The organism is Enterobacter asburiae (assembly GCF_007035645.1).
Taxonomy (GTDB): Bacteria; Pseudomonadota; Gammaproteobacteria; order Enterobacterales; family Enterobacteriaceae; genus Enterobacter; species Enterobacter asburiae_B.
In genome coordinates this window covers 2526201-2583871 of record NZ_AP019632.1, presented here as the reverse complement: position 1 = coordinate 2583871, position 57671 = coordinate 2526201, and the positions used below count along the sequence as shown (strand labels likewise).

The window sequence follows — 57671 nt, the reverse complement described above, 5'->3', positions numbered from 1 at the left end:
TTCGACGGCGGCTTTACGCGGGTCGACCGGTGGTGCTTCTGCTTCTGATACTGCCTCTGGCGCCTGCTGCGCAGCCTTACGGGCTTTGGCGCGGGCAATCGCCGCTTCAACGGCGGCTTTGCGTGGGTCGACCGCTTCTTGCTCGACGACTACCTGCTGCTCTCCAGCTTTGCGGGCCTTGGCCCGGGCTATCGCCGCTTCAACGGCCGCTTTACGCGGGTCGATCTCAGTATCTGCCTGAACCGTTTGCGCTTTTTCCGCCTGACGCGCGCGAGCCGCAGCCTTTCGCGCTTCGCGGGCGGCAATCGCTTCGCTGTTATCCGGTTTTTCCCCGGCCTGGATCACCACCGTCTGGGCGGCATCGGCTTTTTTCTCGCGAACGCGCGCCAGCGCGGCGTTGATCGCATCCTGATCTTTCCCGGCAGGCTGAACGGCGGCCTGTTTATGGCGTTCCTGACGGGCGATTTTTTCGCGCTCCAGTCGCGCCTGACGCGCTTCGAAACGTGCCTTGGCTTCCGCGGCGCGTTTTTCTTCCATGGAGATGGCATAAATCTCGGCCTTCTCCTGACGGAAGTATTGCACCAGCGGAATGTTGCTTGGGCAGACCCAGGCGCAGGCGCCGCATTCAATGCAGTCGGCCAGGTTATGGGATTTTGCCTTGTCGTGCAGCTGGCCTTTGCTGTACCAGTACAGCTGCTGTGGGAGGAGATCCGCCGGGCAGGCATCGGCACAGGCGCTGCAGCGAATGCAACCTTTCTCTTCCTGCTCTTCACCCATTTCGGTGGGGGAAGGGGCGAGCAGACAGTTAGTGATTTTCACTACCGGAACGTCCAGCCACGGCAGCGTAAAGCCCATCAGCGGGCCACCCATGATCACCATCTGGTCGCTGGCCGGGCAAAATTCAGCCTGTTCCAGCAGATGGCGCACCGGCGTACCCAGACGCGCCCAGACGTTGCCCGGACGGGAAACCGACTCGCCGGTCAGCGTCACCACGCGCTCGGTCAACGGCTCGCCGTCAATCACCGCGCGTTTCACCGCATAGGCGGTGCCGATGTTTTGCATCAGCACGCCGATATCCGAAGAGCGTCCGCCGTGCGGGACCTGCTTGCCGGTGAGAATTTGCGTCAGCTGTTTTGCGCCGCCAGAAGGGTACTTGGTCGGGATAACGCGCAGGCTAATATCATGACTGCCCGCCAGCACGGCGCGCAGCATCGAGATGGCCTGCGGTTTATTGTCTTCGATACCAATCAGCACTTCCCGCGGCTTCAGAATGTGCGCCAGGATGCGGATGCCTTCCACCACCTGAGCGGCGCAATCCTGCATCAGACGATCGTCGGCGGTGATATACGGCTCGCACTCGGCGGCATTGATAATCAACGTCTGGATGTTATCGCCACCGCCGCGCAGCTTGACGCCGGTCGGGAAGCCCGCGCCGCCCAGCCCGGCGACGCCGAACTGATGAATACGCTCGATAAGCGCTTCGCGGCTCTGGCTGCGGTAATCGCTCCAGCCGTCACGTTCAATCCAGCGGTCTTCGCCGTCGGCTTCAATGATCACGCTCAGCTCCGACAGCGCGGACGGATGAGCCACCGTATGAGGGGCAATCGCCACCACTTTACCGGAGGTAGGGGCGTGCACCGGCAGCATACGTCCACGGCCAAAGGTCAGCGGCTGACCGCGAAGAACCGTATCGCCTTCTTTCACGCACAGCTCGCCCTCAGCGCCAATATGCTGCTTGAGCGGCATGACGTAACGCGTCGCCAGCGGAATTTGACGCAGCGGCGTGCCGTTGGACTGGGTTTTCATCTCTGGCGGATGGATACCGCCGTCAAAGTCCCAAATCTTCTCTTTTCTGAAAGCAGAAAATAACTTAAGCATGTTGTTCCACAGGAATGATGCGAACCGGAATGGTTTGAAGATCCCACTTCCAGCTTTCGGTAGTCGTTTCAACCGGGCGCAGCTCGATACATTGCGTCGGGCAGGGGGCCACGCAGAGGTTACAGCCGGTGCACAGATCCGCCACGACGGTGTGCATGGCGCGGGTGGCGCCGACAATGGCGTCAACCGGGCAGGCCTGAATACATTTGGTGCAGCCGATGCAGTTTGCCTCGTCGATCACGGCGAGGGCGCGAACCGGCTCCTGCACCTCCGCATCGCCATCAACGGGCTGCGGATCGACGTTAAGCAGGGCCGCGATTTTCAGCATCACCGCTTCGCCGCCGGGGGCGCAGCGGTTAATTTTTTCACCCTGAATGCCTACCGCTTCAGCGTAGGGACGGCAGCCTGGGTAGCCGCACTGCCCGCACTGGCTTTGCGGCAACAGCTCATCAATTTTTTCAACAACAGGATCGTCCTCTACCGCGAAACGGCGGGAGGCGTAACCCAGGATAAGGCCAAACACCAACCCCAGGACGCTGATAGAGGCGATGGCAATCCAGATAGCATTCATTACAACTTCACCAGACCACTAAAGCCCATAAAGGCCAGAGACATTAAACCCGCGGTCACCAGCGCAATCGCGTTACCGCGGAAGGGCGCAGGGATATCCGCTGCCGCCAGACGCTCGCGAATCGACGCGAACAGGACCATAACAAATGAGAAACCGACGGCGGCGGAAAAACCGTACAGCGCCGACTGCATAAAGTTATGGCCAAGGTTGATGTTCAGCAGCGCAACGCCGAGAACGGCACAGTTGGTGGTGATCAGCGGCAGGAAGATACCCAGCAGGCGATAGAGGGCCGGGCTGGTTTTACGCACCACCATTTCAGTAAATTGCACAACAACCGCAATGACCAGAATAAAAGCCAGCGTACGAAGATAGATTAACCCCAGCGGGATGAGGATCCAGGTATCAATCAACCACGCGCAGATGGACGCCATCGTCATGACGAAGGTTGTCGCCAGCCCCATGCCCATCGCCGTTTCCAGCTTTTTGGACACGCCCATAAACGGGCACAGGCCAAGGAACTTCACCAGAACGAAGTTGTTAACCAGCACGGTGCCGACAAAGAGCAGTAAGTAATCGGTCATTATTTAGCCTGAAATAAAAAAGCCGCCTATTATCGGACAAACTCACGCAGGCGACAACAGGTTATCTGTAAGGTTATTACGGGTTCACGAAGGTGTTTTTTACCCGCGTCGAACGTTTGAAATAGGGGACCAGCAGCGCGGCCGCCAGTAACGGGAAAAGCAGCTGACGAACGGCCAGAGCGTCTGATACGGGCGAAAAAGCAAAGGCTTTAACCGCCAGCAGAACCGAAATCAGCAGCCAGATAATGTAGTGTTTAGGTACACTTTTGCGGCGCTTAAAGAAGGCGATGGTCAACCACAGGGTGTAGTACCACATACCAATCGCGAAAACGAACGACACAAACCACATCGCAATACTCAGCACGCTTTGCGACATCAGGGTCTGGATGGCGTGAGGAGTAATCAGTGCGGTGGTATACAGCAGCAGCGCAAGTGATGCGCTTAATAAGGCAACCAGCAGCCATGCCAGTGGGGCGATTAACCAGCCTCCAATGCGTTCTCCAGGCGTTGCGGTCATGAACTCTCCCATAATCTGCGCGAAATGTTGTACAGCCAGTTTGCAGGGCGGAGAGTATATAACATTTCGCGCGGATGGCTACTTTCTTATAAAACGTAACGCCATACGGACTTAGGCACTTCACCCACGTTGAACAAACGACCTCCGGAAACCAGCTCCGCACGGCGATGGTCAGCAGCGCGATACATATTAATGATGTCCTGATTATCCGACAGGGTGTAGTTCAGATGGTCAAACAGTTTTTCCAGGCTCTCAAGCGAATTGATCTTGCGAAATTTTAATAAATAGTCCTGAACTGTCATATTAATAAGTTTCCATATAAAAGTGAGTAATACCAGTTAAGGTAATTCGTTCGAATAATAAACGGATTAATAAAGACGTAAACAGCCCACTCAGGTAACGCGACGAAATTAGGAGTTTTCTTTGCTGAAATTCAGGCATCAGACGATGCCTGGAAGAGAAGGTTAACCGTGTTCACCAGGGCTGGCAATAAGTAACTGACATATTATGTCACTCTTTATTGCAGTAACCGGTTACTTAGGTTGGGCGACTGTGACAGGCTCCGGCGGCTGGTAGTTATCGATATGGCTGGCAACGCCCAGCAAAATGACCGAAACCCCAAGGACAATCCATCCCGCTAATTCAATGATTCGATTAATAATTGACGTCATGATTCGTAGTTGTACTTTATCCATAAATACAGGTCGCAAATGTTACAGCGACGTTTCCCCGACGGCAAGCGCTTTGGGAACGGTTCCCTTAAACAAAATCAGTGGGTTAATACTATGTAACAAAAACAACCCTTACAACCTGCTATTTTAAGTCATATGGCACATTATTAATCTGTGGTAATGCCAGGCTAGCCAGTGTGAAATAAGAACGTCATAAAAGAGGACGGCACTATGAGTGATAATATCCGCGTTGGGCTTATCGGCTACGGGTATGCAAGCAAAACGTTTCATGCGCCTCTGATAGCCGGGACGCCGGGGATGATCCTGGCTGCGGTATCCAGCAGCGATGCCGCTAAAGTCCATGCCGACTGGCCTTCCGTGCCGGTTGTCTCTGAGCCAAAACACCTTTTCAACGATCCGAATATTGATTTAATCGTTATCCCCACCCCGAACGACACCCACTTCCCGCTGGCAAAGGCCGCGCTTGAAGCCGGTAAGCACGTGGTGGTCGATAAGCCCTTTACCGTCACGTTGTCTCAGGCTCGCGAGCTGGATGCGCTGGCAAAAAGTCTGGGCAGGCTGCTGTCGGTATTCCATAACCGCCGCTGGGACAGCGACTTTCTGACGGTAAAAAGGCTTCTCAGTGAAGGCACGCTAGGGGAGATCCTCTTTTTTGAATCGCACTTTGACCGCTTCCGTCCGCAGGTACGAAACCGCTGGCGCGAGCAGGCCGGTCCGGGCAGCGGCATCTGGTACGATTTAGCCCCGCATCTGCTGGATCAGGCCGTCAATCTTTTTGGTCTGCCGGTGAGCATGACGGTCGATCTGGCCCAGCTCCGGCCCGGAGCGCAGACGACTGATTACTTCCACGCGGTGCTCAGCTACCCGCAGCGGCGGATTGTGCTGCACGGCACGATGGTCGCGGCCGCGGAATCGGCCCGCTACATCATTCACGGCACGCGCGGGAGCTACGTGAAGTTTGGCCTCGATCCGCAGGAGGACCGGCTGAAAAGCGGTGAACGTTTGCCGCAGGAAGACTGGGGCTATGATATGCGCGACGGCGTGGTCACGCGGGTGGAAGGTGAGGAACTGGTAGAGGAGACCTTGCTGACGATCCCGGGCAACTATCCGGCCTATTATGCGGGCATTCGCGATGCGCTGAACGGCACGGGCGAAAATCCGGTTCCGGCCAGCCAGGCGATTCAGATAATGGAGCTGATTGAGCTGGGTATTGAATCTGCCAAACATCGCGCCACGCTCTGTCTGGCATAAGCTATAAGGGCTGTTGTAGGCCGGGTAAGGCGTAGCCGCTACCCGGCAAATGCTCAACCGCGAGCCACTTTATCTTTAAGCGCCTGCTTCTCTTCGGGCGTCAGGAAGGCGATCTCCAGCCCGTTGATCTGCGCCTGACGGATCTGCTCGCGGCTCAGACCCGCCTGCGGTGCGGCGATGTTGTATTCGTGGATGATATCCACGCCCTGAACCGCCGGGTCGTCAGTGTTCAGCGAGGCCAGCACGCCGTGCTCAAGGAACGTTTTCAGCGGATGATGCGCCAGCGTTGCCACGGTGCTGGTCTGAATGTTAGACGTCAGGCAAGACTCAATCCCGATACGCTGCTCCGCCAGGAAATCCATCAGGGCGCGATCTTCTACCGCCTTCACGCCGTGGCCGATACGCTCGGCGCCCAGCTCGCGGATGGCCTGCCAGATGCTTTCCGGGCCAGCCGCTTCACCCGCATGCACGGTAATGTGCCAGCCGGCATCGCGCGCGCGGTTGAAGTGGGAGAGGAACAGACTGCCCGGGAAGCCCAGCTCGTCACCGGCCAAATCGACGGCGGTGATGGCATCGCGATGGGCCAGCAGCGCTTCAAGCTCCTGCAGGCAGGCGGCTTCGCCGAACGTACGGCTCATAATGCCAATCAGACGGGCCTGAACGTCGAAGGTTTTACACCCTTCGCGCACGCCTTCAATCACGGCTTCCACCACGCCTGCAACGGGCAGGCTGTGGGTCATCGCCATATAGCCCGGCGAGAAGCGCAGCTCGACGTAATGCAGGCCGTTACGGGCCGCATCTTCAATGTTCTCAAACGCCACGCGGCGACAGGCATCCAGCGAGGCCAGCATCTTCACGCCCCAGTCTAGTTTGCTCAGGAAGCTGACCAGGTCCGGTTCATTGGAGGTTACCTGTACGTGCGGGATCAGCGACTCAAGCGTCTGAGCAGGAAGCGTTAAATTGAACTGGCGGCCAAGATCGAGGATGGTTTGGGCACGAATGTTACCGTCAAGGTGACGATGAATATCAGTTAAAGGCAGGCGTGTATCAATCATGGTCGCACTCTTTTCTGGTTAAAGTGCGCCATATTATAAAAACAAAACGGGGTAAAAAGCTATTTGCGCAAGGGAATATTCCGTTGCGCAAATTGATTACAGGAGCGTGTTAATCCCGGCAATGAGGCGTTGCACCCCTTGTTCAAGCTTGCTGCGCGGACAGCCAGCGTTCAGGCGAACAAAGCCATTTCCCTCTTTGCCGTAGGTATATCCCGGCATGATGGCGATTTTTTGCTGCTCGATCAGTACTTTTTGCAGCGCCCGATCGTCAATATTCAGCGGACGCAGGTCAATCCAGGCCAGATAGGTTGCTTCGGGCGGCTGCCAGTTCAGCTTCGGAAAGGCGCGGTTTACTTCCTGCGCGATATACATCAGATTCTCTTCCAGATAGCTCCGCAGGGCATCCAGCCACGGCGCACCCTGCTGATAGGCGGCAATATGCGCCGTCAGCGCCAGCACTGAAGGGGAAGAGAGTCCGTCCCGGCCTTTTAGCGCGCTAAGATAACCGTTACGGCTCTGTTCATCGCCAATCAGGCTGTAAGCGCCCGTCAGCGCCGGAATATTAAAGCTTTTCGAGCCGGAGGTGAGAAGCGCCCATTTGCCGCGCGCCACCGCGCTCCACGGCGTGTGACGATGCTCTCCCCACACCATATCCATATGAATTTCATCGCTGATAACCGCCACGTCATAGCGCTCGCACAGTTCCGCCATCTGCGTCAGCTCGTCCCGCGTCCAGACCTTGCCGGTTGGGTTTTGCGGGCTGCAAAGCAGTAAAATTTTGTTTTCAGGTTTCGCCAGGGCCGCTTCCAGCGCCGCCATATTTCCCTGCCAGCCTGCGGCGTGCTTTTCCATCTCCACGGGCACCACATGACGCGCATTCCCTTCAATGGCTTTATAAAACGCGTCGTATGCCGGGGTGTGCACCACCACGCCGTCGCCGGGGTGTGACCAGAGACGAATCAGCTCTGACACCATGTAGATAACGGAAGGACCATAAACGACGGTTTCCGTATCAATCTGGCTGTTAAAGCGCTGCTGGAACCAGTGCGCGACGGCGGCGAGAAACTCATCGTTCTTCCAGCGGCTGTAGCCCAGCACGCCGTGATTGATGCGCTGATGCAGCGCGTCGGTAATGCAGGGCGCGGTGGCGAAATCCATATCCGAGATGGTGAAGGGCAGCAGATCGGCCGCGCCAAAGCGGTCGGCGACGTAGTCCCACTGCGTACACCAGGTGCCGTGTCGATCCACGACGGTAGAAAAATCAAACATGACGTGAGTCCTTAAAGTAAAACCCCCTCATGAGAGGGGGCTGAGGCATCAGGCTTCAACTGTTCGCATCAGGGTAGCCAGCTCATCCTTCACCGACTGGACCTGCGGGCCGATAACCACCTGCAAATTGTGCTGATTTAACTGTACCACGCCGATGGCCCGGTTGGCTTTCAGGGCGTTAGTATCCACTTTTGACATATCCGCCACCGACAGACGCAGGCGGGTGATGCAGTTATCCAGCGAGGTGATGTTATCCGCGCCGCCCAGCGCCGCCAGAATGGCCGGTGTGTTATAGCCGGATTTGCCCACGGTCCCGGCAACCGCCTGTTCAACGCTGCTCGCCGTATCGGTATCGCGGCCAGGCGTTTTCAGGTTAAAGCGGGTGATGGCGAAGCGGAAGATGCCGTAGTAAACCGCAAACCAGATAGCCGCCACGACCGGCACCAGGTACCACTTGGTGGACAGGCCGTGCAGGATCCCGAACACCACGAAGTCGATCACGTTGCCGTCGGTGTTGCCGATGGTCACGCCCAGCACCGCCATCACGGTAAAGCCCAGACCGGTCAGCACGGCGTGGATGAGGTACAGCACCGGTGCGACGAACAGGAACAGGAATTCGATTGGCTCGGTAGTACCGCCCACGACGCAGGCGATCACGCCGGAAATCAGCAGGCCTTTAATTTTATGACGGTTTTCCGGGCGAGCGCAGTGGTACATCGCCAGCGCGGCACCCGGCAGGCCGCCGAGGAAGGCAGGCATTTTACCCTGAGACAGGAAGCGGGTGGCGCTTTCCGAGAAGCCGTGGGTGGTCGGGCAGCTCAGCTGCGCCTGGAAGATGGTCAGCGCGCCGCTCACGTCGTGACCGCACACCTCCATGGTGCCGCCCGCTTCGGTGAAGCGAATCAGGGCCACCAGGATATGCTGCAGGCCAAACGGCAGCAGCAGACGCTCGCCGGTGCCGAAGATCATCGGACCGAAATCTCCCGCGCCGTTGATGATGCGGCCAATACCGTTGATGCCCATCGCAAAGACCGGCCAGATCAGCGGAATGATTAAACCGAACAGACCCATCACCACCAGGGTAACAATCGGCACAAAGCGGGTACCGCCGAAGAAGGCCAGGGCATCCGGCAGCCGGATATTATGGAAGCGCTCGTGCAGCATCCAGATAATCACACCCGCGATCACCGCCCCGAGGATCCCGGTATCAATAGACTGGATACCGATCACGCTCTGAATGTTGTTGGCTTTAAGTACGGCGGCGTCGGTGGTCGGCAAAATGCCTTTCGCGGTCAGCCAGAAGTTAACCGCCAGGTTCATCACGGCGTAGCCCACAAACCCGGCAAACGCCGCGACGCCTTTGTTCTCGCGCGCCAGGCCCAGCGGGATAGCGATACAGAACATCACGGGCAGGAAGCTAAACGCAAAGGAGCCGACTTTACTCATCCAGATGAAGATCGCCTGCAGCACCGGGGTACCGAGGAACGGGATCAGCGTGATGACGTCTTTACTGCTCAGCGAGCTGCCGATCCCGAGCATGATCCCGCAGAACGAGAGGAGTGCCACGGGCAGCATAAAGGTTTTACCCAGTTGCTGGAAAAATTCCCACAGCGATATTTTTTGTGCTGCTTTCGCCGTCATAAAACGACTCCTTTATTGTTAAAATCAGTTTGCCTGCTTCAATGCTGCGAGAAGATAAAACGTTTTATCAAAGTTTAGTGCGCGCTAAATCACATTCTCAGGCTTTGACTGGTAGTATAAAGATAACGTATTGATAAAACGTTTTACCGATCTCATTTCAGGGAGTCACGCCAACACATGGCTGTAGCGAAAAAAATCACCATCAATGATGTCGCGCTGGCGGCGGGCGTTTCCGTCAGCACCGTTTCTCTGGTGCTAAGCGGAAAAGGGCGCATCTCTCCTGCGACCGGTCAGCGGGTTAACGAGGCGGTTGAGCAGCTGGGTTTTGTGCGTAACCGTCAGGCGTCGGCGCTGCGCGGCGGGCAAAGCGGGGTGATTGGCCTGATTGTCCGCGACCTGACGTCACCTTTCTATGCGGAGCTGACCGCAGGGTTAACCGAAGCGCTTGAAGCGCAGGGGCGGATGGTCTTTCTTCTGCACGGCGGTCGCGAGGCCGATCAGCTTCTCTCCCGGCTCGATATGCTGCTGAATCAGGGGGTGGACGGGGTGATCGTTGCCGGGGCGTCGGGCGTGGGCAGCGAGCTGTGCGAGCGCGCCGCCGAAAAAGGCGTGCCGCTGGTGTTTGCTTCGCGTGCCAGCTATCTGGACGAGGCCGATACGCTGCGACCGGATAACATGCAGGCCGCGCAAATGCTGACCGAACATCTTATTCGTCGCGGACATCAGCGCATTGCGTGGCTCGGCGGGAAAAGTTCGTCCCTGACCCGCGCCGAGCGGGTCGGCGGCTACTGCGCGACGCTGATTAAATACGGCCTGCCGTTCCACAGCGAATGGGTCGTGGAGTGTGAATCCAGCCAGAAGAAAGCGGCGGAAGCGATAGGCGCGCTGCTGCGCAGCAGTCCGACGATCAGCGCCGTGATTTGTTACAACGATGTGATTGCCATGGGCGCCTGGTTTGGCCTGATCCGCGCCGGGCGTCAGAGCGGCGAGGGCGGGGTGGAAACCTTCTTCGGCCATCAGGTGGCGCTCGGGGCGTTCGCCGACGTCGGTGAAAACGCGCTCGACGACCTGCCGATCGTCTGGGCTACAACTCCCGCGCGGGAGATGGGCTACACGCTGGCGGACAGGATAATGCAGCGCATCGACAACACGGACGTTCAGGCCGGACACCAGATTGTGGCGGCGCGGCTGGTGACGGTGAAATAATCTCCGCTGCACATCGCCCGGCGGCGCTTCGCTTGCACAGGCCAACAACGGCTCGGGATCGTAGGCCGGGTAAGCGTCAGCGCCACCCGGCAATAAAAAACCCCTCGAGCGAGGGGTTTTGACGTTTACTGCTGCGGTGCCGCCGGTTCGGCTGGTGCCGCCGGTGCTGCCGGTTCCGGCATCCCCAGCGTCGGCATACCAAACATGCCGACAAAGTCTTCCAGCGGCATCTTGTCGCCGTTGAGCGTTACCTGGCCGTTGGCATACTGCAGGCTGGTGGAAATCGTGTTGTTTTCCACTTTGGTGATGCGGAACATCTGGCCCATTGCCGCCAGACCTTTCACCTGCTGGTTCGCCAGCTTGCCGGCGTCTTCATCGCCGTAGCCTTCCAGCTTCGCAATCTGGGTCATAAACTCGGTCGCCATATCCATCGGGATGGTCAGCTTGCTGTCGAGCGACTTCACGCTGCGATCCACTTCCTGCGCCAGCGTCTGCGGTTCACCCGTTGCGGTTGCCGGATCTTTCAGGAACAGCGACAGGTTAAAGCTGGTTTCGCCTTTGCTGTTTTTCCAGCTCAGCGGCGCAACGGTGATCACCGGCTCGCCTTTCAGCAGGACAGGCAGGTTGTTAAACAGTACCGCCATCGCCTGCTGCTGGTAAACTTCAGGGTTCTGCTGGAGTGCGGCATCGGTCAGCAGCGCCTGGCTCTCTTTGCTGTATTTCTGGCTAAACTCGTGCCACGCCTGGCCGTCGATATTGCCGATCTTCAGTGACAGCTTGCCGGTGCCCAGGTCCTGATTCTGCACCTTCAGGCTCTTCAGCGTGTAATCCAGCTGCGTGTTGATGCTTTTACCGTCTTTGGAAACGTCGGATTTGCCGTTGACGTCCATACCTTCCAGCACGGCCATCTCTTTTCCTTCAACCGCAATGGCAACCTTGTCGAGAGACAGTTTTTGATCGCCGATACGCTCCTGGAAATCGGTCATTCGGCTGTTGCCGTCGGCCTTCAGGTTGTTGAAGGTGAGCTGAACCTTTTGGTTATATTCGTTCACGGCATTGACCAGGCCGCTTTCCGCTTCACCCGTCAGGGAGAACACGTTTCCGTCGCGGTCAGCGTCAAGTTTGAAGTGACCGCCGCTGAAGGCGACTTTCTCATTCTCTTTCTCGTAGTTCAGCGCTTTCAGAGCAATATCGGAGCTCGTGTCACCGGCATAGCTGATGCGGGTATTAATATCGAAAGGCGATTCATTCTTCGCCAGGTCAAACAGCGGTTTGGTGACGTCGTTATTCACCAGCACGGTATGAACGGACGCCATCGACGGGATCAGGTTAAAGGACTTCAGCTGCGCCAGCGGCAGCGGACCGTGGCTCACCACCTCGTCCAGCACCACGCTCTGACCCGGTTTCAGCCAGCCGTTTTCAGCACCGGCCACTGGCTTTACCACCAGCTGCATACGGCTGGTAAACACGCCGCGATGATAATTCTGGTAGCTCAGCTCCAGGCCCGCCTCCGGCGCGCTGCGCTTAATCTCTCCGTTAGCCTGCGCCACCATCTCAGCCAGACGGCCTTCCAGCTGTTTCCCGGTAAACCAGGAGGCACCCGTCCAGACCACGCCTAACGCTACAATCACTCCAACCGCTACGACCGATTTTTTCATTGCGACTATCCCTAAAATGAAACCAGGCGGTAAAAACCGCCTGGAGATATTAAGCCTGCAACTAGCTTAGCAAGAGTTGTTAAAAAAATCAGTAAGTCCCTAATACCCGTCATACTTCAAGTTGCCTGTGCGTTGGCTTTCCTCGCTCACCCCAGTCACGTACTTATGTACGCTCCTGGGGATTCGCTGCGTCGCCGCCTTCATGCAACTCGAATTATTTAGGGTATAGCTTATTGAAAACGCGCGCCAGACGACCGGTGCCGCTTACGCTGACCGGTGATTCACTGGCTGCAACGAATGCTGACTCACCGGGCTTAAGCACCAGACGCTGTTCGCCTTTGCGCAGCGTCGCTTCGCCCTCGGCGCAGAACAGAATCGCCGCGCTTTCCTGCGCGATGACGGCTTCGGCCTGGCTCAGGTCGTGCAGGGAAAAAGCAAAATCCTCAACCGGAATTGGGAAGTCCAGCTCTGCGCCGTTTTTCACCGGCTGAGTCAGCAGCTCCGCGGCAGGTTTCGCCACAAACTTCACGTTGGCAACCAGTTCAGGAATATCGATGTATTTCGGCGTCAGGCCCGCGCGCAGCACGTTATCGGAGTTAGCCATTACCTCCAGCGCCACGCCCTGAAGGTAGGCGTGCGGGGTTTCAGCGAACAAGAACATCGCTTCGCCCGGGTTGAGCTTCACCACGTTCAGCAGCAGAGGGGAGAAAAGACCGCTGTCGTCCGGGTAGAATTCGGAGATCAGGCGGATAGTCTCCCACGGTTCACCCTGCTGGCTGCCCAGAGCCGCTTTCAGCACCGCCAGCGCGTGAGATTTCTCTTCACCCTGCATATTCAGCAGGCTGGCAAACAGTTGGCTCAGCGCGTCCGCGTTCGGGTTTTCAAGGAAGTGGGCGATAGCCTTGTGGGCACCCGCGACCGGTTGCAGCAGGGAAACGATCTCTGAAAACTCGCGGAACGCGTTCATCGCCAGGAACGGGGTCAGCGCAAAGACCAGCTCCGGCTTGTGGTTAGGATCTTTGTAGTTACGCTCGGCGGCGTCTAAAGGAATTCCCGCCGCGTTCTCTTTCGCAAAGCCGATTTCAGAGGCTTTCTTGTTCGGGTGAACCTGGATGGAGAGCGGCTGGTCGGCGCACAGTACCTTGAACAGGAACGGCAGTTCGCCGAAGCGCTGAGCCACCTTGTCGCCCAGCAGCGCGGCTTTATCGGCGTCAATCACGTCACGAAGGCTGCGAACCTGGCCGCTGGCGTCTTCAATTTTTGAGCTGCTCTTCGGGTGCGCCCCCATCCACAGTTCTGCCATCGGCAGGTTGTTCGGGTTCGCGATACCGTAGAGATCCGTTAACGCAGTTTTACTTCCCCAGGCGTAGTTTTGCACTGAGTTAATGAGTTTTTGCATTATCAAGCCCTGATTCAATTGTGGAATTAACTCCGGGTATTAAAGCAATAAACCTCATGGAAGTAACCTGTGGATGTAAAAAGTCGTACTAGTCTCAGTTTTTGTTAAAAAATTGTGTAGGATAAGCTGACTCGCTTTTAAGCCGGGCAGCGGAACATCTGCCCTGAATAAACAGACCGAAGCAGTAAGTGAGAGACCAATGTCGAATAAACCCTTCCATTATCAGGATCCTTTCCCCCTCAGTAAGGATCGGACCGAGTATTACCTGTTAACCCGCGATCACGTCTCCGTCTCTGAGTTTGAAGGACAAGAGATCCTCAAGGTAGATCCGCAGGCGCTGACGCTGCTGGCGCAGCACGCTTTCCACGACGCCTCGTTTATGCTCCGCCCAGCGCACCAGCAGCAGGTTGCCGATATTCTCAGCGACCCGCAGGCCAGCGAAAACGATAAATACGTTGCCCTGCAGTTCCTGCGTAACTCAGACATCGCCGCGAAAGGTGTTCTGCCTACCTGTCAGGACACCGGCACGGCGATCATCGTCGGTAAAAAAGGCCAGCGCGTCTGGACCGGCGGCGGTGACGAAGCGGCCCTGGCGCACGGCGTCTACAACACCTACACCGAAGATAACCTGCGCTACTCGCAAAACGCGGCGCTGGATATGTACAAAGAGGTCAACACAGGCACCAACCTGCCGGCACAGATCGATCTCTACAGCGTCGACGGTGACGAGTACAAATTCCTCTGTATCGCCAAGGGCGGCGGTTCAGCCAACAAAACCTATCTTTACCAGGAAACGAAGGCGCTGCTCACCCCGGGCAAGCTGAAAAATTATCTGGTTGAGAAGATGCGCACCCTCGGCACCGCGGCGTGCCCGCCGTACCATATCGCGTTTGTGATTGGCGGTACGTCGGCGGAAAGTACGCTGAAAACCGTCAAGCTGGCCTCAACCAAATACTACGACGGCCTGCCTACCGAAGGTAACGAGCACGGCCAGGCGTTCCGCGACGTACAGCTTGAGCAGGAACTGCTGGAAGAAGCGCGTAACCTGGGCCTCGGCGCGCAGTTTGGCGGCAAATACTTTGCCCACGACGTGCGCGTGATCCGTCTGCCGCGTCACGGTGCCTCCTGTCCGGTCGGGATGGGCGTGTCCTGCTCCGCGGATCGCAACATCAAGGCGAAGATCAACCGCGAAGGCGTGTGGATCGAAAAACTGGAAAACAATCCGGGCAAATACATCCCGGAAGAGCTGCGCAAAGCGGGCGAGGGGGAAGCGGTTCGCGTCGACCTGAACCGTCCGATGAAAGAGATTCTGGCGCAGCTTTCGCAGTATCCGGTCTCGACCCGTCTCTCGCTGAACGGCACTATCATCGTGGGCCGCGACATCGCGCACGCGAAGCTGAAAGAGCGTCTGGACAACGGCGAAGGCCTGCCGCAGTACATTAAAGATCATCCGATCTACTACGCAGGCCCGGCAAAAACGCCTGAAGGCTACGCATCCGGCTCGTTAGGCCCAACCACGGCAGGGCGTATGGACTCGTACGTTGACCAGCTGCAGGCCAACGGCGGCAGCATGATCATGCTGGCGAAAGGCAACCGCAGCCAGCAGGTGACGGACGCCTGCCACAAGCACGGCGGCTTCTACCTCGGCAGCATCGGCGGCCCGGCTGCGGTTCTGGCGCAGGGCAGCATCAAGAGCCTGGAGTGCGTGGAATACCCGGAACTGGGTATGGAAGCGATCTGGAAAATTGAAGTGGAAGACTTCCCGGCGTTTATCCTCGTGGATGACAAAGGCAACGACTTCTTCAAGCAGATCCAGTCGTCCCAGTGTTCGGCGTGCGTGAAGTAATTCTGTAAATTGTCGGGTGGCGGCTGCGCCTTACCCGGCCTACGAGTCTGGTAGGTCGGATAAGCGTCAGCGCAACCCGACACCAAAAAGAGCGCACAAAGCGCCATATCGTTTCTCAGAAGTCATCAATACTTATCCCTTAAGCATGTGAGCAATCCCTCTTTTGTTATCAAGGAGAAAGTAATGACCACGGTACGCCATGAGAAAGACTCGATGGGCGCCATCGACGTCCCGGCCGACAAGCTATGGGGCGCGCAAACCCAGCGTTCGCTGGAGCACTTCCGTATTTCGACCGAAAAAATGCCCGTCTCGCTGATTCAGGCATTGGCGCTCACCAAACGCGCCGCCGCAAAAGTGAACCAGGATTTAGGCCTGCTGACGGCAGACAAAGCGACCGCCATCATCAACGCCGCCGACGAAGTGCTGGCGGGCAAGCATCCCGATGAATTCCCCCTCGCCATCTGGCAGACCGGTTCCGGCACCCAGAGCAACATGAACATGAATGAAGTGCTGGCAAACCGGGCCAGCGAACTGCTTGGCGGCGTGCGCGGCATGGAGCGTAAGGTCCATCCGAACGATGACGTCAACAAAAGCCAGAGTTCTAACGACGTCTTCCCGACGGCGATGCACGTGGCGGCGATCATCGCTATCCGCGAGCAGCTTATCCCGCAGCTTAACGTCCTGAAAGCCACGCTCAACGAGAAAGCGCAGGCCTTCCGCGACATCGTCAAAATTGGCCGTACGCACCTGCAGGACGCCACGCCGCTGACGCTCGGCCAGGAGATTTCCGGCTGGGTGGCGATGCTGGAACATAACCTGAAGCACATTGAATACAGCCTGCCGCACCTGGCGGAGCTGGCGCTCGGCGGGACGGCGGTCGGGACCGGGTTAAACACCCATCCAGAATACGCGGTGCGCGTGGCGGAGGAGCTGGCAAACATCACCGGGCAGCCGTTCGTCACGGCGCCCAACAAGTTCGAAGCGCTGGCGACCTGCGATGCGCTGGTCCACACCCACGGCGCGCTGAAAGGGCTGGCGGCCTCGCTGATGAAAATCGCCAACGACGTGCGCTGGCTGGCCTCGGGTCCGCGCTGCGGCATCGGTGAAATCAGCATTCCGGAAAACGAGCCGGGCAGCTCCATCATGCCGGGTAAAGTGAACCCGACCCAGTGCGAAGCCATGACCATGCTCTGCTGTCAGGTGTTGGGCAACGACGTAGCCGTCAACCTGGGCGGTGCGTCCGGCAACTTCGAGCTGAACGTCTATCGCCCGATGGTGATCCACAACGTTCTGCAATCGATTCGTCTGCTGGCGGACGGGATGGAGAGCTTTAACGAGCACTGTGCGGTAGGGATTGAGCCGAATCGCGAACGTATCAGCCAGTTGCTCAATGAATCCCTGATGCTGGTGACGGCGCTGAATACCCATATCGGCTACGACAAGGCCGCCGAGATCGCTAAAAAAGCGCATAAAGAGGGGCTGACGCTGAAAGCCTCCGCCCTGGCGCTGGGCTATCTCACGGAGGCGGAGTTCGACGCCTGGGTGCGCCCGGAAGCGATGGTCGGCAGCCTGAAATAGTCATCCCGCCACGTACAGGTGCAGCCGCGGAATAATCAGCTGCAGCGGCTGCGCCTGAGGTCTGTAACGGTGCTGGACATTGTCCGCATCGTAATTCAAAAGCTCACCAATATCCGGCACGATGGCCCCCCGATCGGCATCATAGAGCGCAATCAGCGGCGTAGGGCAGGCATACTGAACCTGTTTTTGCTGGCCGGAATACCAGACGCGGGCGATAGGCTGTACCTTCACCGGACGCTTTATCTTGAGGCGCGCGTCCGCCGGCAGCGAGGCGATACTGTGGTACTCCTGCTCCAGGCGCTCAATCCACTGCTCGCGCGACCACGGTGCGACGGTGCGCGGCGTCTTCAGGCTTTTTTCCAGCTGCGCCAGAATCTCATCCCGGGTGAAGTTTTTAATGATGTGCTTATTCGCCCAGCCGAAGCGCAGCGTGGCGGGGTGACGCAGTACCGTAAGCGTGCGATAGGCGTTCAGGGTAATCAGCCCCGGAAGCTGACGGTGCACCCATTCAAACCGGGCGGCAGGGGCGAGGCCGGACTCTTCGGTAACGATCTTTTCAAAGGCCGCTTTCAGGGTGTTGATGTGGGTAATCTGGCTTTCCAGCGCGTCGCGCGTTGTCGCATCGGTTTGCAGGCAGATCACGCCGGGCAGACGCACGGCGGCCTTACTGCTGCGGTTTTCTGACTGCTGCTGGATAAACAGGCGGCGATAGTGCTTCAGCGTCAGCTCAAGGGCGGCGCTGCCGATGTGCTGTTCAACCGCGATGGTGTCCAGCGGGTCGTGCTCGGCCCCTTTGGCAACCTCGGGCAGGGTAAAGACGCGCGCGGCCAGCAGACGGCAGCTCTGCAAACGTTCGGTCAGGGTCAGGAGCTCGTGTTCTATTTCCCGAAACGTGCTGTTCAGCCGTTCGAGGAGATCGTAGGTCGCCATAAGCACTCTCGTTAGTTACAACATACTTATCATATAGCACAGCACGCCGGGTCAGGCCAGCGTGCGGTTGAAGTCAGGCAGGGACGGGAAGGGCGATGTTATGGTATACCGGCCAGCTAAAGCAGAAGCGCGCGCCGCCGAGCTCGCTCTCTTCGCAATGCACCGTGCCGCCCATCGCCTGCGCGATAGAGTAAACAATCGCCAGCCCCAGGCCGCATCCGCCAGTGGCGCGATCGCGGCTGGGGTCGAGGCGGACAAACGGTTCAAACACAGTTTCTCGCGCTTCCGGGGCAATCCCCGGACCGTCATCCTCCACCGTCAGACTGGCCTGATTGCCCTGCAAATCCAGCCCAATCTGTAGCGTGCTTTCGCTGTAGCGCATGGCGTTGTTCATCAGATTGTCCAGCACGCGCTCCATCAGGCGCATATCGAGCGCGCCGTAATCACCCGGCGTGACGCGCGTTAACAGCGTGCGCTGCGGGTTTACGCTCTGAACGTCATCGATGTGGGTTTGCAGCCAGACAGGCAGGTCCGGCGTGCTGAGGTTCAGTTCGTTTTGCGGACGATCGAGGCGTGCGTAGGTCAGCAGCTCCTCGATCAGCGCCTCAAGCTGGCCGATATCGCGGTTAAGCGCCTGAGACTCCGCTTCCGTCAGATTCTCGCTCATCTCCAGACGATAGCGCAGGCGAACCAGCGGCGTGCGCAGCTCGTGCGCAATCCCGTCGATCAGCTGCTTTTTACTGGCGATCAGGGCATTGATGTTATCGGCCATCTGGTTAAAGGCCACGCCCAGACGTTCAAAACTGGAACCGCTGTCGAAGTGAATGCGTTCGGTAAAATGCCCTTCGCCAAAACGCTGCGCGGCGGATTCCAGCTTCAGCATGTCCTGCCAGTGCGGGCGCATCCAGATAAAGACCGGAAACGCGAGCGAAATGGCGATAAAGGCCATCAGCGCCATGTCCAGCAGACGCATCTGGTGCAGATAATAGAGATAGGGCACCGGCCCGACGGCCAGTACGTAATGGCTGCGCGGAATACGCTGGATAAAGGTGTATTTCTCGTCCAGCGCGACGATGTCCCCGTCGCGCAGACGCTGCATGGCGGGCGGATCCAGCTCAAAATCTTTTAACGGCTCGATGCGTAAATCGAACGACAGGTTCAGATCCAGCTCTTTGAGGGTTTTCGCCCAGTCGTGCGGCGGGATCTCTCTCAGCTCGCTGCGCATCAGATAGAGCGAGCTTTTCATCAAATCGTCCAGCGACTGCCTGCCCGCACGTTCGGCGGTGAATTTATAGACCAGCCCGACCAGCATGGTCATGACCAGGAAGCAGACAAACAGCAAAAGATAAAACTGCACAAACAGCTTTTTCATTAAATATCACCGGGAAATCAAGTAATTAACTACTTTGTTTTTACCTTCAGGGGCACTATAGGGGCATTTGCATATCCGCCAAAGCGCTGATTCAAAAATGATACCTGATCGCTATCGAGAGCATTTATCCACGCAGAGTATACATGGAAGACCATCTCTGCATTCTCATGACCCATCTGATTCGCTATAAAAGCAGGATTAGCACCTGCCGACAACATCCAGCATGCGTATGTATGACGCAGCTGATAGGGGCGTCTGCGGCGAATTCCCGATCGTCTTACCGTAATATCCCATAATGACACAATTGAACTGACTGAATAGTACGCAGCTTGCTTGCCTTTCTGAGGTCGAGGCATAAACACAAAGTGCAGTTTCTGCGTTTCCGTTTTACCGAACTCCCGGTGGTGAAAAGTGATTGGTACCTTAGGGGCACTCCCGGTAAGTTCCTTTTGAGCTCGCAAAGCTTCCAGAGCCGGCTCCAGTAACTTTATCGTCCGGTATCCAGCTTCGGTTTTGGGTGGTCCAAACAAGCCTTCCTGAGTTAGATTGCGCGCAATGTTAGCTTCGCCAGAATTAAGATCGATATCCTCCCAGGCAAGAGCGCAAAGCTCCCCGGGTCGAACGCCGGTATAAGCGAAAAATTGCCACATGTTTTTCTGCTGAGCCGGAGCAGTCTCTTTCAACTGCTCAAACTCATGTCTCAGAAGTGGATCTGGTTTTGTTTGCCCTTTGCGAAGCCTTTTTATCCCGACATATGGTTGATACGAAATGACTTTATTTTTAACCGCATAGTCGAGGATTTGCCGCAAGATGGCCAGATAATAATCTACTGTTCTAACGGCGCGGCCGGTTTTATTTCTCCTCTTTTCGGGAGCATAGTTAGTCTCGCCAGTCAGTAATTCCTTTCTCCAGCCCAGAATGTCGCTGTTGGTGATGGATGCAACCAGCGTTTCAGGGCCGATTAGTTTTGTTAACGTTCTTACAGCTATCCCATAGCTTCTTGTGGCATTGGGTGAGAGATCGATTTTATGGTTTTCATACCATGTTGATGCAAGTTCGGAGAACGTCGTAATATTTTTAGATGCATAAAACTTTGCTGACACCTTTGACTCCGGGAACATGCCCCGGTAGTCAAAAGTGCCCAGTTGAATCTCGCTTACAATTTTGGCCCTTAGATTCCCGGCTTTTTTGAGATTCGATGCATTTACGATCCATCCTTTCAATGTTTCTCGACATCTAACGCCCTGAAACTTGAAACTTATTCGTATTTTATTGTTGTGGATCTCAACACCCGTTGGCATTGCAGCCATTATGCCTCCTTCACAAACCTGTTAATGTTTGGGATGTTGTACCAGACAAGTCCTCGCTCTTCGGAGCTGCTTCCATCCAATGGGATTCTCTTAAAATGAACACCTTCTACCCAGGAGGTTTGGCGATAGCTTTTAATCTGACGATCTGTAAGGCCTGTCTTCTCTTTTAGTTTTGAAGCAACGCCCCATTCTGAATCGTAAATTACCTGCGACATGGTTCACCTCAGGTAACCGGCATGAGTATAGATATGCCGGTCTTTAGTCGTTGATATTTCAGTTTCAGTTTGCCTGGCCGGGCAGGGAACGCAGTCGGCGCATGCCGGTCATTGCTGTGGCCACGTAGCTTGCCTTGCAGTTGACCACTTCAACCCAGACCTTCACGCCTTCCACTCTTACCGTATAGGTCTCTTTCATCTTGCTGCGCCCATAATCACCATATCTTTGCTGGTGGGCTGCGAGTGCGATTTCACATGCCTGGCGAGCTAAAGGGGATTGCTTACTGCCTCGATTAATCAGTCGCATTTCTTCTCCTTGAGGGAGGGTTTCCCCTCCCAATCTCGTTAGCCCAAATATTCCGGTTTCATATCCGCCAGGGTGATGCTGAACTGACTATGCAGTTCGTCGCCCAGATGGCGTTTCGACGATGCAAGAACGCGCTCTACTTCTGCGAACCGCGCAGCTGCATCGGGCTCATCTGAAGGTGGCAAGGAATTGATGGCTGCTTCGACTTTGTTCCGTGCATCAACCAGGTAATAACGCTTCACGGCCTTGTTTTTCAGCTCAGTGAACAGGGCAGAACCCAGCGTTGCTTTGACGGTTTCAATATCTGCGCGCAGAGCTTTAGCGCTATCCACATCCTGAGCCGCCTCGATGCGATCACGAAAATCATCAGCAAGTGCATCAATGTTTTGAGCTGATTCCTGAGCCGTTTGAGTGGTAGTGACGTTGTCACCTGAAATGTCTGCAAGGCTTACGTGCTGCGTCGGTACGGGGTTTACCTCTCGTTCTTCACGGCGATCATCGAGTTCATCCGGGGTGTAGACGCCCAGAATCACATCCGGGCAGAACAGTCTCGCCCAGCGTTTGACTGCCAGATACGCCAGCTGCTGGCGAGGGTCGTCAGCCCAAAGGGTTGAGTTTCGGGTTCGGGCCTGAGCCAGCAGCAAATCGAGTTCTCTCGGCTGATCTTCGCCTTTAAGCGTTGCGCGGATAATGATGCCGATCCCGGCTTCGTCAGCCAGGGTCCAGCCCGGGACGCGGTACTCGCCTTTGTCTCCTTTACGGATATGGAATTTTCCAACGACCTTTTCCCATGGCCCGTACCACTCATATTCAAAACGGCTGGCCAGCATGCCGCTGCGTGAAATGACGGCATTAACCAGCTGCGCTTCATACCCGAGCACACCGTTAATCAGGTGCGTCTTCTGCGCCACGGCAAAGGGATTCATCTGCCACTGTGCCGCTTGCATCGCTACAGCCATGCAATCGGCCTGATTGCCCTGCAGGTGCTTAGGAACGGTGGCAGTGCCTTGCGCCATAATCTGCGCGAACGTGCTGATGGCGTTCAGATACTGGGAATCAAACAAAGCCACGTTGGAGTTAATAACGGTGTTCTGGTCAGCAATTGTAACGTTAGTGTTATGCATAAATCCCCCTTAAGCCTGAGCGCGCAGCGCTTCGAGGCGGCGCAGGTCGAAGTCGTTCAGTTCATCGGTGTAATCGGTAGTGATCGGCGCTGGCCATTCGCCCGTGTCGAAACCTGTGGCAATGGCGCGCATCGTTTTGCGGTACTCGAGCATGCCCAGTTCCAGCAGTTCGGTTGACGCCTCAATGATGGCGATCCAGTGGTAGTTCTCGTCTTTGTTGACGAAAACCCAGAAGAACTGGTCCAGCGCCGCGGTCTCGCAATACATAGCCGCACTGAGGTGGTAGTCCCGGTCAATGATTTCCCGGTGCAGCCTGGCGCGTAGGCTTTCTTGCTTCACGTTCCACATGCTGATGGTTTTCAGGTCCGCACCGATGCGCACGCCGTCCAGTTCAATTTCAAGGTCCGGACGTACACGCACTTCTAAACCTGTTTCGTCGTCAAAACCGAAGTAGCTCACTTCAACGGCGCGGCTTGGATGTGTCAGCAGCATGCCCGCGGTCGGGTGCGCCAGTAGTGCTGACTGAATTGCCCGCGCTGTGGCCAGTTGCTGGCGGGTAACCAGAATCTTTTCGCCAGGGTTGTCGCGCCAGGCATCCAGCAGTTCGTCGGCGAATATGGCATCGGGCTTAACCGACTTAACTGCTTGGATCATGTCTGCCTTGGTGCCGGACACTTTCAGCGGCGTCGGTTTCTGCGCTTCCTGTGCGACCAAATCAGGATTGATGATCGCTAATTGCTCGAGTAGCGCATCACGGCTGCCGCTGGTTTTAACCTGCGCCTGCAGAGTGGCGTTGTACTCTTTGATGCACGCTTTCATTGCCGTCGCCGTTTGCTTCTGGCCTTCTTCAATACGCTGGTACTCAGCAGGCAGAGCCATATAGCTTTGAGCCGTTTCTTCCAGGCTGGCGCCAAGCGGCGCTGGAGCGGGAAGGGACGCGTTATGTTCTTCAAGTAACGCTTTAATCTCGTCAGCGCTTAGCAGCGCCGGCAGGCTGGCGTTGTACGCGTCGATGAACTCGCGCAGAGTTGCGGTGGTGGTGAAAGTACCCTCTGGGATCTCAGGTTCTACGCTGAATTCTGCTTCGAGGTTTTCCGGCTGCAGTGCAAGGGCGTGCACCAGATTTCCCATATCCAGCACTTTGGACGCTGTGCGCGGGATGGTTTTAGCCACATGGCGCGCGTTGAAGTACATCAGGCTGACACGGGCATCTTTCACCTGGGTTGAGCTAATACCGTTTGCTGCGTGATAAACGTCATTCGGTAGGCCTTCGTAGCGGCCAGGCTCGAAGTAAGCCGGGTATTCAATTACCGGTTCTGCTTGGTGTTCTTCCAACGCTACGGAATCTGTCTGCGAATTAGCTGCATCAGTACTTTCGCTCGGTGGTACCGAACCAACATCTTCGTCTTTCTCTGGCTTAGCCGTTTCCATCTGCACATCGTTGGTGGTCTCCGCTGCGTTTTCCGTTTTTTCGACTTCATTTGAGGAGGTATCGACGACCGGTTCGGTATTTCCACCCATCAGGCCATCGATGGAGAACACTCCACTGCCGAGATTTTCAACCTGTGGTTGTTCAACTGGGGCTTCAGTCTCAACTGCAGCAGTAGGCAACGGCAGTAGCTCCACAGCAGAGTTAAACTCAGCCGTCATGGTTTTATTCACAAACTCAAGATGAGCCGCTGGCGTGTGATGAATGTTCTCTGGTGCGATGCGGATCAGATTGAAGATTGCCGCACGGTTCACCGCCAGTACGCCGGGCTGATTACGCAGGATGGCGCTCCATGATTTCCATGGTTCTTCTTTCTTAGCCACGATTTCTTTGGCACGTCGTAACACGCTCGAAGGTATTTCGAAGTGGTGGAAGTCCATAGGCAGTAGGGCGCATGCGATCTCAAGATCGAGGGTGTCCAGAGTGTGGTGCGCGCCTTCGCCGCGATCCGTTACATAGCCGCCGTCTGCATTGGTACCAGAATCAGTGCGCTGAATATTACTGATGCGATTACCTGCAGCCCATTCGCGAACGAGAATGCCGCGGTCAATGTAATCAGTCGCCGCCCAGATTCTGGTGAATCGGAGAACCAAAGCGAGTTCGTGACGCTTCTCCTGGCTGAACACCTTGCGAATGGCCTCGGTGTAGCGCCACAGGTCTTTGGTATCGTAACCCTTAACCTCTTCGCAGTTTTCTGCCGCCAGCAGCAGGTTCTGGACGTAGCCGTTGTCAGTGTCCATTTCCAGCGCGCTGATACCTTCGTATTCTTCGCGGGTTAAGTGGTGGCGCAGTTCATCGCCGGTGAACTGGGCGAGTAGCTGCTTGCGGAAGGGCATACGAAGGACTGGATAACGTGTGGTTTCGTCATCATTCTCGTCAATCTGAATACCGGTTTCAGGTTCTGGATCCTGACCGGTTGTAACGCCGGCATCGCTGGTGATTTCTGATTTGAGAAGATTAATTTTTCCGCTTCTCCACTCTGCAACTAACTGATTGCGGTCGCCGGCATCTGCTCTCGCCCAGTCAGCCATGAATGCAGCGATAATTTCAGTTTCGTGCGCTTCATCTGGCGCGAATACCTGCTTAATCGCCTGAACCAGTTTCCACTCAGCGTTCAGGCTGAGTTCGGCAACTTCAGGGATGTCGTTTTTCGCCAGCAGCAGGTTCTGGAGATAAGTGTTGCCTTCATCCAGAGACATTTCGCTGGCAGCCAGCTGCTGCTCTTTAGTGATATGTGACTGGTATTTGTCGCTGGTCAGGTGGACGGCAAAACGGACCGCTGGAGTGCGGTTTTCAAGCGGGACACTTTCGATGGTAGTTTCGACATTAACGGTCGTTTCCGGTGCGGGAGTGTTATCACCGGCACCAGTCGACTCAGCACCAGCCTTTGGCAGCCAGGTGCGTCCATTATCCTGGAGTTCGTAGCGTTTGCACCAGGTGTAATCCACGGTGCTTTCTTCCGGGAGGTCGTCGAAGACTGGGAAATCGGTGCGAACAGGTTTGGCGTAATCCTTACCGCGGCCGGTTTCAATACCAGCATCTTCCAGCTCAACATCGAGCTGCAGGTTGGCACGGGCTTCTGATTTAGCAGTGAACCAAATCACTGCGTCTTCTTTGCAAGATTTCTGCGTAGCCTTAACTACATAGAAAAATTCCATGTGAGATCCTCTTTTTTAGATGTAAGATCCCCGGGCCAGAGATAGCGCCCATTGGGTGAACTTTGGTTTTTTAAGTAGTTTTCCGGTGTAACTTTGGTCGGGAGCACCGGACGTACGGGCCGCCTTGCGCGGCTTTTACGTTATGCCTCGTGGGCCATCTGGTCGTACGAAGCACAACGTTCAGAGCAGTATTCTTTATCTTTGCGCGCCAGCTGTGCGCCGTTGCAATAGAGAAGGGTACTTTTGACTACTTCCCCCGGTTTAACCGGCTTGCCGCAGTACCCGCATTTCGTTGAGTTACACATCTGGATTCCCCTTTTGCGCCAGCAGGTAGCACAGGCGGCGAAGAATCACCTCGAAGAGGTTCAGTTTCACGGCCTGTTGCCGTCCTGGTTTGCGTGCGAAATCAATCATTCTCACCCTCGTTTGCCTTATCGCCGGCCAGCGGAACGTTTATACCTGATGCACATTGTTGTAGCGGTGGATGGCCGCTGGTTTTCATAACTAAGGCGCCTCGGTGAAGCGACTGAGGTATGAAAGTCGTTTGATTACGCACCATTGCCATTCACCCTGAGCCCGCCGGGCGTCTGACGCATGGTTTAACGACGCGCCGTTCGTCTATGTGGTTAACAATAGCTAAAGCGATTAACTCAGTCAATCGCCAAAACGATAACAATCATCGATAAAGTGATAATTAATTGAATGTTAAAGCGATATTTTTTTGTGAATGGCGAAAAAAGTGATAGCTGTTGGGTTAAAAGTTGGGGGAAAGAGGAGGAGTGGGTGGGTGAGGGCAGTAAAAAACCCGCCGGAGCGGGTTGGATGTTATTCTGTTTCTGGATTTATTTCTGGGGTAGAATATCCATTTAAATCGAAAGTGAACTGACGAGCTCCAGATTGATAAAAATCGGCCTCGATAATCAGTTTCTTATGTTTAGCTATGTCCTGTAGAAACACTTTTGGATTTTCTAAGTAAATAACATCAGTACTACCATTATTTGGCCTGAGTGTTTTGTATTTCTGTATTTTTTCGTCATCAAATTTCACATTGATGTAACAACCATCATATGAAGGACAGTTGAATTGCCCTTTAGTGATAATGAGGATTGCTTTATCTAGCTGAATATTGTCAGGGTTTTCACCTTCTTTTAGTTCGACTCTAGGGGAGCGCAGAACCATCGCCAGCCATGATCCGCCTTGATATGGTGGCTGTAAATCAACAGGTCGCTTTGAGTTAGTCTGTAGAATTTTCTCAGTTGTACCACGCATCTCATCTTTAGAATATGTTAACAACCATCTCGCAGACATTGCCTGAGAAGAAATCAAAGCTGTGCTTAAAATTGCAAATTTCAACCATTTCATAATCTTATTATTTCCGTATTTTATCTTTACGCGAATCTTTTATAGTCAACAGACTGCCTAAGCAGAACTTTGGCCATCACATAAAATGTATCTTCATCTTCAGGTTCAACGTACCACTTTTCGTAAATCGGATTGTCGGATATTACCGCGAGGCGGTCACGCTGCATCTGAAGGCGCTTAACATGAAGGGTTTTGCCGAAGACAAATACATAAACCCCATCGCCGTCAAAATGCGTAACGCTGGTATCAACGAAAATTTGATCGCCAGGCGAAATGGTGCCATCCATGCTGTCGCCGTTAACCGTTATGACTTTGACGTGTGCAGCTGGTCGGTTGCCGAACAATGCGCGCGCTTGTTCAGTTGTATATTCAATGGCTCGGATAGTTTCAATGAAATCGCTGGTGACAGTTGCGCCCGGCCCAGCACTGGCTTTAACGTCGAGAACATCCACGCGGTAAACCCCATTCAATGACGGCTTAACCTGATATAGCGCAGTCGGTTCTTTTAAGCCATTGGAAGCCATTTCCCCTTCGCCAGTAGACAGCCACTCCGGCCGCACTCCCAGAACAGAAGCGATCTCAACGGTTTTACGAGAGCCGTTCGCGTCCTTGAGTAACTTATTTACGCTTGACTGAGCCATGCCGACATCTTTGGCTAATCGGCCCTGTGTATATCCAGCATGTTTCATTGCCTGCGCCAGACGCTCCGAGAATCCCATATTCACCCCTATCACTGATTCCTTTAACTGTATCGCTCAAGCGATTATTTAGCAAAAAATCGCCTATGCGATTGACATTCGCTAAAGTGATAACCATAATCGCTTTGAACTGATAGCTGAGGTGATAATGAAGACCCCAACAGTAGAGAAGAACTCCGCAGTAGAGAAAGCGATCGCCATTGCTGGCAGCCAGAAAGAACTGGCAAAACGTTGCGGTAAAGCGCAGTCCACTATCTGCGACTGGCTAAACGGAAAGAAACGCATCTCCCCGGTTCACGTTCCTGAACTGGTGAAAGCGGTTGGTGGTGAAATCCAGGCTCATGAATTTCGCCCGGATCTGCCGTCTATCTTTCCACCCCCTGACAACCATGCCGCTTAACGGCGGCCCTAACAACGAAAGAGAAAGCAATGCATTCACTTGCGTATCAAAAGAATACCGGAATACACCCGGGAGAAATGATAAACCACGCTCAACCTAAGGCGGCTCCAGACCACGAAAAGATCCGCGAAGTGGTCCGGGCGTGGTCGTCGGCGCTGAACAATCAGGACGTCGTGTCAGCGCTGATCATCAACGAATACCGGGAGCGGGGCGGAACAGCCATCAGCTTCCCAGAGGATATCGGCCGTGCGCGCCAGAAGCTGTTTCGCTTCCTGGATAACCGTTTCGACTCTGAGCAGTACCGCGAGAATGTCCGCCAGCTGGCCCCGGCAATCATGGCCGTCCTGCCGCTGGAGTTCCGTAACCGTCTGGCGCCGAAGAACGACACGATGTCGCTGATCGCCTCTGCGATGAAAGAGTGTGCCGAGGCTAAGCAGGCTGTCCTGCTGGACGCTCCAGAGCTTCAGAAGCTGAAAGAGGTAAGCGAGGGGATAGCGTCGCTGTTCCGCCTCATGCCGGAGCAAGTAGGTCCTTTGATGACAATGGTCACAACCATGCTGGGGGCAATGTGAAGACTTCAGAAAAGGCGAAAGCCGCGGTGCTCGAACACCAACGGCTTTCAGGTGCAAAAACGGAGTGTAATTGCGGAGCTAAGTATGTCAAACACAGCTGAAATTATCAATTTCCCCCACAGAACCGAACAACCGGGAGGTCGTATGGCCGACCTGTCGAACGGGTATACCAAGGTCGCTAACGAGATCCAACAGCTCAAGCCTCGTCTGAGAATGTCAGGCCGGGAGTGGCAGTGTTTTGAAGCGGTGATCTGGCTTACCTACGGCTGGAACAAGAAGCAGGATCGCGTTACGAACACGGTGATCGCCGAGCTTACAGGGCTGAGTGATTCCCACGTTTCTGATGCGCTCAAATCACTCGCAGAACGCAAAATTATCTTCAGTCAAAAGCAGGGCGTGATGAAAACGGTCGGTATAAATACTGACCTTTCAGCCTGGATTTTAGACAAACCGAAAACGGGAAAAGTCTTCCCGAAATCGGGAAAAGTGTTACCGAAAACGGGAAAAACCTTCCCGGAAACGGTAGACACCCAAGACTATAACAAGAACAATATTAAAATATCCTCGTCTCGGAATTCTGACGAATCCCGAAACCAGAAGACTCAAAAGTTTCTCTCACGCCATCCAGAAGCTGCCGCCGGGATATACACCCCAGCAGGTAAATCATGGGGATCCGCTGACGACCTCAAGGCCGCACGCTGGATTTACGACAGGCTTCTCACCGTCAATGCATCGCTATCAGAGCCAAACTGGGCTGAATGGGCAAACACCATCAGGCTGATGCGTGTCCAGGACAAGCGTACTCACTACGAAATCTGTGACCTGTTCCAGTGGGCCAACCGGGACGAGTTCTGGAAAGACAACATCCTGAGCCCTTCAAGTCTGCGAAAGCAGTGGGATCAGCTCACCACCAAACGGCTGCGTGCAACCGGAGCGGTAAAACCATCCCGGGGCGGTATCGACCTGCATAACACCGACTGGATCGACGGGATGCTGGAATGAAAAACCTTGCAGAGAGCATTCGCGATTTTGACCGGGAACAGGCTCGCCGCGTGGCGCATAACTTGCCAGAGCAGTACACCGAGCGCGAACAAACGCAGCAAGTGGCGCAGATTATCAACGGGCTATTCGTACAGCTGGCGGCCGCATTCCCGGCAAGCCTAGTTAATCGCAGCCAGGAGGATGTGAACGAGATCCGCCGCCAGTGGGTGCTGGCGTTCAAAGAAAACGGGATAAGCACCATGGAGCAGGTTGAAGCCGGCATGCGCATGGTACGCCGTCAGGAACGCCCATTCCTGCCTTCGCCAGGCCAATTCATCAAGTGGTGCAGGGAAGGGCGCAGCGTGCTGGGGATCACCACCGCTGACGTCATGGCTGAATACTGGAAGTGGCGTAAGCTGGTGTTCCGGTACTCGAGCAGCGAGCAATATCCGTGGCCTAAGCCGATTTACTACCACATTTGTCTCGAACTGCGGCGCCGCGGAACCGATGGCCAACTGAGTCACAAAGAGCTTGAGCGTGAGGCTGGAGATATACTGGGTATGTGGGAAAAGCGAGTGCTGGCCAGGAAGCCGATTCCGCCCGTTCGACAGGCGTTGGCTGCACCAGTTGCTCCGAAGGGGCCGACACCGGCGGAGCTTTTGAAAGCTAAATATCAGCGGATGAAAGCAGATGGCAGGGCATAGGGAGGAAATGGTCTGTTATGAGCGAGAAGCGGAAGTTGGCACTGGACGATCCTCACGCCCCTGAAATGGTAAAAATGGACATTAGTGCCATCGCCTGAAGCGACATGATTACCCTTCAAGCGTCATGCCGCTCTGATATTGGGGATTTTCTAAAGAATAGAGAAGAAAAGCCTTGCGATGCGGACCAGAAAAATAAAAATTGTTGGAGTAATCTATTAACCAACTATAAAAATGGAATCAATGATGGGTTTGCCTGTTCCGAAAAGAAATTTACGGATTTACGACCTGCTGAAAATGGCCGGTATGTCATTAGATGACTGGCCACATGCTAACTCACCTAACCACAACCAAAGCTGGGCTTGGCTTGAGGGTGATATCGCAGTGGTTAACGTGTGGACCGATAACATCAAGATATCGACCGGCTCGGAAGATACATACACGACCAGCTACCAAGCTCGGGGGCAGGACAGGAAAGGAAAGGAAACTGATGACATTTATAAGGAGATTATTCGCAGGAGATTGCCGGTCCGCGTGCTGCTGAAGGTACGTAATACGAGCAAGCGCATTCTGGATACCGAACAATGGTCTGCGGCCTACGACGATCTGACAGGTGTATTATTTCTTACCCGAGGTGAAGTCGCTCAATACGAAGATCAGCATGGTGATTTTCGTGATGACAGCAGTATAGAGAAATCAGAAGCAGCCCGCAGGAGCAGTGGGTTGCGACTGCAGGCATTAAAAAGAAGCCGTGGAATTTGTGAGTATTGCGGCGAGCCGGGATTTTTGACGAGCAAAGGGACTCTCTTTGCTGAGGTGCATCATATTCAGCCTTTGAGCGAAGATGGTCTCGATACACTGGCTAATCTTGTAGTACTTTGTCCCAATGATCACAGGCGAGCGCACCATTCAACGGAGAGCGACAAAATGAGGCTGTTTTTCACCCAACTCCGTAATGCCTAGCAAGAAGAGTAATCACCCGGTTGGGATGCCGCTCACCAGGCATTTTCTGCAAAATTGCATGTGACTTGACTACCCATATGCATTTTACTTGACGACCGTTTGCGGATCACCTGATCGCCAGAAAAGTTTTGCTTAACTCAGCACATAAGACGAAGTTCGGACAAAACGGTACCTGTGCACGATTTACAGTGAGGTAAAAAGCGGTTTGCAACCTTGTTGTAGGTTAGTAGTGTCCGCTTCTGGCACAGGGCGGACGTTCTAACGAAACTGAAGGTCCGCTGTGAGCGAAAAGCGGAACTTCACCCATAGGGTTAATACTAACACTGCCAAGTGAAGAGCAACGGTGAACAGGCCACTAGCTATGGGGATCGATTACTAGTAAAGATCATGTATTGTCAATTAAGTATATTGTTTACTTCTGTTGCATCAGCCTTCATAAGATTACAAATAATTTTAGGCTATAGTACAAGGCTAATAAGGATAGGAGCATAAGGAATGCAATTTGTAACAAACGGACCTGACATTCCTGAGTCTCTTTTGCAGGCTCATGAAGAAGGTCGGGTGGTATTTTTCTGCGGCGCGGGCATCTCATACCCCGCACGTCTGCCGGGCTTTGAAGGGTTGGTCAAGGAAATTTACCGACTGAATGGAACAAAACCTTCGGAACTTGAACAAGCTGCTTTGGATCGGGGCCAGTATGATGCCACATTAGATCTTCTGGAACGCCGTTTACCCGGTCAGAGAATTGCCGTTAGACGGGCCCTTGTGAGTGCGCTGAAACCAAACACCCGCATCAAAGGTGCCGTTGATACTCAGGCTGCGCTGTTACATCTGGCACGTAATCATGAAGGGTCGCTAAGACTGGTCACGACGAACTTCGATCGTATTTTTCATGTAGCTGCCAAACGTACTCGTCAGACCTTCCACGAATATTCATCTCCTATGTTACCTATTCCAAAGATTAGTCGATGGGATGGACTGGTCTTTTTGCATGGATTGATACCAAATAAGCCTGATGATACTGCCCTAAATCGGTTAGTTGTTACCAGTGGCGATTTCGGGCTGGCATACTTGACTGAACGCTGGGCTGCACGTTTTGTAAGTGAATTATTCCGGAACTATGTGGTTTGTTTTGTGGGGTATAGTATCAATGACCCTGTATTACGCTACATGATGGATGCTTTAGCGGCTGACCGTATGCTGGGTGAAATCACCCCGCAGGCTTGGGCATTAGGTGATTGCGAACCAGGACAGGAAGAGCAAAAAGCCAATGAGTGGGGGGCTAAAGGTGTTACCCCTATTCTCTATAATGTTCCTGCTGGTAGCATAGATCATTCAGCCTTACATAATACCCTGCATGCTTGGGCGGAAACATACCGTGATGGGGTCCAGGGGAAAGAAGCGATAGTTGTCAAACATGCTCCCGCACGGCCACAGGATACAACGAGACAGGATAATTTCGTCGGACGCATGCTCTGGGCATTATCCGATAAATCAGGATTACCCGCGAAACGCTTCGCTGATTTTGATCCCGTTCCTTCACTGGACTGGTTGCTGGAAACATTCAGTCTTGAGAATTTTGGGCATGAAGATTTGATTCGGTTTGGTGTCTCTCCTCAGGATGAGGAGGATACGAAGCTTCGTTTTAGTCTGGTCCGACGCCCTGCGTCTTACACACGTGCGCCTTATATGTGTCTGGCATCTCGAGGTGTAGCCAATAGCCAATGGGATGATGTGATGAATCACATTTTCCGCTGGCTGATACGGCACCTTGACGACCCCCGACTGATAATCTGGATAGCTGAGCGTGGAGGGCACCTTCAAGAACGTTGCGTTTTTTTGATTCAGGATAGATTGGACAGACTAGCTACGCTTGAGCTTGATGGCAACACCGCTGAGCTGGATAGAATTAGATTAAGCTCTCCCAAAGCAGTTCCTGGCCCCCTAATGCGAATTTTATGGAATTTACTACTGAGCGATCGGCTGAAACCACCGGGACATAATCCTGATCTATATAACTGGTTTAGGCAGCTTAAAAGGGATGGCTTGTCCACTACTATGCGTTTTAAATTGCGTGGATTACTTGCACCAAAGGTTTTATTGAGAAAGCCCATTCGCTGGGATTACGACGTAAGTGTTCCTGATACACCGCTTAGCATCAGGCACTTGGTAGACTGGGAACTGGTTCTCACTGCTGATCATGTGCACTCCACTCTGAATGAACAGGATTGTGACAACTGGAATATAGCTTTACCTTTACTGCTGAATGATTTTCAACAGCTTTTGCAGGATGCACTGGATCTGTTGCATGAAATGGGAGAAGCTGATGCGTTTAAAGATCGTTCATACTGGGATCTTCCGTCTATTACCCCACACTGGCAGAATCGGGGATATCATGATTGGGTGAGTTTAATTGAGTTACTGCGAGATTCATGGCTCGCAGTTAAGGCTAATGATGTCCCACGCGCGGCAATCATTGCAAATGGATGGTTTGAGCTCCCTTATCCTACCTTCAAACGACTGGCTCTTTTTGCCGCTAGCCATGATAATTGCATCCCTTACGAAGAATGGGTCAAATGGTTGTTAAGCGATGATTCCTGGTGGCTGTGGTGTGTTGAGACCAAGCGGGAAGTTAATAGATTGTTTGTGTTACAAGGTAAGCATCTGAGCGGATTTGCCCAGGAGAATCTTGAAACAGCAATCCTTGCAGGCCCGCCACGAAATTTGTACCGGGATGATCTTGAAGATGGAAGATGGGAATATATAACTGATCGTTCTGTCTGGTTACATCTGGCTAAATTAAAAGACTCTGACCTAAATCTGGGAGCAGTAGCAACGACACGACTGGAAGAAATATCCAACAGATATCCAACGTGGGAGTTGGCTGACAACGAACGTGACGAGTTCTCTCACTGGATGAGCGGGACAGGCGATCCGGATTTTGAGGACAGCCGAGAGATTGAATCTGCTCCTCGAAACCGACATGAGTTGGTCACATGGTTACAAAAAAAAGAACCAGAACACCAGTCTATGTACGAAGATACCTGGCGAGATGTTTGCCGTACACGATTCTTTCATAGCGCATATGCACTTTGCGAACTGGCGAAAAGAGATATCTGGCTCACTGAGCGCTGGCGTGTAGCTCTCCAGGCCTGGGCAACTGATGATCTGGTTTCACGCTCGTGGCATTATATTGCACCCATAGTCCAGGCCATGCCAGATCATTATCTCAAGGAGATTATCCATAGTGTGGCATGGTGGATGGAAACGGCTTCTAAGTTTATAAACCACCACCAAGATATACTTATCGGGCTCTGTCGCAGAATACTGGCATTACCACTTGAAGCTGGTACCGATGCGAATATTGTCATCAACGGCAATAAATCATACAGTCCGGTCGATGCTGCGATAAATCATCCCATCGGACATGTTACTCAGGTTCTGGTGAACCTATGGTTCAAACAAGAGCCAAATGATAACGAGCAACTTCCTGATTATCTTAACTCTATTTTCAGTGCGCTTTGTGATCCTAGTATCAAGCGATTTGTTCATGGGCGAGTGTTGCTAAGTTCACAGCTCATTGCACTTTTCCGTGTAGACCGCCCTTGGACAGAACAATATCTTTTACCATTTTTTAGCTGGACTAATCCCTTTGAAGCGAAGTCTGTGTGGGAAGGCTTTCTCTGGTCGCCTCGCCTTTACCAACCATTGATGATTGCCTTTAAGCACCAATGCCTCGATAGCGCAAACCACTATTCAGAACTTGGTGATCATCGTCAGCAATATGCAACTTTCTTAACATACGCAGCACTTGGCCCGACAGCAGATTACACTACGGAAGAGTTTCGTGCCGCTTTTGAAGCACTCCCGCCAGAAGGTCTTGAACAATGTGCTCTGGCACTCTGTCAAGCTCAGGAAGGGGCTGCGGACAAGAGAGAGGATTATTGGAAAAATAGAGTCCTTCCGTTGTGGAAACACATCTGGCCAAAATCTCGGAATCTGCTTACTTCGCAAATGACCGTTTCACTGGCCCGGCTAATAATTGCTACCGGCGATGAATTTCCTTCGGCTTTGAATAACGTACTTAATTGGCTAGTACCTGTTGAACACCCTTACTACGTAGTGCATCGTCTGCATGAATCCGGCCTATGCACCCGTTTTCCTGTCGAAGCAACATTGCTACTGGGATCCATCCTTACTGATGATAATCGGCAGTGGGTATCCAATGAATATGGTGCTTGCCTGAATGAAATTATCCAGGCAGAATCAAAACTTGAGCAAGACGCACAATATTCACGTCTAAGAGACTATTTCAGGAAGAACAGTGCCTGATAAAAGTTCGATAAATAATCCAAAATAATTGCTAGTCAGCTTTTCAATGTAACTTTAGCAATGTCCGCTCTTGGCACGAAGCGGACATCTCTCCTTTGATAGCCGTAAATACTGCAGCAAGTTGTGCTAGTAACTGTCTGGTTATGACGTGGCGTTTGCGCGTTATATTAGTAAAATGCTTAGAAACATGCGGCAAACTCGAAGCAGCCCGACATAACGTATTTTTTAAGTAAACTATGGCTATCAATAACGCATCATTAGTAAGCTACTATCAACATTGGATGTTAAAATTATCACTATAAATCAGTGTGTTAACTCATTCGCAACTATACTATCCTAGAGGGGGATGTTCTAGGTTAAGTTGTCAACGACGCCGATACCTCTAAAAATGCTGATACATTAATTTTTTTTTGAAGTTATCGCCAGTTATGCCGATAAAGATAACAGGATGTTATTTTAAGCGAAGGAGGGGAAATATGGGTTTCTGGGATATTGCTGGTAAAATAGTCAAAGGTGCTGCAAACGCACTCGAAGAGAAGGCTAACGAGATGCACGCTATTAAGTTGCGCCTTGAAAGCAAGAGCAGCGAAGATTTGAAACGTATCATTAAATCTGAGGGTTTTTTTGGTTCGGCCAGTAATTCGGAAAAAAGCATTGCAATGAAAATTCTCAAAGAACGTGGCGAAGTATAAGGATATCATTATGGTTGGAACTTTAAATCTTCCGCACATCTGTCCTAAATGCAAGGTAACTACAGCACGTACTTCGACAGAGCTAGCTACTCTGTTTGGGTTAAGAACTATTCCAACAGGTGCTACTAACCAGAGTTGGTGCAAAAAATGTCGTTCAGGTAATTGAATAATAGGGCCGCATAGCGGCCCTATTATTCAATTATTTTAACAATATAAACCTACAAATGGTTAATGCATTAACTTATGTCTTGCAATGCTTGTTCCAGATAAGAAGTGGTTTTTACTATTTTCTGTCGTTAACAGTTGATTTTTAATGAGGCTATTATGCTCTTCTACGTTCTAATCAATTATGATTAATAAATTGTGTGGGTGGCACTTTCAAAGTGGCATCTAATGGGAGTTATTTAGATGTTTAGTGCACACTCTCTTTGATTGTTCTATAATGTATGTTGGCAAAGGAGTGGTTTATTTGTCACATATAAAAATAAATATGGTTGAAATGTACAAATAAGGCTGGTATCAAATGAGGAAAACTGAGTTAGCTACGAAAGAAGAAGTTGTATGGTTTGAAAAAACGGTAGAGTACAAATTTATTGCCGACTGCTTAGAAAGAGGTATCATTAAAAGCATAATGCCCTTAAGCGGTTATCGCGAACAAATCGGGGATGCAGTTACAGTATTAAATGAAGCTTTTAGGAATTTCAATTTTTATATTATTGAATTTAAAAAAGAACTTGACGATGCAGGGTTTTATCAAGAAGTTAACAAAAAATTTATTAAGAAATTAGAAGGGTACAAATCTGCAAAAACTTGTTTTAACAAAAGCAATAACCATTCTTCAAATAAAGGGCATTATTTTGTTGGTGCTAAATATCAAGGAGGGGAATTCCAATTGGTTGCAAGGGATTATTTTGCACCCTCTAGGAAAACCATTAAAACTTTAAATGAGGTACTTACTTCAGAAAATGGAATGAAGCAAGAAGAGTTCTCACTATATGTAAGACGCTTCACATCTCATAAAAAAACGAACAAATGTTATCAATGTCGTGATTCAGGTAATGGAGGATCTACTGTCATAACACCTAATGGGCCTAATCCTAATGGGATACATGGATTAGATGTGGAAAAAGATATAAGTGTGGTTGTTGCGATAAATCCTTCTAATAAAGAATGTATAACTTTTCCATTAACTTTGGTGCAATTGACTGATGGATTGGGAGGCGCGCAAGCAGTAATTATTTCTCCTGATGTAGGTGGAGGCAGTGGTGATGGCGTTGTAGTAAATAGGCAGGTTATCTTTTATCATGCACATTACTCAGACCCTGAACTGGATGAAATTTCACGGCCTGATGACATGCAAGAAGAAATACTAGGTTAGTTTTATAACTTTTACGTTTATTTGAAACAATTATTTCTGATGCGATGATCCCATGGTACCGCACTTCCGTTTAGTTAAACTTTTCTTTGCTAACCGGGTTAGTTAGTTTCACTTTAGTTCGAATGGGTTGCTACCTACCGGCTAAGGTCTGATGCTATATGTGATGTAGGGGTGCATGGGCCTCACTCGTTCACCGTTTTGAACTAAATTTATAACCATTGGTGCTAGGTGTGAATATGCACGATCCACAAAGAGTCTATACTGGTTAGACTATGTTAGGAATTCGGAGGGGCTGGCGAATGAAACGCTCATCTTGTTATAACGCATTGTGAATTAAAAACAAAATTTATTTAAAATAACACCACACTAAATGGTGATACGTCCAATCTCTCTGAACGATATGGTTAGCGTTAAGAGTGGGCATGAATAGATTTCTAAACCTGGTATACAAGAAAATGATAAGTCACACGAAATTATCATTTTACATGCATGTTTCTGGAATCCATACATGCAACAAAAGTGATTAGGATGTGTGGCTTTGTTTATGCACGTACTCAAACCATTGCAAAAGGCTCCGATTATGTTTATAAAGTACTGTGCATAAATACAGTTCTTTGTTGCGGAGGGAAAAATGAAAATCGAGCTAACCATTGATCGCATGAAGAAACTTCCTGATGGAGCTATACCTGCGCTCGAGTCAGAACTGCTCAAAAGACTCAGCATGCAGTTTGATGATTGCCAGCTTACGATTAAGCGTGCCAGCAATGATGGGCTGACTGTTTTCGGGGGCGATAAGAAAGAGGTCGAACTTATCGTGCAGGAGACCTGGGAAAGCGCGGACGAGTGGTTTTATTAATCGCGTGAATTTCACTGGAGCAGTTTCAAAGAGTATCGCTGTTTGCGTTCCCCTGGCTGTTCCCGATTACTGTTTACCGCGTCAATAAGTCGCTCTGGGGGAAATAGTGTGTAGTGCAGATGCCTTTAATGCAGATGATCAATGGTACGACGTGGTCAGAAGGGCCGATAACGCAGTTATCTATAGCTTCCCGGCGGAAGGGAGATATCTGGTTTATCGAGTAAATGGAATAGTTTCATTACGACCGTTACTCGAAGAGGAAGAGATATTCACCCTCAACGGGTTTATGCAATTTGCAAAACGACTGGGGTACCGAGTAACTCCACCGTCTGATATTATTCTTTCATAGGCCTGAACACCCTATACCTGATGCGCCACGGAGAGAACCATGGCGCTAGAATTACAACTTATCAAACACCACTCAGGAATACTGATCCCGGCTACGCCCGAGACCAGCGATTTCCTGCAATCCAAAATCCGACTCGGCGATGTTCTTGTTGCCGAGTTCCGGCGGGTACGAAACCCAGCATTTCACCGGCGCTTTTTCGCTCTTCTCAATCTCGGTTTTGAATACTGGGAACCAACCGGCGGGGCTATCTCTAGCAACGAGCGGAAGCTGATCACCGGCTACGCCAAGTTCCTGGCTTCTTATGGAGGGAACGAGGGAGCTCTGATCGATGCTGCTGAGCAGTATCTGGAACAGGTGGCGTACCGCCGGGTCACGAATGGCATTAGCCTGTGCAAATCCTTCGATGCTTACCGCTCATGGGTAATCGTTGAGGCAGGGCACTTTGATGCCATTCAGCTGCCAGACGGAACACTCAAAAAGCATCCTCGCAGCATCTCGTTTGCCAATATGGACGAGCTCGAGTTTCAACAGCTCTATAAAGCTGCGCTCGATGTACTCTGGCGCTGGGTGCTGTCCCGTTCTTTCGGCAGTCGTGATGAGGCAGAAAGTGTCGCCGCACAGCTGCTTGGCTTTGCGGGGTGATGGCCATGAAATACACCTGGTTTCATCACACCGACTGCAGCACCGAACAGGCCGACGAACTGGTTAAGCGCTACAAAGCGCGCGGCGTGCGAGTTGAACGCAGCCTAAACCCGGATTACGTGACCTGGACTGTCAGAGCATTCCTTCCAACCTCAAATACACCAGTGCGCCCGGATAGCCGCTGGCGAAACCGGATGTGGGGGTGAACGTGAAGACATATCAAATCACTTTGCCCTGGCCGCCGAGCAACAACCGGTATTACCGGCACAACCGCGGGCGCACTCACATTAGCGCAGATGGCGTCGCGTATCGCTATGCGGTCGCCAGTCTCATTCGAAGCGCCCGGCTTAATATTCGGACAGCTGCACCACTCAAAATCCGAATTGATTGTCACATGCCCGACCGCCGGCGGCGCGATCTGGATAACCTGCAGAAAGCTGCATTCGACGCTTTAACCAAGGCGGGATTCTGGCTGGATGACTGCCAGGTTGTCGACTATCGCGTTGTGAAAATGCCTGTCGTTAAGGGCGGGAAATTAGAACTCACCATTACCGAGCTGGAGACCGCATGAATCTTGAAAATACCCTCAAATATCACTTCGCCAAATCGACAATGATCAGCGACTCTCCGCGTGCAACGGCGTCAGACTCATTGACCGGAACGGATATCATGGCCGCTATGGGCATGACACAGGAACGGGCCGCCATGGGGTACAGTGCTTTTCTCGGGAAGTTGGGGATCAGCAGCAACGACCGGGAGAGGGCGATCGAATTGCTGGCCCAGTACGCGCTGACCAAGTGCGATCGGGTGGCTGCCCTGCGCAAACTGGATGCCAGGGTTAAGCCATTAGTGATGCACCAGCTGGCCACCTTCGCGTTTGAGGACTATTCCCGCAGCGCCGCCAGCGTGAAGCAGTGCGATGGCTGCAACGGGGAAGGGTTTATCGACGCTGAGGTTTTCAGCATGAAGTCTCACACTCCGGCAAGAGAGAAGAGGTTCGTGAAGTTGTCTTTGCAAATGGGCGTCGAAGATATTCGTCCTTCCGACTATGAGGTGCACAGGCAGGTTAGGGAAGTCACTCGAGTTCTATGTCCACAGTGTAAGGGTAAGAGGGTCGTTAGTTGTGCCTGTAATGACTGTCATGGACGCGGGAAAGCCATTAATCAGGCTCTTACAAAACAGCAGGGCGTTCCGGTTCTGGCTGATTGCAAACGCTGCAGCGGGCGGGGGTATGAAAGAATTCCATCAACTGAGGCTTACGCCGCGGTGTGTCAGATAACGGATGCAATCAGCCTCGATACTTGGAAAAAGTCTGTTAAGCCATTTTACGATCAGCTAATCACCAAGTTTGATATCGAAGAGGCTTGGGCTGATGCGCAGCTTAAGCAGATAACAAAATAGGGCATTATTTTATCGTGAGCTATTTACTTTTCTCGAATCTGTGGTAGTTTTCCTCTAACGATGGGTTATTGCCTTCGTTTAAAGCCCCGCGGTTAACCCCGTGGGGCTTTTTAAATTTCTATGTCTATACTGTGAGTGTTGCGAATCCCCCTCTGCGGTGGGGCGTTCCAGTAGTTACCTGAAAAGGAAACCTCTCAGACGCGGGAATGTTTACTGGAGTCATTCTCACCGGGAGGCACCCGGCGCAACAAATCATCTTCTTTCCTGATGAAAACTGAGCCAAACATTTTTCAAAGCTGCCTATCGGCGGCTTTTTTTGTTATCCCTCGTTTTAAGAGTGCCCATAGCAATGACGTATTGACCATGCGAATGAATTCATCGTAATTTATTCACGTGGTGAATCCTTTCTATGCGAAAGGGCGTACCAGTCAACTGCTGTCTGCAGGTATGCGCGCGTCTTTGCTGACTGGGGTAGAGTCACCGGGAGGCACCCGGCACCATGAAAACAACAACACAAGTTTCAAATTCCTTGAGAGCCTGCCATAAAACGCAGGCCTTTTTTTATGACTTGGAAAACTACTGCTACGCTTTAAGTCGTGAGAAGTTACTGAATGCTCGTTGGTTCTCCTGAACCTTATGTGAATCAGCCGATACAGCTTCACTACTGAGTCATTGGTTTCACTCACACCTACCTTACAAATAGTCAACTGATTGGCCCGCTTCAAAAGAGCGGGCTTTTTTTATCTATCCACTCAAATTTTCTGAATGGAGGAGTCAGAGCAAGAGGGGGCTAAATGTCTGAGCATGTGTCTGGTACTAATGTGGTGGCAGGTAGATATTTGATAGCTAGCTCAGTGCACTAAAAAGTGCGGAGAACGACATCAATCTTCTCCGCATTAATAATGCCAGTGCTACCCGCTTGTATCTCTTATATCCCTATGAGGATAAGTTTTTAACTTAACGCAAATGATAACATTTAAAAACTATGTGAATAGTTAATTGTTTTAAAGCTTTAAATAGTTCTTCTTAAGGATTATTTAATTTTTTGCATTCCTCAGAAGAAGGAAGCTCCAGCAGGTTTTGACCCTCACAAGGCTGCCGTTTGGCGGCCTTTTTTATTTCTTGCAATAGCACCCGCACAAAGCGAGGTGAGAGACCATGAAAATGAATGATTCAGGGAACATCTTCACGCAGTTTTTCGCGTGGGTAGCAGCTCTGGCGTCAGCAATTGGATTTACCACTCAGGATCTGGTGTTCATGTTCTTTGGCGCTGCTGGTCTGCTTATCTCGCTTGCCTCCTACATTAACGGGCGAGTGGATGCAAACCGTAGGCGTAGAGAGGATGAGATTCGAACAAAAATGGTCAATGACTACCTGAAAGGCGTTGGTGATAAACCCCTTCACGAGCGTCCTGCTGCTGCAAGCGTGGTCGTTGAGGCATTACAAAAGGAAGGTGAGTGATGGGATCCAGAGCAAAGTTGAGTACTGCAGTTCTGGGGCTGGTACTGGCTGGTGCTCCTGCATCCGTCATTCTCGATCAGTTTCTGAATGAGAAAGAGGGTAACAGCCTCACGGCCTACAAAGATGGCGGCGGTATCTGGACTATTTGCCGCGGCGCAACGATGGTTGATGGTAAACCGGTTGTGCAGGGCATGAAATTGACTCAGGCCAAATGCAATCAGGTGAACGCCATCGAACGCAATAAGGCTCTGGCGTGGGTTGATCGCAATATTACGGTACCGCTTACCGAACCTCAGAAAGCTGGGATAGCTTCTTTCTGCCCGTACAACATCGGGCCAGGTAAGTGCTTCCCGTCCACGTTCTATAAGCGCATTAATGCCGGTGACCGCCGCGGGGCATGCGAGGCAATCCGCTGGTGGATTAAAGACGGTGGTCGCGATTGCAGCATGACTAAAGGTCAGAAGAACGGCTGCTACGGTCAGGTAGAACGGCGAGACCAGGAAAGTGCGCTAGCGTGCTGGGGGATAGACCAGTGAAAATTAATCCGGGTATTATCGGCGTTGTCATTATTGCTGGCCTTTCGGTTGCCCTCGTTCGGAGCTGCTCGGAGGCCAGTAATCTTCAAAGCGAAAACGACGTTCTGCGAAGTGACAATTCTCTGCAGGGGCAGGTTATCGCTACCCAGGCATTCAACTTCAATCGATTCAATCAGGTTGCAGAACATGCCAATAGGCTCAACTCCCTGATTGACACCAGCACCGAAGAAACCGTAATCGAATACCGGGAGATTCTCCGCCGTGAAAAAACCTGTGATCTGCCTGTTCCTGCTGACATTGCTGGTGGGCTGCTCAAATACGCGCACCGTTTACGTGCCAGCGCCATGCACACCGATTCCAATGGACCTGACACAGCCGATGATCGTGCCGTTGCCACCAACTCCATGACGTACTGCCAGGCAGTATTGTGGATTAAGCCGCTACTGGCTGTAATTGAAAAGGGCAACAATAATTTCGCTGGCATAAGGCAGATCGAGTTGGAAAGAAAGAATTAGGGATGGCTCGTCCTTGAGCACACGGGTATTCCTGAACGACGGCTTTACCTGACATAGCAAAGCACTATTAAATTGTAGAAAAGACTCAATATTTAACAAGCGAAGCGCAGCATTGTAAAAAAATGCCCTCACAAGGAGGGCTACCAGAGTCTCAGTTTCACTTGCTCTTTTTATGGATGTTTCCCTGGAGTTGGCAAACTCCTCATCAGAGTCTTGAATAGTCTGGCAAGCAGTCCGTAATCAACAAGCATAAGCGGTAGCTATTAGGATGATTCTGAGTTAATCACTTGGGATAGGCAGTAATATGGAATCCTCTAGCTAACTGTAGGGCTGACATAGTAGCCGATAAGGTATAGTGTTGAGATGTCTTTATGGAATGAGGATTAATATGAAAGGTAAAGTGTTTATCGCTGCTATGGCTTTTGTATCTTTCAGTGCTCTTGCCGACGAGGGGCAGTATCTTTCTGATTTCGCCAGTGCAAAAAGCACGTCTAAAAGCTACTCCCAGCTGATTAGTAAAAACAAACTACCTGCATGGGTAAAAAGTGGTGGCACGAGCACGCCATCAACCGAAGTAACAGTTGCGGGCAAAAAGTATATTGCACTGTCAGGGTGTAAACCACACAGTTGTCCAGAACAGAATATTGCTGTTCTCTACTCACCTGATAGCGGTGATATTCATGGTGTGTTTTCTGATTTCAATGCAGAAAAGAATCGTGAGACATTGACCTGGTTAAACGTGGATCCGATTGATTCTAATGCGATGAAAAATGCGCTTTTCAATCGACTGTACGGCAATTAAATAACCCAAGCTTCAAACTGTAATCCACCAGTTTGAAGCTTCAAAACACAAATCAATCGCCACTCAGTGTGTTGGTCGCTCACATCGCACCCTCGTTTCGCTTAACTTTAGCGATGAATTCCTCTGTGATTGATAGACCCGCTATGATTTCCGAATTTAAGACAGAAGCACCAAATTTGCTTACGAGGTCAAGAAGAGTTTCATATGTCTGGATGAGTTCCATTAGATCGGAAATCACTAATTGATCATGCTCAGTGCGCAAATGAGACCGGGCAGAGGCTTGATGCACTATCCACTCGAGATTGGCCTTGATTTTATGTACGTCATCATAGTTATACATATTTCATAAACTTAAATCCTCATTTCAAGATTTCTTTGAGAAAAATACTTCATTGCTTCAAATACTGAAGCTGTGAGTGACGTCTAAAGTTCATTCAGTTTAGAGGTAACAATGGCTAAGCCGGACTGGGGCGAGCTGCAGAAGCGGTTCCTGTCTGATCACGCTGCTACTGGCATATCCCCTAAGGAATGGTGCGAGGCGCATAATCTTAATTATGTAACTGCTCGCCGCTATATCAAGAAAACTGCTGCGCAAAATACAAAAATTTACCCGCGAAAGATAGTGCGCACTGCGCAGAAAGATAAAAGCGCAGAAGAGCTGGTGGACATAAAGCTAAGTGCGAAGGTAAAGCGCTTTATTGCTGAATATCTGAAGGACAATAACGCCACGGCCGCCGCTGCGCGTGCTGGTTATAGTGACCCAAACTATGGTCGTCAGCTCATAGCGAATCCTAACGTTGCGCAGGCCATTGTGCAGCAGCAGAAAGCCTCCATTGTGCGCACGCTTGGCAGTGCCGATGAGGTCTTGGCCCAGATGTGGCAGCTCGCCACCTTCGATGCAAACCAGCTTTCGCAGTATCGTCGCGGCGCGTGTCGTTACTGCTGGGGCTTCGGTCATCACTACCAGTGGCGCGATGCAGTTGAATTCGAAGAGAAAAGGCTCGAGGCTGTTGAGCGTGACAGACGTGAACCCGAAGATTCCGGTGGTTACGGCTACGACCACAACCGAGAACCAAATCCAGAATGCCCACGCTGCAATGGTGACGGCATTGGCCAGCCTTACTTCCCTGATACACGTAAACTTCCCGCAGTTTCCCGGCTCGCATACTCCGGCGTGAAGGTTGGCAAGAATGGCGTCGAGATAACTGCAATCAGCCGTGAGCGCATGTTCGAAGCAGTGATGAAACGACTTGGCCTTGCTGATAGCGAGTTCGCACAACGTCTGCAGCAGATTGAAATCGAGCGCCGGCAGCTTGAGGTCGAGAAACTCCGTAAAGAGCTGGCGGGTGATGGTGAGAACGATGAACCAACTCCAGTGCAGATCAATATCAACGTAGTGGACGCGAGGGCGGACGATGGGGATCAGCCCGACACTTAACATTCCTCAGGCGCGCTTCCTCGCAATGCAACACAAGTTCAAGGCTTACGTTGCCGGGTTCGGTTCCGGTAAAACATGGGTGGGTTGTGGCGGCATCTGTAAGGGGATGTGGGAGCATCCTAAAATCAACCAGGGTTATTTCGCGCCGACGTACCCGCAGATCCGTGACATCTTCTACCCGACGATTGAAGAGGTCGCCTTTGACTGGGGGCTGAGCGTCATAATCAATGAGGGGAACAAAGAGGTTCACTTCTACGAGGGGCGACGATACCGCGGGACCACAATCTGCCGTTCAATGGAGAAGCCCGGATCGATAGTCGGTTTCAAAATCGGTAACGCGATGGTTGATGAGCTGGACGTCATGGCGGCTGCTAAAGCGCAGCAGGCCTGGCGAAAAATCATCGCCCGTATGCGTTACAAGGTTGATGGGCTGCGTAACGGTATTGACGTCACGACCACGCCGGAGGGGTTCAAATTCGTCTACCAGCAGTTCGTGAAGGCTGTGCGTGAAAAGCCAGAGCTTGCGGCTCTATACGGACTGATTCAGGCCAGCACGTTCGACAATGCGAAGAATCTACCGCCTGATTACATCCCATCGCTGCTGAGCTCTTACCCTGACGAACTGATTCAGGCCTATCTGCGCGGGAAGTTCACCAACCTTAACAGCGGGACCATTTACCACACCTTCAACCGTAAGCTAAATAACTGTTCTGACGAGATTCAGGATGGGGATCCGCTGTTCATTGGTATGGACTTCAACGTGGGAAAAATGGCCGCGATTGTTCACGTTAAGCGTAATGGCCTGCCGCGTGCGGTTCGTGAGCTGGTTAAGATCTATGACACGCCGGCGATGATTAAGCGCATTCAGGAAGAGTTCTGGCGCTACGAGGATGGTCGCTACGTTAAAAACCGGGAGATTTACATCTATCCGGATGCATCAGGGGATTCACGCAAATCTCAGAACGCCAGCAAGACCGATATCGCTCAGCTCAACGATGCAGGATTCAGTGTCATTGTTGATGATGCCAACCCGCCGGTTAAGGACCGTATCAACTCAATGAACGCCATGTTCTGCAACGCCAACGGAGAACGCCGCTATCTGGTGAACGTTCAGAACTGCCCGGTTTACACCGAGAGCCTCGAGCAGCAAATCTGGGCGCCTAATGGCGAACCGGACAAATCAGCTGATAACGATCACCCCAATGATGCTGGTGGGTACTTCATCGTGAAGGATTACCCGATCGTGAAACCGGCATACTCAATCACCATGGACACCACTTTCTGATATGGCAAACGACGACATCACCTGGGTTCGGCCAGAACACCGGGCGGCTTCTGCTGCCTGGCGGAAATACAGGGACTTTTGCAAAGGCGCTGAGGCCGTAAAGGCTGCGGGTAATAAGTACCTGCCTTATCTCGACCCAACTGATAAATCCACGCGCAACCGTAAGCGTAATGAGGACTATCTGAGCCGCGCGGTGTTCTATGCGATTGCCGGTAATACGAAGATCGGCATGCTTGGGATGGCGTATCGCAAGGACCCCACGTTTAACGGTCCTGAAAAGCTGAAATACCTGTTGGACAATGCTGACGGGGCCGGTACAAGCATCTATCAGCAGTCACAGCTGGTGGCTGAGAACGTGCTGGAGGTTGCGCGAGAGGGCATTTACGTCGATTACGCTGAAGAATCCGATGAGGCGATCATCCTCCGCTACCCGGCAGAGAACATCATTAATTGGCGAACAAAGCGAATTAACGGGCGCGATCAGCTGGTGCTTGTGGTCCTGCGCGAATGCGTAGAAGAGCCGGATGGTTACGCTTACAAGGATGAAATCCAGTACCGCGAGCTGGCGCTGGAAGAAGGGCGGTTCATCTGCCGGGTATGGCGCCGGGCTGGTGGCACTGCAAGCGGAACCTACACCGTTGACAGTGAGTACCACCCTAAGCCGAAAGGAAAGGACTACTGGGATGAAATCCCGTTCACATTCGTCGGGGCCCAGAACAACGATCCAACTATCGATGATTCACCGCTGGCCGCGCTGGTAGAGATAAACCATGGGCATTACCGTAACAGTGCTGATTATGAAGACAGCGTGTGGTTCTGTGGCCAGGTGCAGCCGTACATGACTGGGCTCGACACCGGATGGCGCGATCACCTCGAGAAGAAGGGCGTGAAAATTGGTTCCCGATCACCGCTTTTGCTTCCCAAAGAAGGCTCGTTTGGTTATGCCCAGGCGCAGCCGAACATGCTTGCTAAAGAGGCCATGGACAGTAAGCGCGATTACATGGTGCAACTGGGCGCCCGATTGATTGAACAGAACGCCACGGCGAAGACAGCAACCCAGGCGAGTGGTGAGCAAACATCTTCCACATCCGTGCTCGGTATCTGCGTTTCAAACGTTTCCGAGGCCTACACGCTGGCGCTTGGCTGGTGTGCGAAATACCTCGGCGTTAAGGGCGAAACGACGAGTTACACCATCAATCAGGAATTCATCGCGAAGGTTGCTGAGTCGGGCATGGTGACGGCAATCGTCAACGCCTGGCAGTCCGGTGCGCTGCGCGATAGCGATATGATTCGCGCACTGCAGAAGCTTGACCTTATAGACCCGGCGGACAGTCCGGACGAGGTTATTGATGTGCTTCGCAATCAGGCACCAACGTTGACGGGAGGCTGATATGCCCACCATTAACGAAAGCCTGCGTGATGAATCTATCGCACATTCCGTTTGGTTAAGCCGCTACGCCACTGGAGTGGCAAACCGGATGGTGAAGTTGCTCAACGAGACGGACGCAGAACTGTCAGCACGCCTGCTGGATGCGCTGGACAGATTGCCTCCGGAGAGCTTCACCGTTAATCGTCTGCAGAGTTTACTGGGCAGCGTGCGCGAGCTTAACCATCAAGCCGTAGCGTCCATGCAGGCAGGGCTCGAGAATGAGCTGGTGGCGCTGGCAAAGAACGAAGCCAGTTATCAGCTGAGCCTGTTCGGTTCCCTTCTTCCATCTCAGGTGCTAGCGCGATATCCGCTGCAGGGCATTACAGCCGACATGGTGTATGCCGCGGCGATGGCGCAACCCTTCCAGGGTCGACTGTTGAGTGAATGGGCGGAGAATCTGGAGTCGGACAGGCTGGCGCGTATCGTGAATGCCGTCCGCCGGGGTTATCTTGCCGGCGACACGGTAGAAACTATAGCCCGCAATGTTCGTGGCCACGCCAACAAAGACTATCGCGACGGCGCGCTGCAGATGAGCAGGGCAAATGCCGCCAGCATCGCTAAAACAGTCGTAAATCATCTGGCTGCCACAGCACGCAACAGCTTCACCAGTGCCAACAGCGATATCGTGAAAGGCAAACAGTGGCTGTCTACGTTGGACAATAAAACCAGCCACGACTGCGTTATTCGTGACCTGCTGCGCTATACCCTGGATAACAAACCGGTCGGGCATAAGGTGCCTTACCTACAGGGACCCGGGAAGATTCATTTCTGCTGCCGTTCTACTGAAACCCTAATTCTCAAGTCCTGGCGCGAACTCGGCATTGATATCGACGACATTGACGAGGGCACTCGTGCCAGCATGGATGGGCAGGTACCAGGTAACACCACGTATCTGGAATGGCTCGCGCGCCAGCCGGCACTACGCCAGGATCGGGTTCTGGGTGCCGAGCGTGGCCGTCTGTTCCGTGCGGGTGAAATCAACCTGGCTGATATGTTCACTGACAAAGGGGAATGGATAAGCCTCGAACGTCTGAAGCAGCTCTCAGGCACTGATATCTAACAACCATTTCATACATCACGCCCTGGCATCCGCCGGGGCTTTTTTATGGGCGAGGCCCGGCAAAATCCCAAGGGGAAATTATGTTAATTCGAAACATGCTTCTGAAATTTTACGCACCTGAAAGCGGCGGTGAGGGCAGCAGTGGCGGTGGTATCGAAATCACCCCAGAAATCCAGAAGCTGATTGATGAGCGCGTGACCAGCGAAGTCACTGGCCTAAAATCAAAAAACTCTGAGCTGCTGGGGACCATCAAGCAGCAAAAAGAAAACCTGTCTCGCTTCGATGGTATCGACCCTGATGCAGTGCGCGGGATCCTGCAGCGTTTTTCCGACGACGAAGAGGCAAAGCTGATTGCCGCCGGGAAAATCGATGAGGTGCTCGATAAGCGCACCGAGCGTCTGCGTGCTGACGTTGATAAGCAGATTAAAGCCGCAAATGAACGCGCCGACAAAGCCGAAGCGTTCTCCAACAAATTCCGGGATCGAGTCCTGGGCGATGCAATCCGTGCAGCAGCCTCAAAAGCTGGCGCGCTGCCGGAAGCATCCGACGATCTGATTCTGCGTGCCAAAGGCACATTCCAGCTCAACGACGAAGGCGAGGCCGTAGCAGTTGATGCAAATGGCGATGTTCTGTTCGGTAAAGACGGCAAAACCCCACTAAGCCCGCTTGAGTGGGCGGAGTCTCTTAAGGAGACGGCTCCGCATCTGTTCCCACGCGCGGAAGGCACCGGCGCGGGCGGACACAAACCAAACGGTGGTGGCAGCCTGAAACGTTCCGAAATGAGCGCCAGCGACAAAGCGGACTACATCCGCAAGCATGGCCAGCAGGCCTTCCTCAAACTTCCGAAATAAGGGATTAACCCATGTCTACCACTGTTAATAGTGACCTGATCATTTATGACGACCTGGCGCAGACCGCTTTCCTTGAGCGCCGCCAGGACAACCTGGCTATTTTCAACGCGTCCTCCAACGGTGCGATCCTGCTGGATAACGAGCTGATTGAAGGCGATTTCCGCAAGCGAGCCTTCTACAAAGTGGGCGGTTCTATCGAATCGCGTGACGTTAACTCCACCGAAAAAGTGACGGGTAAGAAGATTGGCGCCGGTGAAGCCGTATCCGTCAAAGCGCCGTGGAAATACGGTCCATACGAAACAACCGAAGAAGCGTTCAAACGCCGCGGCCGCTCTGTAGACGAGTTTTCCGAAGTGATCGGCACTGATGTGGCTGACGCGACGCTGGAAGGCTATGTGAAATATGGCCTGAAGGCGCTGACGGCAGCTATTGGCGCCAACGCGGACATGGTGGTTACCGCCGATATCGAAACAGATGGTAAGAAGACCCTGACGCGCGGCCTGCGTAAGTACGGCGACAAGTTCAACCGTGTTGTGCTCTTCGTTATGCACTCCGCCACTTACTTCGACATCGTGGATGAGGCGATCGCCAACAAAATCTACGAAGAAGCTGGCGTGGTGGTTTACGGCGGGCAGCCGGGCACGCTGGGTAAACCTGTGCTGGTGACCGATACCATGGACGCGGATGCGATTCTTGGGCTGGTGGCCGGAGCGGTCACCGTCACCGAGTCGCAGGCGCCGGGGTTCCGTTCCTACGACATCAACGATCAGGAAAACCTGGCGATCGGGTACCGTGCTGAAGGCGTGGTGAATGTCGACCTGCTGGGTTACAGCTGGGATACCTCAAAAGGTGATAACCCGGACCTGACCAAAATCGGCACTGCAGGTAACTGGAAGAAGCACTTCACCAGCAACAAATCTACGGCTGGCGTGCTCATTAAACTGGGATCCGCAGCGGGGGAGTAACGCTGTCAGCGGATAAAACCTCCGCAACCGCTGACAGCACCGATGCGGTCACCATTTCCCTGAAGTACACCCTAAACGGCGCAGGTGTTTCCGGCAAAACCGTTGCCTGGAATTCAACCGGCGGCACGCTCAGCACTGCCAGTTCTCAAACCGGCTCTGCTGGTGGGGCGACGGTCAAACTCACCTCTGATACGGCAGGTACTTTCACAGTCACTGGTACTGTTGATGGTATTGCTAAATCGAGTGAGGAAATCACCTTCACCGCACCTGCAGCTGGCTAATCGATGGGGCGTAAGCCCCATTCACCGGATGCTCAGATGATTAATAATGATATCACCGCCGCTGACGTTAACAGTTACGCCAGCGAAGATGAACTGGCGTCATTTGCCGCGCTGAGAGGGATTGAGCTGCCTGAAAATCTCGCACCGTTACTGATTAAGGCGATGGACTACCTGGAAGGGCTTGATTGGGTAGGTTCCAAAGCAGCCCCTCGACAGCCGCTGGCATGGCCACGCGTGAATGTCGTTCTGGATGAACATGATTTCCCGCCGGATGAAGTACCACGGCAGGTTATAACCGCGCAGTGCATGCTGGCGGTAGAGGCAATCGACGGCGATTTACTCTCCAGCGTGCGCGAAGCCGCTGTGAAAACCGAACGTGTCGAAGGTGCCGTAACCATGACTTATGCGGTTGCCGACGGTGAGGTGTTTACGCCAACTTACCCGGCGGTAATGGCTATTCTCGGCGACCTGGCTGGTGGGCGTGGATATGCAATCAATACTTTCGCGGAGCGCGCGTAATGACCATCAACTATCAGCGAATGCAGACGACAACGACTCGTATGCTCAAGCAGAACGGCATTGCATACAACGTCACGCGTAAGGGCACGTTAATCGTCATCGGTGGTGTAGAGCATCGTTCCGATGATATCCAGTTCACCGCCACAGGAGTGAAGACGGATTACTCGCCAGGTGAAATTGACGGAACCGTCATTGAAAACGGCGATGTTCGGATTGTCTTCAGTGCTGAGAAGGACATTAAAACCGGCGATCTGATCGACGTGGACGGCGTAAGCCACCGCGTAGTTAAACCAAACCCCGTGAAACCGGGCGCTGTGGTGCTCTGCTACAAAGCTCAGTTGAGGGCATAACATGGACGATAATAAGGCGTTCACGGCTGCCATCACCGCGTTCGTGGACAAAGCCAAAGCGAATCAGGAAGCGGTCGTACGTGCTGTCGGCATTCGGATCCTTAATCAACTGGTGATGATGTCACCTGTCGGCAACCCCGAACTCTGGGGCATCAACCAGACGGCAGCCTCTTACAATCAGGCGGTATACGACCATAACGAAGCGCAAAAATCGGACCCTGCCAACCTGACTAAAACCGGACGACTTAAAAAGAAGGCTCGACTGGTTGATGGGATGGATATCAAAGCACCGCCGGGGTATACGGGCGGACGCTTTCGCGGTAACTGGCAGGTGTCTTTTGATGCACCGACCACAGATGAAATGGGACGTGTAGATAAAACCGGAAATCTGACAAAAGCCGCAGGGAATTACACGCTGTCGCTCTTCAAAGTCGGGATGAAGGCCATTTATTTCTGCAACAACGTGCCCTATGCCTACCCGCTTGAAATGGGGCATTCCACACAGGCTCCGGGCGGTATGGTCCGCATAACTGCAGCTGAGTTTCAACGCTTCTTTGAGGAAGCTGTCAGGGAGGTGACTAAGTGATTCCTGATATTGCATCTGCACTGGCCGCCAGATTGGGTGCCTGGGCCGATGCCGAGGGCATTTCGGTTGCATGGGAGAACGTGCCGTTCACACCTCCTGCTAACGAGATGTACCTGGCCGTTCACGATATGCCCGTTACGCCGCGAACAATCGATCTCGGATTGCGCTGCCGGACTTATTCAGGCGTGTACCAGATTAATGTCGTGGCGCCAGCCGGCTCCGGCCGTACCTCCGTCGTTGCTCTGGCTGACCGCGTGGCTGAATTGTTCCCCGAGGGGCAGGAGATTGAAGGCAGGGGTTTTACATGCTGGATAGATCAAACGCCTGGTGTTTTCCGCGGGATCACTACATCTGTCTCTTATACCGTTCCCGTTAGTCTCAATTATCGAGCTGATATCTCCAGCTAATCCTCACAACCTACTAAACCTGACCGGCTCTTTGCCGGTTTTCCCGTTTCTAAAGGAGTAACCAATATGGGCTTTGCATTGCCTAATGGCGCCCACGTCTATCTGGCATCGGGCTATGGCCCAGCCATATCTTTCACCGGGGCGACGAACGCCGAAAATATGGTGATCACCGTGAGTGAAGCGGACGCACTCAAGGTGGGTGATATTGTTCATGTGAACTGCAACTGGTCCGGTGTTGATAACGTCATTGCAAAAATTGATGCGATTGCCGAAAGCGCCGTAACTCTTCGCAATATCAATACCACCAACAAAAACAAATATGCCGCTGGTGGCGGTACCGGTTCGATCCGCAAGGTTCTTGAATGGACCGAGCTGCCGCAAATTACTGAGGTGTCGAAATCTGGTGGCGATCAGAACACCACACAGATTCAGTTCCTGAGCGACGACCGCCAGCGAAACCTGAATACCTATAAATCCGCAGTCTCTCAGACCTACTCGATTGCTCACGACTCAACTCTCCCGGTATATCCGTTGCTGCGCCAACTGGACGAAGACGAAGAGACGATTGCGGCTTACATGTACGTGCCGAAGGCGAAGGAAAACCGTTACTGGGCGGCCACGGCGTCCTTTGACGATACGCCAACTACTGCAGTTAACGAGGTAGAGACAGTGAGTGTGGTGCTAAACCTGCAGTCACCGGCGATGACGTTCTACAAGGTGACTGACGCTGCCGCCTAGCCGTCAGAGCTTTCACTATTCCATGCCTCCCATTGTGGAGGCTTTTTTCAGTTAAGAGGTATCGATGGCGACCAAATTCACTCTTCAGCCCAAACCAACATTTAAAGCCAATGTCTCGATCCCCCGAGCCGGCGATGAGGATGGTGTGCTGACCTTCACGTTTAATCACAAGCCACTCAAAGAACTTGCGGATCTGGAGAAAATGGATGGCAAAACCGCCACTGATTTTCTGATGGAAATCATTGCTGGCTGGGCACTTCCCGACGCATTCAACGCGGAAAACCTGTCGGTGCTGCTGGAGAACTATCCGGCGGCGATGAAGGCCATCCCGGAAACCTACTACCGCGAGCTGATGGGGCAGCGCGAAAAAAACTGATAGCGGTTGCCTCTGCGTTCTATACGCCTGAACCCACCGCGGCAGATCTGGCGCCTTACGGGCTTACGCCGGATGACTATGACGATAATTTCGTAGATGTCTGGCCCGATATCTGGCCTTCATTCCTGGTATTTCAGGCTGTCAGCACGCAATGGCGAACGGGAATGGGCGGCGCGTCCGGGCTCGACTATAACGTTTTGCCTTGGGTAATGCGTCTGCACAACGTCGACGACGAGGCAACCGCGCTTTCGGACATCCGGGTGATGGAAAGTGCTGCGCTAAAAATTATGCATAAAGAGAGGGCGTAATGAGTAACGATATCGCCACGATTTCCCTGCGTGTAAATACCAGTGAGCTGGAGCGCGGTAATCAGGCACTGGATCGCTTTCAGGAGACCGCGTCCGCCGCGGCAGGTAAAGCGGATGACCTGAACAGTACGTTCCGCACCGGTATCGACAACCAGAAGAAGAACAGCGAAAGCCTGAAGCAACAGCGCCAGGAGCTGCAGAACCTGTTGAATAAAATCAGCCCGGTCAACAAGGCGCTGGATGAACTGGACACGATCCAGGAGAGCCTGGCGAAGTTTCGCGGTAAAGGGCTGGTGGGAGACGAGGACTTTACTCGCTACAACAGCGTGCTTGAGACGACCCGAGCTAAACTGGCGCAGGTCATGGAGTCTGAGACCGCAGAGGGGCGGGCTCGCATTGAACAGGCACAGGCAGCGCAGCGTGCAGCGGCGGCGGGCAAAACCTTTATCGATTCGCTGGAAGAGCAGGTCACAGCAATCGGAAAAACGCGCGCAGAACTGTTAGAGCTAAAAGCAGCCCAACTTGGCGTGTCCGATCGTGCTGCACCGATGATCGCCCGACTGAAAGAGCAGGAGGAAGCGTGGAAGTCAGGAGCGATCAGCGCGGGGCAATACCGCAACGCGATGCGTTATCTACCAATGCAAATGACCGACATCGTAACTTCATTGGCGTCCGGTATGCCGGTTTATATGGTAGCCATTCAGCAGGGTGGCCAGCTGCGCGATTCGTTTGGCGGTGTAGGCAATGCTCTGAAAGCGATGTTATCGATGGTGACTCCTGCCCGAGTGGCCATTGGTGGCCTGGCCGGTGCTGTTCTGATTGCTGCAAAAGCGGGAGCGGACTACTTCACAGCCTACGACGAAATTAACAAGGCCATTATCAGGACTGGCAACATTGCAGGCACGTCAGCGCTCCAGATAATGGCTTCCTCCCAGTCGATTGCTGCCTCTACTGGCGCTACTGTAGAAACCGTTCAAAGTCTGATGACTGAACTGATTAGCATGGGATCGCTTACACAGCAGCAGCTTGAAAAAGTGGCAGGCTCTACGGCACTAGCAGTTCAAACCGGTATTGTTTCGGCGCAGGACATCACCAAGGCATATCAGGATATAGAAAAGGATCCGGTTAAAGCCCTTCAGAGTCTAAACGAACAATACAATTTCCTGACTGTTTCGCAGCTTAAGCACATTGATGAGCTGGTGAAACAGAAGGACCAGACCGCGGCCGTTACACAGGCTATGGACCTGTTTGGCGATACGATGGCAGAACGTGGAGAGCAGGCTTACGACTCGCTGACACCGTTTGGTCGCCTGTGGCTGGATATCAAAGACTGGGCGTCTGAGGCCATGCAGAATATCGGTCAGTGGGTAGCTGAGCTGGCATCAAACACACTGAAGGAATTCAACGCAATTTATTACAGCGTTGCGATAGTTTTCCAGAAACTGAACCAGATCATTTCTTCCTCTATCGCTGCCGCGATTAATCTCGTTCCTGACTGGGCGAAAACAGATACTCTGCAGGGATGGCAGGACTATAACGAACAAATGGCCGGTGCTTATGGCGACAGCGTTTCTCAGCTGAAAAAAGACTGGGATGCCGCAGACATTAGTGCAAGTAAATACCTTGATACCACCCGCAAGATAAAAACCGCGACCACACAGAAGGATCGAGAAGAAGTCGCTGCTTTTGGCAAAAAGTCGAAAACCGGAAAGCAGGGCACTATATCGGCTGGCGATCGCAGCACGGATGCTGCTCAGGCCGAGTTACTGGCGCTTCAGGCACAGTTACGCGCGCTGCAGCAGCATAAAGGGTTGAACGACACCATCAGCCAGCAGCGCAAAGATCTGTGGACGACTGAAGCGAAATTTCAGGTGCTGGAGGAGGCCTTGCGTTCACGTTCACTGACAAAGCAGGAACAATCCCTGCTGGCGAGTAAAGACCAGGCGCTGCAGTTAGCGCGGCAGAAAGCCCTGTTGGGTGATCAGATTTCCGCGCAGGAACTGCTGAACAAGCGCATGGATACCTCGCAGAAATACGTCACGCAGATGGCTGAGAAACAGGCCGCATTACTGGGTGGCGCGGGGATGAGTGACCGCCAGGCGCAGCGAGAGCTGGCAAAGAGCCAGCTCGCCGCCGGCTGGAAAAATTCAGGTGGTTCGCTGGATGATGGCGGATATAAGAAGCAGCTTAAAGCGGCGAATGATTACTATGATGCAGAGGACAGGTTGCGTGGCGACTGGTTGACCGGCGCGAAAAAGGGCTGGGCTGATTTCGAAGACAGCGCGACCAATGTCTACTCCCAGGTGCAGACGGTTACCAGCAACGCATTCACCGGCATGGCCAGCACCCTGACTGATTTCTTCACAACAGGTAAATCTAACTTCTCAGATTTCCTTTCCACTTTCCTCAAGGGCATCGCCCAGATGCTGACCCAACTGGCTCTGGTTAATGGAATGAAGTCAGCGTTTGGTGGAACCGGTATCGGCGCGTTCTTTGGTTTCTCAGGTGGTGGTTTGGTCCCCGGTTTTGATGGAGGCGGCTACACGGGAGATGGCGGTAAATACCAACCGAAAGGCGTTGTACACGGCGGTGAGTTTGTGTTTACGAAGGAAGCGACAAGTGCATTAGGTGTTGGCAATCTCTATGCGCTTATGCGTGGAGCTCAGGGGTATGCAAACGGTGGTTATGTTGGCACAGCCCCAATGTATGGGCTGCAATCGAATGCAGCTGGCGGCGTAACCGTTCAAACTTCCGTGGTCGTTCAAAACCAGAACACTCACCAGCAGACTTCCGGCAATAACGATGCTATTTCTCGGGCTTACAAACAGACCATCGATCAGTCTGTTCGTACTGGAATTGCCAAACAGCTTCAGCCTGGTGGTCTAATCTG

General features: G+C 52.7%; 58 protein-coding genes and 1 pseudogene (2 of these 59 cut by a window edge). 37 read left to right on the top strand and 22 right to left on the bottom strand.

All coding sequences use genetic code 11. The annotated features are described in order from the left end of the window. From rsxC to blr, 6 genes are all read right to left on the bottom strand, one after another. Window positions 1-1878, bottom strand: the 5' portion of a protein-coding gene (gene rsxC, locus FOY96_RS12240) for an electron transport complex subunit RsxC (RefSeq protein ID WP_143347162.1). The gene continues 258 nt to the left of window position 1, outside the view; only the first 1878 of its 2136 coding nucleotides appear in the window; it begins with the start codon at window positions 1876-1878; the stop codon falls past the left edge of the window. After that, complete coding sequence (rsxB, locus tag FOY96_RS12235; RefSeq protein WP_023311378.1) at window positions 1871-2449, bottom strand: electron transport complex subunit RsxB; 579 nt, start codon at window positions 2447-2449, stop codon at window positions 1871-1873. Before rsxB ends, rsxC begins: the two co-directional genes overlap by 8 nt. Continuing rightward, window positions 2449-3030, bottom strand: coding sequence for an electron transport complex subunit RsxA (rsxA, locus tag FOY96_RS12230; protein ID WP_014883581.1), 582 nt, complete (start codon window positions 3028-3030; stop codon window positions 2449-2451). Before rsxA ends, rsxB begins: the two co-directional genes overlap by 1 nt. 76 nt (window positions 3031-3106) lie before the next feature. Further along, on the bottom strand, window positions 3107-3547 hold the full coding sequence (locus tag FOY96_RS12225; RefSeq protein ID WP_048977467.1) for a DUF2569 domain-containing protein: 441 nt from the start codon (window positions 3545-3547) through the stop codon (window positions 3107-3109). A gap of 86 nt (window positions 3548-3633) precedes the next feature. After that, window positions 3634-3849, bottom strand: coding sequence for a transcription modulator YdgT (gene ydgT / locus FOY96_RS12220; RefSeq protein WP_013096896.1), 216 nt, complete (start codon window positions 3847-3849; stop codon window positions 3634-3636). Between the two features lie 231 nt (window positions 3850-4080). Next, window positions 4081-4206: a division septum protein Blr gene (gene blr / locus FOY96_RS12215; protein ID WP_168112406.1), complete on the bottom strand. Its 126-nt coding sequence runs from the start codon at window positions 4204-4206 to the stop codon at window positions 4081-4083. 243 nt (window positions 4207-4449) lie between these two features. On the opposite strand from blr, the gene FOY96_RS12210 reads away from it, so the two are divergent. Continuing rightward, complete coding sequence (locus tag FOY96_RS12210; protein WP_143347161.1) at window positions 4450-5490, top strand: oxidoreductase; 1041 nt, start codon at window positions 4450-4452, stop codon at window positions 5488-5490. 53 nt (window positions 5491-5543) lie between these two features. Here FOY96_RS12210 and add read toward each other — a convergent pair whose 3' ends face one another. The 3 genes from add to malX all read right to left on the bottom strand — a co-directional run bounded on the left by add (window position 5544) and on the right by malX (window position 9455). Then, entirely contained in the window at window positions 5544-6545 is a 1002-nt protein-coding gene (gene add, locus FOY96_RS12205) for an adenosine deaminase (RefSeq protein WP_033145337.1), read from the bottom strand. Between the two features lie 96 nt (window positions 6546-6641). Next, window positions 6642-7814, bottom strand: coding sequence for a MalY/PatB family protein (locus tag FOY96_RS12200; RefSeq protein WP_143347160.1), 1173 nt, complete (start codon window positions 7812-7814; stop codon window positions 6642-6644). A 48-nt stretch (window positions 7815-7862) separates the two neighbouring features. Next, window positions 7863-9455 (bottom strand): maltose/glucose-specific PTS transporter subunit IIBC, encoded by a 1593-nt coding sequence (gene malX, locus FOY96_RS12195; RefSeq protein ID WP_029740306.1) that lies wholly within the window; start codon window positions 9453-9455, stop codon window positions 7863-7865. Between the two features lie 177 nt (window positions 9456-9632). Between malX and FOY96_RS12190 the strand changes: the two genes are divergently transcribed. After that, window positions 9633-10661 carry a Mal regulon transcriptional regulator MalI gene (locus tag FOY96_RS12190; protein WP_023311457.1) on the top strand — a complete coding sequence of 343 codons (1029 nt, stop codon included), beginning with the start codon at window positions 9633-9635 and terminating at the stop codon, window positions 10659-10661. Between the two features lie 125 nt (window positions 10662-10786). Here FOY96_RS12190 and FOY96_RS12185 read toward each other — a convergent pair whose 3' ends face one another. Together FOY96_RS12185 and manA are read right to left on the bottom strand one after the other, a co-directional pair. After that, a complete protein-coding gene (locus FOY96_RS12185; RefSeq protein ID WP_143347159.1) occupies window positions 10787-12319 on the bottom strand; it encodes a YdgA family protein in 1533 nt (510 codons plus the stop codon). A 214-nt stretch (window positions 12320-12533) separates the two neighbouring features. Continuing rightward, entirely contained in the window at window positions 12534-13718 is a 1185-nt protein-coding gene (gene manA, locus FOY96_RS12180; protein ID WP_143347158.1) for a mannose-6-phosphate isomerase, read from the bottom strand. A gap of 199 nt (window positions 13719-13917) precedes the next feature. On the opposite strand from manA, the gene fumA reads away from it, so the two are divergent. Then, a complete protein-coding gene (gene fumA, locus FOY96_RS12175; protein WP_029740299.1) occupies window positions 13918-15564 on the top strand; it encodes a class I fumarate hydratase FumA in 1647 nt (548 codons plus the stop codon). Window positions 15565-15747: 183 nt separating this feature from the next. Continuing rightward, on the top strand, window positions 15748-17142 hold the full coding sequence (gene fumC / locus FOY96_RS12170) for a class II fumarate hydratase (RefSeq protein WP_143347157.1): 1395 nt from the start codon (window positions 15748-15750) through the stop codon (window positions 17140-17142). On the opposite strand, the gene tus is transcribed toward fumC, so the two are convergent. The 11 genes and pseudogenes from tus to FOY96_RS12125 form a co-directional block, all read right to left on the bottom strand. Beyond that, on the bottom strand, window positions 17143-18072 hold the full coding sequence (tus, locus tag FOY96_RS12165) for a DNA replication terminus site-binding protein (RefSeq protein ID WP_033145343.1): 930 nt from the start codon (window positions 18070-18072) through the stop codon (window positions 17143-17145). Window positions 18073-18145: 73 nt separating this feature from the next. Next, a complete protein-coding gene (rstB, locus tag FOY96_RS12160; protein WP_143347156.1) occupies window positions 18146-19444 on the bottom strand; it encodes a two-component system sensor histidine kinase RstB in 1299 nt (432 codons plus the stop codon). A 29-nt stretch (window positions 19445-19473) separates the two neighbouring features. Further along, window positions 19474-20754: a site-specific integrase gene (locus FOY96_RS12155; RefSeq protein ID WP_143347155.1), complete on the bottom strand. Its 1281-nt coding sequence runs from the start codon at window positions 20752-20754 to the stop codon at window positions 19474-19476. After that, window positions 20754-20969, bottom strand: coding sequence for an excisionase family protein (gene xisR, locus FOY96_RS12150; RefSeq protein ID WP_047647992.1), 216 nt, complete (start codon window positions 20967-20969; stop codon window positions 20754-20756). Before xisR ends, FOY96_RS12155 begins: the two co-directional genes overlap by 1 nt. A 64-nt stretch (window positions 20970-21033) precedes the next feature. Next, window positions 21034-21276 carry a DUF4060 family protein gene (locus tag FOY96_RS12145; RefSeq protein ID WP_020882485.1) on the bottom strand — a complete coding sequence of 81 codons (243 nt, stop codon included), beginning with the start codon at window positions 21274-21276 and terminating at the stop codon, window positions 21034-21036. A 38-nt stretch (window positions 21277-21314) separates the two neighbouring features. Further along, the gene (locus tag FOY96_RS12140) at window positions 21315-22400 is read right to left on the bottom strand and encodes a RecT family recombinase (RefSeq protein WP_143347153.1); all 1086 of its coding nucleotides are present in this window, start codon (window positions 22398-22400) and stop codon (window positions 21315-21317) included. 9 nt (window positions 22401-22409) lie between these two features. Continuing rightward, window positions 22410-25547, bottom strand: a complete 3138-nt coding sequence (locus FOY96_RS12135; protein WP_143347152.1) for a RecE family exodeoxyribonuclease — start codon at window positions 25545-25547, stop codon at window positions 22410-22412. A 140-nt stretch (window positions 25548-25687) separates the two neighbouring features. Further along, window positions 25688-25852, bottom strand: a complete 165-nt coding sequence (locus FOY96_RS23140; protein ID WP_074171917.1) for a YdaE family protein — start codon at window positions 25850-25852, stop codon at window positions 25688-25690. After that, window positions 25845-26000 (bottom strand): annotated as a pseudogene (locus FOY96_RS23135) (hypothetical protein); the annotation flags it as partial. The gene FOY96_RS23140 and the pseudogene FOY96_RS23135, both read right to left, overlap by 8 nt. Before the next feature lie 372 nt (window positions 26001-26372). Then, on the bottom strand, window positions 26373-26909 hold the full coding sequence (locus tag FOY96_RS12130; protein ID WP_087822706.1) for a hypothetical protein: 537 nt from the start codon (window positions 26907-26909) through the stop codon (window positions 26373-26375). 26 nt (window positions 26910-26935) lie between these two features. Continuing rightward, entirely contained in the window at window positions 26936-27628 is a 693-nt protein-coding gene (locus tag FOY96_RS12125; protein ID WP_143347150.1) for a LexA family transcriptional regulator, read from the bottom strand. Between the two features lie 127 nt (window positions 27629-27755). Between FOY96_RS12125 and FOY96_RS12120 the strand changes: the two genes are divergently transcribed. From FOY96_RS12120 to FOY96_RS11960, 33 genes are all read left to right on the top strand, one after another. Further along, a complete protein-coding gene (locus FOY96_RS12120; RefSeq protein ID WP_087822704.1) occupies window positions 27756-28007 on the top strand; it encodes a transcriptional regulator in 252 nt (83 codons plus the stop codon). 29 nt (window positions 28008-28036) lie between these two features. After that, complete coding sequence (locus FOY96_RS12115) at window positions 28037-28579, top strand: toxin YdaT family protein (protein ID WP_143347149.1); 543 nt, start codon at window positions 28037-28039, stop codon at window positions 28577-28579. 84 nt (window positions 28580-28663) lie between these two features. Continuing rightward, a complete protein-coding gene (locus FOY96_RS12110) occupies window positions 28664-29581 on the top strand; it encodes a phage replication protein O (RefSeq protein WP_172620516.1) in 918 nt (305 codons plus the stop codon). Continuing rightward, on the top strand, window positions 29578-30264 hold the full coding sequence (locus tag FOY96_RS12105; RefSeq protein WP_143347147.1) for a replication protein P: 687 nt from the start codon (window positions 29578-29580) through the stop codon (window positions 30262-30264). Before FOY96_RS12110 ends, FOY96_RS12105 begins: the two co-directional genes overlap by 4 nt. A 240-nt stretch (window positions 30265-30504) precedes the next feature. Then, window positions 30505-31224, top strand: a complete 720-nt coding sequence (locus FOY96_RS12100; protein WP_172620515.1) for an HNH endonuclease — start codon at window positions 30505-30507, stop codon at window positions 31222-31224. 495 nt (window positions 31225-31719) lie between these two features. Continuing rightward, a complete protein-coding gene (gene dsr1, locus FOY96_RS12095; protein WP_143347144.1) occupies window positions 31720-35556 on the top strand; it encodes an anti-phage defense-associated sirtuin Dsr1 in 3837 nt (1278 codons plus the stop codon). A gap of 476 nt (window positions 35557-36032) precedes the next feature. Beyond that, entirely contained in the window at window positions 36033-36248 is a 216-nt protein-coding gene (locus tag FOY96_RS12090; protein WP_143347143.1) for a transposase, read from the top strand. A gap of 523 nt (window positions 36249-36771) precedes the next feature. Further along, a complete protein-coding gene (locus FOY96_RS12085; protein WP_143347142.1) occupies window positions 36772-37626 on the top strand; it encodes a hypothetical protein in 855 nt (284 codons plus the stop codon). A gap of 631 nt (window positions 37627-38257) precedes the next feature. Continuing rightward, a complete protein-coding gene (locus FOY96_RS12080) occupies window positions 38258-38482 on the top strand; it encodes a DinI family protein (protein ID WP_143347141.1) in 225 nt (74 codons plus the stop codon). 106 nt (window positions 38483-38588) lie between these two features. Beyond that, window positions 38589-38831 carry a hypothetical protein gene (locus FOY96_RS23275; RefSeq protein ID WP_223862652.1) on the top strand — a complete coding sequence of 81 codons (243 nt, stop codon included), beginning with the start codon at window positions 38589-38591 and terminating at the stop codon, window positions 38829-38831. A 39-nt stretch (window positions 38832-38870) separates the two neighbouring features. After that, window positions 38871-39473, top strand: coding sequence for a DUF1367 family protein (locus tag FOY96_RS12070; RefSeq protein WP_143347139.1), 603 nt, complete (start codon window positions 38871-38873; stop codon window positions 39471-39473). Then, the gene (locus FOY96_RS12065; RefSeq protein WP_143347138.1) at window positions 39473-39679 is read left to right on the top strand and encodes a hypothetical protein; all 207 of its coding nucleotides are present in this window, start codon (window positions 39473-39475) and stop codon (window positions 39677-39679) included. Before FOY96_RS12070 ends, FOY96_RS12065 begins: the two co-directional genes overlap by 1 nt. A gap of 2 nt (window positions 39680-39681) precedes the next feature. Next, window positions 39682-40044: a crossover junction endodeoxyribonuclease RusA gene (rusA, locus tag FOY96_RS12060; protein ID WP_143347137.1), complete on the top strand. Its 363-nt coding sequence runs from the start codon at window positions 39682-39684 to the stop codon at window positions 40042-40044. Next, on the top strand, window positions 40041-40874 hold the full coding sequence (locus tag FOY96_RS12055; RefSeq protein ID WP_143347136.1) for an antitermination protein: 834 nt from the start codon (window positions 40041-40043) through the stop codon (window positions 40872-40874). Before rusA ends, FOY96_RS12055 begins: the two co-directional genes overlap by 4 nt. A gap of 1158 nt (window positions 40875-42032) precedes the next feature. Further along, complete coding sequence (locus FOY96_RS12050) at window positions 42033-42335, top strand: hypothetical protein (RefSeq protein WP_048223534.1); 303 nt, start codon at window positions 42033-42035, stop codon at window positions 42333-42335. Then, the gene (locus tag FOY96_RS12045) at window positions 42335-42871 is read left to right on the top strand and encodes a lysozyme (RefSeq protein ID WP_045143003.1); all 537 of its coding nucleotides are present in this window, start codon (window positions 42335-42337) and stop codon (window positions 42869-42871) included. Before FOY96_RS12050 ends, FOY96_RS12045 begins: the two co-directional genes overlap by 1 nt. After that, window positions 42868-43386, top strand: coding sequence for a hypothetical protein (locus FOY96_RS12040; RefSeq protein WP_028013328.1), 519 nt, complete (start codon window positions 42868-42870; stop codon window positions 43384-43386). The genes FOY96_RS12045 and FOY96_RS12040 overlap by 4 nt, the downstream gene beginning before the upstream one ends. A 388-nt stretch (window positions 43387-43774) precedes the next feature. After that, window positions 43775-44188: an Ivy family c-type lysozyme inhibitor gene (locus FOY96_RS12035; RefSeq protein ID WP_045371016.1), complete on the top strand. Its 414-nt coding sequence runs from the start codon at window positions 43775-43777 to the stop codon at window positions 44186-44188. 451 nt (window positions 44189-44639) lie between these two features. Continuing rightward, window positions 44640-45626, top strand: a complete 987-nt coding sequence (locus FOY96_RS12025) for a terminase small subunit (protein ID WP_073001198.1) — start codon at window positions 44640-44642, stop codon at window positions 45624-45626. Then, window positions 45604-46911, top strand: coding sequence for a terminase large subunit domain-containing protein (locus FOY96_RS12020; protein ID WP_073001200.1), 1308 nt, complete (start codon window positions 45604-45606; stop codon window positions 46909-46911). The genes FOY96_RS12025 and FOY96_RS12020 overlap by 23 nt, the downstream gene beginning before the upstream one ends. Window position 46912: 1 nt before the next feature. After that, complete coding sequence (locus FOY96_RS12015; protein ID WP_143347135.1) at window positions 46913-48301, top strand: DUF4055 domain-containing protein; 1389 nt, start codon at window positions 46913-46915, stop codon at window positions 48299-48301. Between the two features lies 1 nt (window position 48302). Continuing rightward, window positions 48303-49400, top strand: coding sequence for a structural protein (locus FOY96_RS12010; protein WP_143347134.1), 1098 nt, complete (start codon window positions 48303-48305; stop codon window positions 49398-49400). An 80-nt stretch (window positions 49401-49480) separates the two neighbouring features. Beyond that, the gene (locus FOY96_RS12005) at window positions 49481-50251 is read left to right on the top strand and encodes a hypothetical protein (protein ID WP_143347133.1); all 771 of its coding nucleotides are present in this window, start codon (window positions 49481-49483) and stop codon (window positions 50249-50251) included. An 11-nt stretch (window positions 50252-50262) separates the two neighbouring features. Beyond that, window positions 50263-51216 carry a major capsid protein gene (locus FOY96_RS12000; RefSeq protein WP_046092056.1) on the top strand — a complete coding sequence of 318 codons (954 nt, stop codon included), beginning with the start codon at window positions 50263-50265 and terminating at the stop codon, window positions 51214-51216. Then, window positions 51198-51497: an Ig-like domain-containing protein gene (locus tag FOY96_RS23270; RefSeq protein WP_162791116.1), complete on the top strand. Its 300-nt coding sequence runs from the start codon at window positions 51198-51200 to the stop codon at window positions 51495-51497. Before FOY96_RS12000 ends, FOY96_RS23270 begins: the two co-directional genes overlap by 19 nt. Window positions 51498-51533: 36 nt before the next feature. Then, window positions 51534-52016 carry a DnaT-like ssDNA-binding protein gene (locus FOY96_RS11995; RefSeq protein ID WP_143347132.1) on the top strand — a complete coding sequence of 161 codons (483 nt, stop codon included), beginning with the start codon at window positions 51534-51536 and terminating at the stop codon, window positions 52014-52016. Beyond that, the gene (locus tag FOY96_RS11990) at window positions 52016-52366 is read left to right on the top strand and encodes a hypothetical protein (RefSeq protein ID WP_143347131.1); all 351 of its coding nucleotides are present in this window, start codon (window positions 52016-52018) and stop codon (window positions 52364-52366) included. The genes FOY96_RS11995 and FOY96_RS11990 overlap by 1 nt, the downstream gene beginning before the upstream one ends. A gap of 1 nt (window position 52367) precedes the next feature. After that, entirely contained in the window at window positions 52368-52952 is a 585-nt protein-coding gene (locus FOY96_RS11985) for a hypothetical protein (RefSeq protein ID WP_143347129.1), read from the top strand. After that, a complete protein-coding gene (locus FOY96_RS11980) occupies window positions 52949-53359 on the top strand; it encodes a DUF4128 domain-containing protein (RefSeq protein WP_143347128.1) in 411 nt (136 codons plus the stop codon). Before FOY96_RS11985 ends, FOY96_RS11980 begins: the two co-directional genes overlap by 4 nt. Window positions 53360-53425: 66 nt before the next feature. Beyond that, window positions 53426-54097: a phage tail protein gene (locus FOY96_RS11975; RefSeq protein ID WP_143347127.1), complete on the top strand. Its 672-nt coding sequence runs from the start codon at window positions 53426-53428 to the stop codon at window positions 54095-54097. A 64-nt stretch (window positions 54098-54161) separates the two neighbouring features. Next, window positions 54162-54473: a phage tail assembly chaperone gene (locus tag FOY96_RS11970; protein WP_143347125.1), complete on the top strand. Its 312-nt coding sequence runs from the start codon at window positions 54162-54164 to the stop codon at window positions 54471-54473. Beyond that, entirely contained in the window at window positions 54365-54781 is a 417-nt protein-coding gene (locus FOY96_RS11965; RefSeq protein ID WP_320338427.1) for a DUF1799 domain-containing protein, read from the top strand. Before FOY96_RS11970 ends, FOY96_RS11965 begins: the two co-directional genes overlap by 109 nt. Continuing rightward, a protein-coding gene (locus tag FOY96_RS11960; protein ID WP_143347124.1) for a phage tail tape measure protein crosses the window boundary here: on the top strand, window positions 54781-57671 show its 5' portion. It continues 22 nt past the right edge of the window; 2891 of the gene's 2913 nt are visible here — the first part of the coding sequence; its start codon is at window positions 54781-54783; the stop codon falls past the right edge of the window. Before FOY96_RS11965 ends, FOY96_RS11960 begins: the two co-directional genes overlap by 1 nt.

Coding starts and splice junctions, on each gene's coding strand:
- rsxB (WP_023311378.1), bottom strand. CDS start 2,449: ATGAATGCTATCTGGATTGCCATCGCCTCTATCAGCGTCCTGGGGTTG.
- rsxA (WP_014883581.1), bottom strand. CDS start 3,030: ATGACCGATTACTTACTGCTCTTTGTCGGCACCGTGCTGGTTAACAAC.
- FOY96_RS12225 (WP_048977467.1), bottom strand. CDS start 3,547: ATGACCGCAACGCCTGGAGAACGCATTGGAGGCTGGTTAATCGCCCCA.
- ydgT (WP_013096896.1), bottom strand. CDS start 3,849: ATGACAGTTCAGGACTATTTATTAAAATTTCGCAAGATCAATTCGCTT.
- FOY96_RS12210 (WP_143347161.1), top strand. CDS start 4,450: ATGAGTGATAATATCCGCGTTGGGCTTATCGGCTACGGGTATGCAAGC.
- add (WP_033145337.1), bottom strand. CDS start 6,545: ATGATTGATACACGCCTGCCTTTAACTGATATTCATCGTCACCTTGAC.
- FOY96_RS12200 (WP_143347160.1), bottom strand. CDS start 7,814: ATGTTTGATTTTTCTACCGTCGTGGATCGACACGGCACCTGGTGTACG.
- malX (WP_029740306.1), bottom strand. CDS start 9,455: ATGACGGCGAAAGCAGCACAAAAAATATCGCTGTGGGAATTTTTCCAG.
- FOY96_RS12190 (WP_023311457.1), top strand. CDS start 9,633: ATGGCTGTAGCGAAAAAAATCACCATCAATGATGTCGCGCTGGCGGCG.
- FOY96_RS12185 (WP_143347159.1), bottom strand. CDS start 12,319: ATGAAAAAATCGGTCGTAGCGGTTGGAGTGATTGTAGCGTTAGGCGTG.
- manA (WP_143347158.1), bottom strand. CDS start 13,718: ATGCAAAAACTCATTAACTCAGTGCAAAACTACGCCTGGGGAAGTAAA.
- fumA (WP_029740299.1), top strand. CDS start 13,918: ATGTCGAATAAACCCTTCCATTATCAGGATCCTTTCCCCCTCAGTAAG.
- fumC (WP_143347157.1), top strand. CDS start 15,748: ATGACCACGGTACGCCATGAGAAAGACTCGATGGGCGCCATCGACGTC.
- tus (WP_033145343.1), bottom strand. CDS start 18,072: ATGGCGACCTACGATCTCCTCGAACGGCTGAACAGCACGTTTCGGGAA.
- rstB (WP_143347156.1), bottom strand. CDS start 19,444: ATGAAAAAGCTGTTTGTGCAGTTTTATCTTTTGCTGTTTGTCTGCTTC.
- FOY96_RS12155 (WP_143347155.1), bottom strand. CDS start 20,754: ATGGCTGCAATGCCAACGGGTGTTGAGATCCACAACAATAAAATACGA.
- xisR (WP_047647992.1), bottom strand. CDS start 20,969: ATGTCGCAGGTAATTTACGATTCAGAATGGGGCGTTGCTTCAAAACTA.
- FOY96_RS12145 (WP_020882485.1), bottom strand. CDS start 21,276: ATGCGACTGATTAATCGAGGCAGTAAGCAATCCCCTTTAGCTCGCCAG.
- FOY96_RS12140 (WP_143347153.1), bottom strand. CDS start 22,400: ATGCATAACACTAACGTTACAATTGCTGACCAGAACACCGTTATTAAC.
- FOY96_RS12135 (WP_143347152.1), bottom strand. CDS start 25,547: ATGGAATTTTTCTATGTAGTTAAGGCTACGCAGAAATCTTGCAAAGAA.
- FOY96_RS23140 (WP_074171917.1), bottom strand. CDS start 25,852: ATGTGTAACTCAACGAAATGCGGGTACTGCGGCAAGCCGGTTAAACCG.
- FOY96_RS12130 (WP_087822706.1), bottom strand. CDS start 26,909: ATGAAATGGTTGAAATTTGCAATTTTAAGCACAGCTTTGATTTCTTCT.
- FOY96_RS12125 (WP_143347150.1), bottom strand. CDS start 27,628: ATGGGATTCTCGGAGCGTCTGGCGCAGGCAATGAAACATGCTGGATAT.
- FOY96_RS12120 (WP_087822704.1), top strand. CDS start 27,756: ATGAAGACCCCAACAGTAGAGAAGAACTCCGCAGTAGAGAAAGCGATC.
- FOY96_RS12115 (WP_143347149.1), top strand. CDS start 28,037: ATGCATTCACTTGCGTATCAAAAGAATACCGGAATACACCCGGGAGAA.
- FOY96_RS12110 (WP_172620516.1), top strand. CDS start 28,664: ATGTCAAACACAGCTGAAATTATCAATTTCCCCCACAGAACCGAACAA.
- FOY96_RS12105 (WP_143347147.1), top strand. CDS start 29,578: ATGAAAAACCTTGCAGAGAGCATTCGCGATTTTGACCGGGAACAGGCT.
- FOY96_RS12100 (WP_172620515.1), top strand. CDS start 30,505: ATGATGGGTTTGCCTGTTCCGAAAAGAAATTTACGGATTTACGACCTG.
- dsr1 (WP_143347144.1), top strand. CDS start 31,720: ATGCAATTTGTAACAAACGGACCTGACATTCCTGAGTCTCTTTTGCAG.
- FOY96_RS12090 (WP_143347143.1), top strand. CDS start 36,033: ATGGGTTTCTGGGATATTGCTGGTAAAATAGTCAAAGGTGCTGCAAAC.
- FOY96_RS12085 (WP_143347142.1), top strand. CDS start 36,772: ATGAGGAAAACTGAGTTAGCTACGAAAGAAGAAGTTGTATGGTTTGAA.
- FOY96_RS12080 (WP_143347141.1), top strand. CDS start 38,258: ATGAAAATCGAGCTAACCATTGATCGCATGAAGAAACTTCCTGATGGA.
- FOY96_RS12070 (WP_143347139.1), top strand. CDS start 38,871: ATGGCGCTAGAATTACAACTTATCAAACACCACTCAGGAATACTGATC.
- FOY96_RS12065 (WP_143347138.1), top strand. CDS start 39,473: ATGGCCATGAAATACACCTGGTTTCATCACACCGACTGCAGCACCGAA.
- FOY96_RS12055 (WP_143347136.1), top strand. CDS start 40,041: ATGAATCTTGAAAATACCCTCAAATATCACTTCGCCAAATCGACAATG.
- FOY96_RS12050 (WP_048223534.1), top strand. CDS start 42,033: ATGAAAATGAATGATTCAGGGAACATCTTCACGCAGTTTTTCGCGTGG.
- FOY96_RS12045 (WP_045143003.1), top strand. CDS start 42,335: ATGGGATCCAGAGCAAAGTTGAGTACTGCAGTTCTGGGGCTGGTACTG.
- FOY96_RS12035 (WP_045371016.1), top strand. CDS start 43,775: ATGAAAGGTAAAGTGTTTATCGCTGCTATGGCTTTTGTATCTTTCAGT.
- FOY96_RS12025 (WP_073001198.1), top strand. CDS start 44,640: ATGGCTAAGCCGGACTGGGGCGAGCTGCAGAAGCGGTTCCTGTCTGAT.
- FOY96_RS12020 (WP_073001200.1), top strand. CDS start 45,604: ATGGGGATCAGCCCGACACTTAACATTCCTCAGGCGCGCTTCCTCGCA.
- FOY96_RS12015 (WP_143347135.1), top strand. CDS start 46,913: ATGGCAAACGACGACATCACCTGGGTTCGGCCAGAACACCGGGCGGCT.
- FOY96_RS12010 (WP_143347134.1), top strand. CDS start 48,303: ATGCCCACCATTAACGAAAGCCTGCGTGATGAATCTATCGCACATTCC.
- FOY96_RS12005 (WP_143347133.1), top strand. CDS start 49,481: ATGTTAATTCGAAACATGCTTCTGAAATTTTACGCACCTGAAAGCGGC.
- FOY96_RS12000 (WP_046092056.1), top strand. CDS start 50,263: ATGTCTACCACTGTTAATAGTGACCTGATCATTTATGACGACCTGGCG.
- FOY96_RS11995 (WP_143347132.1), top strand. CDS start 51,534: ATGATTAATAATGATATCACCGCCGCTGACGTTAACAGTTACGCCAGC.
- FOY96_RS11990 (WP_143347131.1), top strand. CDS start 52,016: ATGACCATCAACTATCAGCGAATGCAGACGACAACGACTCGTATGCTC.
- FOY96_RS11985 (WP_143347129.1), top strand. CDS start 52,368: ATGGACGATAATAAGGCGTTCACGGCTGCCATCACCGCGTTCGTGGAC.
- FOY96_RS11975 (WP_143347127.1), top strand. CDS start 53,426: ATGGGCTTTGCATTGCCTAATGGCGCCCACGTCTATCTGGCATCGGGC.
- FOY96_RS11970 (WP_143347125.1), top strand. CDS start 54,162: ATGGCGACCAAATTCACTCTTCAGCCCAAACCAACATTTAAAGCCAAT.